Source organism: Nostoc sp., assembly GCF_036918015.1.
Classification (GTDB): Bacteria; Cyanobacteriota; Cyanobacteriia; order Cyanobacteriales; family Nostocaceae; genus Nostoc.
This window is the reverse complement of sequence record NZ_JBALEO010000089.1, coordinates 115,344-168,677: the sequence shown is the minus strand read 5'-3', so window position 1 is coordinate 168,677 and position 53,334 is coordinate 115,344. Positions and strand designations below refer to the sequence as shown.

At 42.2% G+C, this 53,334-nt stretch carries 43 protein-coding genes, 1 other RNA gene and 2 pseudogenes (1 of these 46 cut by a window edge); 16 read left to right on the top strand and 30 right to left on the bottom strand.

Annotated features, from left to right (window positions below):
- Nucleotides 1-286: 286 nt before the first annotated feature.
- The 5 genes from V7K61_RS27515 to V7K61_RS27495 all read right to left on the bottom strand — a co-directional run bounded on the left by V7K61_RS27515 (nt 287) and on the right by V7K61_RS27495 (nt 5,341).
- On the bottom strand, nt 287-505 hold the full coding sequence (locus tag V7K61_RS27515) for a transferase hexapeptide repeat containing protein (protein WP_335058355.1): 219 nt from the start codon (nt 503-505) through the stop codon (nt 287-289).
- A gap of 106 nt (nt 506-611) precedes the next feature.
- The gene (locus tag V7K61_RS27510; protein WP_335058371.1) at nt 612-2,333 is read right to left on the bottom strand and encodes an NAD+ synthase; all 1,722 of its coding nucleotides are present in this window, start codon (nt 2,331-2,333) and stop codon (nt 612-614) included.
- A gap of 228 nt (nt 2,334-2,561) precedes the next feature.
- On the bottom strand, nt 2,562-3,308 hold the full coding sequence (locus tag V7K61_RS27505; protein WP_334839824.1) for an NUDIX hydrolase: 747 nt from the start codon (nt 3,306-3,308) through the stop codon (nt 2,562-2,564).
- Complete coding sequence (locus V7K61_RS27500; protein WP_335058352.1) at nt 3,269-3,868, bottom strand: nicotinate-nucleotide adenylyltransferase; 600 nt, start codon at nt 3,866-3,868, stop codon at nt 3,269-3,271. The genes V7K61_RS27505 and V7K61_RS27500 overlap by 40 nt, the downstream gene beginning before the upstream one ends.
- A 57-nt stretch (nt 3,869-3,925) precedes the next feature.
- Nucleotides 3,926-5,341, bottom strand: a complete 1,416-nt coding sequence (locus V7K61_RS27495) for a nicotinate phosphoribosyltransferase (RefSeq protein WP_335058350.1) — start codon at nt 5,339-5,341, stop codon at nt 3,926-3,928.
- A 639-nt stretch (nt 5,342-5,980) separates the two neighbouring features.
- On the opposite strand from V7K61_RS27495, the gene V7K61_RS27490 reads away from it, so the two are divergent.
- Nucleotides 5,981-6,133, top strand: coding sequence for a hypothetical protein (locus V7K61_RS27490; RefSeq protein WP_334997915.1), 153 nt, complete (start codon nt 5,981-5,983; stop codon nt 6,131-6,133).
- A 160-nt stretch (nt 6,134-6,293) separates the two neighbouring features.
- Here the strand turns inward: V7K61_RS27490 and V7K61_RS27485 are convergent, their stop codons facing one another.
- The 9 genes and pseudogenes from V7K61_RS27485 to V7K61_RS27445 all read right to left on the bottom strand — a co-directional run bounded on the left by V7K61_RS27485 (nt 6,294) and on the right by V7K61_RS27445 (nt 16,577).
- Nucleotides 6,294-6,449 carry a hypothetical protein gene (locus tag V7K61_RS27485; protein WP_335058375.1) on the bottom strand — a complete coding sequence of 52 codons (156 nt, stop codon included), beginning with the start codon at nt 6,447-6,449 and terminating at the stop codon, nt 6,294-6,296.
- A 44-nt stretch (nt 6,450-6,493) separates the two neighbouring features.
- The gene (locus V7K61_RS27480; protein ID WP_335058348.1) at nt 6,494-6,745 is read right to left on the bottom strand and encodes a BrnA antitoxin family protein; all 252 of its coding nucleotides are present in this window, start codon (nt 6,743-6,745) and stop codon (nt 6,494-6,496) included.
- Nucleotides 6,720-7,004: pseudogene (locus V7K61_RS27475) on the bottom strand (BrnT family toxin). The gene V7K61_RS27480 and the pseudogene V7K61_RS27475 overlap by 26 nt, the downstream one beginning before the upstream one ends.
- Before the next feature lie 77 nt (nt 7,005-7,081).
- The gene (locus V7K61_RS27470; protein ID WP_335058347.1) at nt 7,082-8,620 is read right to left on the bottom strand and encodes a trehalase family glycosidase; all 1,539 of its coding nucleotides are present in this window, start codon (nt 8,618-8,620) and stop codon (nt 7,082-7,084) included.
- 616 nt (nt 8,621-9,236) lie between these two features.
- Entirely contained in the window at nt 9,237-12,029 is a 2,793-nt protein-coding gene (gene treY / locus V7K61_RS27465) for a malto-oligosyltrehalose synthase (RefSeq protein WP_335058345.1), read from the bottom strand.
- 500 nt (nt 12,030-12,529) lie between these two features.
- Nucleotides 12,530-14,377, bottom strand: coding sequence for a malto-oligosyltrehalose trehalohydrolase (gene treZ, locus V7K61_RS27460; protein ID WP_335058369.1), 1,848 nt, complete (start codon nt 14,375-14,377; stop codon nt 12,530-12,532).
- A gap of 196 nt (nt 14,378-14,573) precedes the next feature.
- Complete coding sequence (locus tag V7K61_RS27455) at nt 14,574-15,683, bottom strand: HigA family addiction module antitoxin (protein ID WP_335058343.1); 1,110 nt, start codon at nt 15,681-15,683, stop codon at nt 14,574-14,576.
- Nucleotides 15,673-16,014: a type II toxin-antitoxin system RelE/ParE family toxin gene (locus tag V7K61_RS27450; RefSeq protein WP_334851656.1), complete on the bottom strand. Its 342-nt coding sequence runs from the start codon at nt 16,012-16,014 to the stop codon at nt 15,673-15,675. Before V7K61_RS27450 ends, V7K61_RS27455 begins: the two co-directional genes overlap by 11 nt.
- 149 nt (nt 16,015-16,163) lie before the next feature.
- Nucleotides 16,164-16,577, bottom strand: a complete 414-nt coding sequence (locus V7K61_RS27445) for a thiol-disulfide oxidoreductase DCC family protein (protein WP_335058340.1) — start codon at nt 16,575-16,577, stop codon at nt 16,164-16,166.
- Nucleotides 16,578-16,913: 336 nt separating this feature from the next.
- Here V7K61_RS27445 and V7K61_RS27440 point away from each other — a divergent pair.
- Both V7K61_RS27440 and V7K61_RS27435 read left to right on the top strand, forming a co-directional pair.
- Nucleotides 16,914-17,427 (top strand): annotated as a pseudogene (locus tag V7K61_RS27440) (ISAs1 family transposase); the annotation flags it as partial.
- Between the two features lie 797 nt (nt 17,428-18,224).
- Nucleotides 18,225-18,626 (top strand): fasciclin domain-containing protein, encoded by a 402-nt coding sequence (locus V7K61_RS27435; RefSeq protein ID WP_334717761.1) that lies wholly within the window; start codon nt 18,225-18,227, stop codon nt 18,624-18,626.
- Between the two features lie 192 nt (nt 18,627-18,818).
- Here the strand turns inward: V7K61_RS27435 and sfsA are convergent, their stop codons facing one another.
- Complete coding sequence (gene sfsA, locus V7K61_RS27430) at nt 18,819-19,544, bottom strand: DNA/RNA nuclease SfsA (RefSeq protein WP_335058338.1); 726 nt, start codon at nt 19,542-19,544, stop codon at nt 18,819-18,821.
- 239 nt (nt 19,545-19,783) lie between these two features.
- Here sfsA and V7K61_RS27425 point away from each other — a divergent pair, with 239 nt between their 5' ends.
- Together V7K61_RS27425 and V7K61_RS27420 are read left to right on the top strand one after the other, a co-directional pair.
- The gene (locus tag V7K61_RS27425; RefSeq protein WP_099098925.1) at nt 19,784-20,452 is read left to right on the top strand and encodes a 2OG-Fe dioxygenase family protein; all 669 of its coding nucleotides are present in this window, start codon (nt 19,784-19,786) and stop codon (nt 20,450-20,452) included.
- 319 nt (nt 20,453-20,771) lie between these two features.
- On the top strand, nt 20,772-22,040 hold the full coding sequence (locus tag V7K61_RS27420) for a tetratricopeptide repeat protein (RefSeq protein ID WP_335058336.1): 1,269 nt from the start codon (nt 20,772-20,774) through the stop codon (nt 22,038-22,040).
- Nucleotides 22,041-22,279: 239 nt separating this feature from the next.
- Here the strand turns inward: V7K61_RS27420 and V7K61_RS27415 are convergent, their stop codons facing one another.
- Nucleotides 22,280-23,116, bottom strand: coding sequence for a DUF4114 domain-containing protein (locus V7K61_RS27415; RefSeq protein WP_335058334.1), 837 nt, complete (start codon nt 23,114-23,116; stop codon nt 22,280-22,282).
- A gap of 732 nt (nt 23,117-23,848) precedes the next feature.
- Here V7K61_RS27415 and argS point away from each other — a divergent pair.
- The 3 genes from argS (at nt 23,849) to V7K61_RS27400 (ending at nt 26,799) form a co-directional block, all read left to right on the top strand.
- The gene (gene argS, locus V7K61_RS27410; protein ID WP_335058332.1) at nt 23,849-25,603 is read left to right on the top strand and encodes an arginine--tRNA ligase; all 1,755 of its coding nucleotides are present in this window, start codon (nt 23,849-23,851) and stop codon (nt 25,601-25,603) included.
- A 124-nt stretch (nt 25,604-25,727) separates the two neighbouring features.
- Entirely contained in the window at nt 25,728-26,291 is a 564-nt protein-coding gene (locus tag V7K61_RS27405) for a Uma2 family endonuclease (RefSeq protein ID WP_335058331.1), read from the top strand.
- Entirely contained in the window at nt 26,272-26,799 is a 528-nt protein-coding gene (locus V7K61_RS27400; protein WP_335058329.1) for a cobalamin biosynthesis protein, read from the top strand. The genes V7K61_RS27405 and V7K61_RS27400 overlap by 20 nt, the downstream gene beginning before the upstream one ends.
- Nucleotides 26,800-26,803: 4 nt before the next feature.
- On the opposite strand, the gene V7K61_RS27395 is transcribed toward V7K61_RS27400, so the two are convergent.
- From V7K61_RS27395 to V7K61_RS27360, 8 genes are all read right to left on the bottom strand, one after another.
- On the bottom strand, nt 26,804-27,157 hold the full coding sequence (locus V7K61_RS27395) for a phage holin family protein (RefSeq protein WP_289797505.1): 354 nt from the start codon (nt 27,155-27,157) through the stop codon (nt 26,804-26,806).
- A gap of 435 nt (nt 27,158-27,592) precedes the next feature.
- Nucleotides 27,593-28,588 carry a peptidoglycan-binding domain-containing protein gene (locus tag V7K61_RS27390; RefSeq protein WP_335058327.1) on the bottom strand — a complete coding sequence of 332 codons (996 nt, stop codon included), beginning with the start codon at nt 28,586-28,588 and terminating at the stop codon, nt 27,593-27,595.
- Nucleotides 28,589-28,698: 110 nt separating this feature from the next.
- The gene (locus V7K61_RS27385) at nt 28,699-29,970 is read right to left on the bottom strand and encodes a M16 family metallopeptidase (RefSeq protein ID WP_335058325.1); all 1,272 of its coding nucleotides are present in this window, start codon (nt 29,968-29,970) and stop codon (nt 28,699-28,701) included.
- Nucleotides 29,971-30,064: 94 nt separating this feature from the next.
- On the bottom strand, nt 30,065-31,330 hold the full coding sequence (locus V7K61_RS27380; protein WP_335058323.1) for a M16 family metallopeptidase: 1,266 nt from the start codon (nt 31,328-31,330) through the stop codon (nt 30,065-30,067).
- A gap of 167 nt (nt 31,331-31,497) precedes the next feature.
- Nucleotides 31,498-36,915: a trifunctional serine/threonine-protein kinase/ATP-binding protein/sensor histidine kinase gene (locus V7K61_RS27375; RefSeq protein WP_335058321.1), complete on the bottom strand. Its 5,418-nt coding sequence runs from the start codon at nt 36,913-36,915 to the stop codon at nt 31,498-31,500.
- A 136-nt stretch (nt 36,916-37,051) separates the two neighbouring features.
- Nucleotides 37,052-37,235, bottom strand: a non-coding RNA gene (ssrS, locus tag V7K61_RS27370) — 6S RNA.
- Nucleotides 37,236-37,295: 60 nt separating this feature from the next.
- Nucleotides 37,296-38,462 carry a 5-(carboxyamino)imidazole ribonucleotide synthase gene (locus tag V7K61_RS27365; RefSeq protein WP_335058319.1) on the bottom strand — a complete coding sequence of 389 codons (1,167 nt, stop codon included), beginning with the start codon at nt 38,460-38,462 and terminating at the stop codon, nt 37,296-37,298.
- Nucleotides 38,459-38,983: a pentapeptide repeat-containing protein gene (locus V7K61_RS27360; RefSeq protein ID WP_335058317.1), complete on the bottom strand. Its 525-nt coding sequence runs from the start codon at nt 38,981-38,983 to the stop codon at nt 38,459-38,461. Before V7K61_RS27360 ends, V7K61_RS27365 begins: the two co-directional genes overlap by 4 nt.
- 731 nt (nt 38,984-39,714) lie before the next feature.
- Between V7K61_RS27360 and V7K61_RS27355 the strand changes: the two genes are divergently transcribed.
- Nucleotides 39,715-40,038 (top strand): hypothetical protein, encoded by a 324-nt coding sequence (locus V7K61_RS27355; RefSeq protein WP_334824349.1) that lies wholly within the window; start codon nt 39,715-39,717, stop codon nt 40,036-40,038.
- 271 nt (nt 40,039-40,309) lie between these two features.
- Here V7K61_RS27355 and V7K61_RS27350 read toward each other — a convergent pair whose 3' ends face one another.
- Entirely contained in the window at nt 40,310-41,017 is a 708-nt protein-coding gene (locus tag V7K61_RS27350; protein WP_335058315.1) for a class I SAM-dependent DNA methyltransferase, read from the bottom strand.
- A 326-nt stretch (nt 41,018-41,343) separates the two neighbouring features.
- Complete coding sequence (locus V7K61_RS27345) at nt 41,344-41,829, bottom strand: beta-lactamase hydrolase domain-containing protein (protein WP_335058313.1); 486 nt, start codon at nt 41,827-41,829, stop codon at nt 41,344-41,346.
- A 539-nt stretch (nt 41,830-42,368) separates the two neighbouring features.
- Here V7K61_RS27345 and V7K61_RS27340 point away from each other — a divergent pair.
- From V7K61_RS27340 to V7K61_RS27325, 4 genes are all read left to right on the top strand, one after another.
- Nucleotides 42,369-42,872 carry a GNAT family N-acetyltransferase gene (locus V7K61_RS27340; RefSeq protein ID WP_335058311.1) on the top strand — a complete coding sequence of 168 codons (504 nt, stop codon included), beginning with the start codon at nt 42,369-42,371 and terminating at the stop codon, nt 42,870-42,872.
- A gap of 113 nt (nt 42,873-42,985) precedes the next feature.
- Nucleotides 42,986-43,594: a TetR/AcrR family transcriptional regulator gene (locus V7K61_RS27335; RefSeq protein ID WP_335058309.1), complete on the top strand. Its 609-nt coding sequence runs from the start codon at nt 42,986-42,988 to the stop codon at nt 43,592-43,594.
- A gap of 207 nt (nt 43,595-43,801) precedes the next feature.
- The gene (locus V7K61_RS27330) at nt 43,802-44,191 is read left to right on the top strand and encodes a DUF120 domain-containing protein (protein WP_335058307.1); all 390 of its coding nucleotides are present in this window, start codon (nt 43,802-43,804) and stop codon (nt 44,189-44,191) included.
- On the top strand, nt 44,175-45,014 hold the full coding sequence (locus tag V7K61_RS27325) for a class I SAM-dependent methyltransferase (protein WP_335058305.1): 840 nt from the start codon (nt 44,175-44,177) through the stop codon (nt 45,012-45,014). Before V7K61_RS27330 ends, V7K61_RS27325 begins: the two co-directional genes overlap by 17 nt.
- Here the strand turns inward: V7K61_RS27325 and V7K61_RS27320 are convergent.
- Both V7K61_RS27320 and xylB read right to left on the bottom strand, forming a co-directional pair.
- Entirely contained in the window at nt 44,992-45,717 is a 726-nt protein-coding gene (locus V7K61_RS27320; RefSeq protein ID WP_335058303.1) for a gamma-glutamylcyclotransferase, read from the bottom strand. The genes V7K61_RS27325 and V7K61_RS27320 overlap by 23 nt on opposite strands.
- 67 nt (nt 45,718-45,784) lie before the next feature.
- On the bottom strand, nt 45,785-47,251 hold the full coding sequence (xylB, locus tag V7K61_RS27315) for a xylulokinase (RefSeq protein WP_335058300.1): 1,467 nt from the start codon (nt 47,249-47,251) through the stop codon (nt 45,785-45,787).
- 503 nt (nt 47,252-47,754) lie between these two features.
- On the opposite strand from xylB, the gene V7K61_RS27310 reads away from it, so the two are divergent.
- A complete protein-coding gene (locus tag V7K61_RS27310; protein ID WP_335058298.1) occupies nt 47,755-48,555 on the top strand; it encodes an SDR family NAD(P)-dependent oxidoreductase in 801 nt (266 codons plus the stop codon).
- Between the two features lie 101 nt (nt 48,556-48,656).
- Nucleotides 48,657-49,649 carry a sugar-binding transcriptional regulator gene (locus V7K61_RS27305; RefSeq protein ID WP_335058295.1) on the top strand — a complete coding sequence of 331 codons (993 nt, stop codon included), beginning with the start codon at nt 48,657-48,659 and terminating at the stop codon, nt 49,647-49,649.
- Between the two features lie 715 nt (nt 49,650-50,364).
- Here the strand turns inward: V7K61_RS27305 and V7K61_RS27300 are convergent.
- Complete coding sequence (locus V7K61_RS27300; protein ID WP_335058293.1) at nt 50,365-51,114, bottom strand: SDR family NAD(P)-dependent oxidoreductase; 750 nt, start codon at nt 51,112-51,114, stop codon at nt 50,365-50,367.
- 44 nt (nt 51,115-51,158) lie between these two features.
- Entirely contained in the window at nt 51,159-52,634 is a 1,476-nt protein-coding gene (locus tag V7K61_RS27295; RefSeq protein ID WP_335058291.1) for an MFS transporter, read from the bottom strand.
- 464 nt (nt 52,635-53,098) lie between these two features.
- Here V7K61_RS27295 and V7K61_RS27290 point away from each other — a divergent pair, with 464 nt between their 5' ends.
- On the top strand, nt 53,099-53,334 hold the 5' portion of the coding sequence (locus tag V7K61_RS27290; RefSeq protein WP_335058289.1) for a hypothetical protein. Its footprint extends 214 nt past the window's final position; only the first 236 of its 450 coding nucleotides appear in the window; its start codon is at nt 53,099-53,101; its stop codon lies off the right edge, out of view.

Here is a 53,334-nt window from a genome sequence, read left to right as displayed (position 1 = left end):
AAAAGGCGCAACTTCGAGGGTTAAAGGTGCAACTTCGAGGATAAAAGGTGCAATTGCGAGGATAAAAGGCGCAACTTCGAGGGTTAAAGGTGCAACTTCGAGGATAAAAGGTGCAATTGCGAGGATAAAAGGCGCAACTTCGAGGGTTAAAGGTGCAATTGCGAGGGTTAAAGGTTAAGCGATCGCTCTTTTAACTCGACAACTCATGTTCCAAGGTGCAAGCTTCGAGTTCAGAAGTTAAACAGTGAAGGTTGAAAGTAAATCTTTGGCGTGTCCAGTAGATATCTCACAGTTGTTCGCCAGTCTCTTCTGTCAATATGTCAGCGTGATGTAATGACCGACCATACTCTAAAGCTTCCAAAAATGCTGATTCATCAGAGATTGAGCCAATAATCTTTTCCAGCCAATTACTATAGGTAGGCGCATCAATGACTTGATGTTTGATATCTGCAACTGTTTGTTCAAGAATCGCTAAACGTTGTTCAAAATTTGCTTCATCTAACATAATTTTCTTTGAGACTTTAGTTTCAATGTTAATGCTTATCCGCGCCTAGACAACGCGGATGAGCATCTTGTCCATCACAATAAACTATTGACAAAGAATGCTAGCCTTAACTGAACCGTATTGGGTTAGGTGTAGCTGTAGTTTTAGTCTGGTAAGCCTTTTTAACACCAACCCAATTACTAGCAATTGGCATTCGCCAACCAGTTCCAAAGGCGCGATCGGTGATTTTTAAGCCGGGGGGTGCTTGTCGCCGTTTAAATTCAGCCCGCGCTACCATTTGAATTACTCTGTCTACAATCACCGCATCGTGACCGGCTGCAACAATTTGCGCTGCTGATTGGTGGTTGTGAATCAGGCGTTGCAAAATATCGTCCAAAACTTCGTAAGGCGGTAGAGAGTCTTGATCCACTTGGCCGGGTTTGAGTTCGGCGCTGGGTGCTTTAGTCAAAACGTTTTGCGGGATGATTTCATCATTGCGATTTAACCAATGACAAAGTGAATACACGCGAGTTTTAGGTACATCTGCAATCACTGCTAACCCGCCATTCATATCGCCGTAGAGAGTACAGTAACCAACTGCCATTTCTGACTTGTTACCAGTAGATAAAAGCAGATAGCCAAATTTGTTAGCGATCGCCATTAATAAATTACCGCGAATCCGAGATTGGATATTCTCTTCAGCCAGTCCAAACTCTGTACCCGCAAACAAATCACCTAATGTTTGATCGAAGCCTTGCATTAACTCCCCAATTGGTAAAAGATTAGTCTTAATCCCCAAATTTTCGGCTAATGCTACAGCATCGCTAATGGAATGCTCCGAACTGTAAGGGGAAGGCATGAGAACACCGAGGACATTTTCTTTCCCAAGTGCCGCAGTGGCGATCGCAGCTACTATTGCAGAGTCAATCCCGCCACTTAAACCCAACACTACTTTAGAAAAGCGGCACTTACGAGCGTAATCTCGCACTCCCAAAACTAACGCTTGCCAAATTTCTTCATCTTCCGATTCATACACAGGTGCTACAGAACCCAACTGCAAATCACGCTGTGTTTCATCAAATTCTACTACTAATAAATCAGTGTCAAAACCACGAGCGCGACACATAATTTCACCTTGACGATTTAAGGCAAAACTACGCCCATCAAAAACTAGATCGTCATTTCCCCCAACTTGATTAGCGTAAATCATTGGTTGTTGAAAACGTACTGCACTATGCCTAAGCATTGTTTCGCGAAACTGTTGCTTACCAGCCGTGTAGGGCGAAGCAGACAAATTTACAATCAAATCTACACCCAAAATTGCTAAGTCAGCAATCGGATTCACTGTATAACTACGTTTGCCCCAAAATTCCTCATCATTCCATAAGTCTTCGCAAATAGTTACGCCAATATGGATATCATCGAGAATGAAATAATTAGCTTGCAAGCCTTCTTCAAAATAGCGACGTTCATCAAAAACATCGTAAGTAGGTAAAAGTCGCTTGTGAAAAACTTGCTTAACCTGGCCATTCTCTAACAAAGCTATGCTGTTAAATAAACTTTTACCACCACTAATATGTGCTTGGATATTTGGTTCAACAGTTCCTACCAACACAGCTAAATTTGGTGGTAAATCTTGAGCCAAGTTTTGTAAAGTGATGCCCATCGCTTCCACAAAACTAGGATTGAGTAATAAATCTCTTGGTGGATAGCCGCACAGAGAAAGTTCAGGTGTCAACAACAAACGCGCCCCGCTAGATGCTGCTCGTTGTGCCGCCTCCAGGATTTTTTGGGCATTTAAAAGCAAATCACCAATAGTCGGATTAATTTGAGCGATCGCAATTTTCATATTATTTGTCATTTATCATTGGTCATTTGTCATTGGTCAAGAGTCATAAGTTACTCAGGACTTTGCAATACGGTTCGTTAAAGTTTTAATATTTTGAAGATCCCCCCAACCCCCCTTAAAAAGGCTTGCTCATAAACCTCTTTTACCCCCTTTTTAAGGGGGTCGCCGCAGGCGGGGGGATCTTAACCGAAGGGTATTGCAGGAATTTGGACTCTGTAAAGTGATTGGTTAAATAAACACCAAAGGTTTATCTTTTAAGGGAGCAAAAGCTTCCGCGTCAAACTTATACAAACTAGCTGGACGACCAGCACCCCGCGATACCTTAATTCCGGTATCGCATAAAAAACCTAACTTGAGTAGACGCGCCCGAAAATTAGAATAATCGGAAAAGTTATCACCTAAAACTGTGGTGTATAACTGATATAAATCATTCAAGGTGAACATTTCTGGCAAGACTTCAAAAGCTACTGGGCTATACTCTAATTTATTTCGCAACCGCCTATGGCCATAAGCCAGAATTTCATTATGGTCAAAAGCTAATTGCGGCACTTGTTTGACTGGATACCAAGCGATACCAGTCATGCGATCGGCAATTAATTCGGCTTCTTCAAATCGCACTAGGGCAAAGTAACTAACTGATAAATAACGCACACCATAACTATCAGTTGCTTCCCGTGGATCGCGATTCGGGCCGCCAAAGGTATAGAGTTGTTCTAAATAGAGATTGTTGACCTTAATTTTCTCTGCCATAATGCGATAGGCGGCATCTTCTAGAGACTCTCCTGGACGTACCAAAGTACCGGGAAGACTCCAATGATTTAAAAATGGTTCTTGCTGTCGCATTACTAATAGAACTAACAGCCGATTTTGTACAGTATCTACAGAAAAAATTACATTATCAACACCAACCTTGAAATCGGCCAAAGGTTGTTGGTTTAACGAAGTTGAAATCTTTTTTTGTGAACGTCCTGGCATTCGTACAAATGCTCTCGATTAATATAGGCAACTACAGGGGCTGTGAGGGCTTGGGGATCTCCATGTTCGCGGTACGCTGTTGAGGAAACATCTAGACCGGTCAGACTAGCGATCGCAATTTTCCCTCCCAGCTTTTGCACTACCTCTGAACTAGATTTATCTATTGCATATCCGGGTCGCGGTACAATCAGTAATTGCACTTGCTGTAACAAATCTTCAATGCGATACCAACGTGGTAGCTGACTCAGTAAATCAGAACCAACGATCATCGTTAATTCAGCGTCTTCACCCCAAGTAAGCTTCGCTTTCTCAACTGTTTCCAGCGTTCTGAAGCTACTCAATTCTTGTTCCAAAGCAATATTATGCCGTGGTGCGTCTATATCCGCAATCAACAGTCGCAACATTGCCGCCCGATGCTCTAAGGGTGTTTGATGGGACTTAAATGGATTATCCGCTGCCCAAACCGCTACCCAATCATAACCCTCAGACAACCAACTCAGAATTTTTTGATGTCCCGCAGTTGGTGGATCGGCACTAGTACCAAACAAAGCAACTCTCATAATAATTCGTAATTCGTAATTCGTAATTCGTAATTAAGACAGACTCAAAAAGTACTTTTATCTCTGTGTACTCAGCGCCTCTGCGGTTCGTTTCTTAGTTTCCTCCGTTAACTGTTGCAGTGCGGCAGAAATCTCCACTTGCACCCCTACCGGATGATCCAAACGCCGTGTCTCCTGTGGCAAACTAGCAACTGAGGCTGCGGTACGTTGACGAATTGTTGCCAAAGACTCTAACGGTTGTACCCGTTGACCCTCTTGCACTACCAATTGCAACAAAGGTTCTTCGTCGAAAGGAATTTCACCTAAGAGTCCCAACCTGTCTGTTTTTACCTTACCTCCCGTAAACGAGCGAAAAATCTGCTTGCGTCCTGGATAAGTAACTTTACCACTAGACTGCTTCATCACTGGGATGCCATCAATGTCTACAAGTTTATAGACTCCATTGACAGGCGAACCTGTAACTAGTCGCGTTCCCAGTCCGTAACCATCAATTTGCGCCCCAGCAGCTTTTAATCTGGCAATTTCCCACTCATCCAAGTCGCCACTGGCAAAAATTGGCACATCGGGAAGGAGCGATCGCACCTGTTTTGATAAGGTAACTAAATCTCCTGAGTCCAATCGCACTCCTGTTAATTGCATTTCCCCGGAATTTACTTTTTCGGCCAAGCGCTGGGCAGCAGCAATGGTATCGTAAGTATCAATTAGTAATGGCGCACCCGGAAAATAGCGATGAAATGCACTAAAAGCTTGTTCTTCAGTGCCTTCTATTGCTGACAACGCCATCACCAGGGCGTGTGCCATCGTACCACTTGGTTGTTGTCCCAGTTGTAGCGCTGCTAACACATTGGAGGTGGAATCTAAACCACCTGCCAAAGCTGCCCGCGCCGCCCACAAAGACCCTTGGGGACTAAATGCCCGTCTTGTGCCAAATTCTAAAAGTGTTGCTGATTCCCCCGCAATATCCCGCAACCGTGCTGCTTTTGTGGCAATCAAAGTCTGGTAATTAATCGTATTTAAGAGGTAAGTTTCTACTAGTTGCGCTTGCCAAAGGGGTGCTTCCACCCGCAACAATGGTTGATTGGCAAAGACGGCTGTTCCTTCCGGTACTGCCCAAACATCACCCGTAAACTTTCCCTCAGCTAAAAGTGACCAAAAGCGATCGCTTGCGTGAGCAAAAATTCCTGTTGCTTGTAATGCCGCAATTTGCGCGGAACTAAAGCGGATTTTGGCTAAATATTCCAATGCCTGCGTCAGCCCCATTGCAATTAAATAACCAAAACCCTCTGGCAATCGTCTGACAGACAATTCAAAGCTTGCCCGTCGTTGTTCTATACCTTCGCCTGTGTAACAAGCTGCCATCGTCAATTGATAAAGGTCGGTCAGCAAGCTGTAGTCATCGGCAGAAAGGTTTAATTCCTGGTTCTGCTGGCTTTGCTGTTTATGTACATAATTCAAATCTGGCAAAGTTGTCATGCAAGAGCTTCCTTACAAGATGCTTCTATTATTTATGGTAATATTTACCATAAATAATGTCAACTCCCTGCAAGTAGATTGTCTGAGATTGCCGCAGAGCTGTAGATTTATCGGTAACTTAATACTAACTTCATCAAATACTTAATATTTTTTAATAGTGATAGCGCGTAATAATGTTAATTAGATCGGGTGGTAAATCAAGGAAAATAATATCCTGTCAGAGAAAGTTTGTTGTAAGAATTCAGCACCCAGGAGTCAGGAGCCAGAATTTATCAGGAATCTAGAATGATTGGTATATTTATTCATCAAATTTTCTCCTGATTCTTTAACTATTCTGAATTCTGTTAGCGTAGCGGGGCGTTCGCTTTTAGCGTCTCCAAGAGTTGCCCATTCTGACTCCTGAATTCTTACAGTTTGTTTTGCTTCGCTATTTTCCCAAATGGGTTGAAAGAAACAACTATGTTACAATTAGAATCGAAGAGAAAATTTTGACTTTTTGACAAGCTAAAGTATTGCGAAGTTATCTGAATAAACATTGCATATAGTCTCAATATATTGAGAATAAGAGCAAGGCTTGAATATCGGTATTAGAGTATAGGTAGCACAATTAAAGCGGCTCGAAAAAAGGAGTCCAATATTATGGCTATTTCCAATATCATTGCGAACATAACCAAGTATATTTCTGAAGCTGCAATGCGGATTTTTGGGCCTAATGATGACGCTTATCCTGCGACAGGCGTACAACCTTTTACAGGTGAGCCTTATGATAAGCGTAAAGATGAGAATAATTAGGTGCTGAATATAAAAATCTCTGCTGATAGGTGCGGGCAAGATGCCCGCACTACCCGGATTTTAAAAGGGATTATTTTGAGAACCATAGTTTTTAAAAGTAGGTACAATTAAGCGTTTCCACAGTATCCTGGCGATTAGAAATGGTGGCTACACGAGACTTTTACGCACCTTTCCTGCGGAACGCCGTGGGTGAACGTGGGTTAAAAATTTTGATTTTCTCAATTAATTCACCATCAATTAGTTCATAGCGATCGCACTCACCGTAATGGCGAATAAATTCATCAACGGTTAGAACTTTTGGGGCTGATTTAACCATTGTGATTATTCCTCATGATTTGGTACGAGCCACTAAGTAAAGCGTTATAGCGATGAATTATGCTCAATATAAGAGCGCAGAGCAGAGTTAATTAGAGATTCGTAGCCTTTTCCTTTGCTTTGAAACCAATCTAGAATATCTTGATCTAGTTGAATTAATGTGGCTTCTTGGCTAACAGGTTTTACCATTTTAGCTGTTTCCCAGAATTCCCGATCTAATTCAGGAATATCTGAAGTATCAATCGCTGTATCAGGGATATTTTCGAGTTCTTTAAGTCGATTGGGCGAGATACTCATAGTAGGTTCTCCTTTCTTTTGGGGTGGCTTTTCGGGCAGAGATCAATCGAATTTTGCCGTTTCTGTCTGTATGGGCGACGGTAATAATTACAACGCCTTGGATTGAGCCAATACTAATTTCTCGAATTTCTTCCTAGTCGTACCGTTCATCAATTGAGGTGAAAACAACACCGTCAAATATTTCTGTAGCTTCTTCAAAACTAATGCCATGTTTGTGGATATTTTGTTGGTTTTTATTTTTATCCCATTCAAATTTCATTCAACTATACATAATCCATATAGAGTCAAGTGTAATAAATCAGATCGAGGCGTGAGAAAAAACTCACGCCTTTTTATTTAAACTTTTTTATCTCCGCCTGCTAAGAGTTCCAGAATGACTCCATTTGTCCAGCCGAAACCAACTTCGTTAGAACTATATCCAAAGGTGATTTCGTCGGAAACGTTGGCAGAACAGCGTTCAACATCATATTTCTCAACTAGGGTATTGTGACGCTCGAATTCTTTAACTACCATAGCGAGAAATTTATTGGCAATGCGATCGCCTTCTGTATGATAACCATAGCGGTGAAGTCCCTGGACGGCAATTAACGTCAATGGTGCCCAGCCAAAAGGTGCATCCCACTGGTTTCCGGTGACATGAGTACTGGTCAAAATTCCGCCTGGGGCTTCAAACAAAGAGAGATTTTCCGCCACTCGCCGGGCTTGGGTTGGAGAAGCAATTCCCAGCCACAGAGGATAGAAGGTGGTAGCAAATTCGTAGCCGCGGCGTTTTCCACTCTGGAAGTGGTAGTCTAAATAGAGTCCTCGTTCTTCATTCCAGAGAAATTGATCGATCCGATCGCGGCGGATATCTGCACGATCGCGCCATTGTTGTTCCAGTTGTTCGTTCCCTAAAATATGGTTAATTTTCGCTAAATCTTGTTCTACCTGATACAAGAAACTGTTGAGGCATACAGGAGCGTAGTGGAGGATATCAGCACTGAAAGGGCCAAATCGGTTGGTGATATCAAAACCGGACTCGCGCATGGTGCGATCGGCCTTATAAAATAGATTGGTCAGTTGGTCATTTTCCCGATCGTAGTAAAGATTGACATCGTAATCCTCAACCTCAAAGGTTTGGTAATATTCCTTGACGCGATCGTAGTGGCTTTTTCCCTCTTCATCTCGCTCGGAGAACAAAACTTCTGGCGCGGGGCCTTCCCCAAAGGCATAAAATCTGGATAAGCCTGTTGCAGCATTCAAATGGGGCGGAACTACCCAGTAATAGTAAAATTGCTCTAACAGCGGTACGGTTGCCTTCAACCACTCTTCATCTTTGGTGTGCTGAAATAACGCCAAAACCATCATACTCAGGACAGGAGGCTGCGATCGCGACAGCATATAAGTCCGATTGGCGTTGAGGATAGTGCCGTAATGTTGCACTTGGTACAGCAATTGCTCAACTTGACTTTGTGCTAGTTCCAGTTCTCCATCGTGCAAAAGTCCTAGTAATATAAAGTAGCTGTCCCAGCCATACATTTCGTTGAAGCGTCCACCTGGTACGACATAAGGCCCTGGTAAGTATAGTAACCCATGCTCTTTAATCGCTTCGACTTCCGAGGGCAAAGTGCGAATTTCTAGCTGTTGCATATCTTTTGAAGATAGCGATCGCTCCAACACACTTTGAATATTGGGAAAATCTTCTGAGGGTGAAATGTAGACGATCCAAGGAGTGTCTTTTTTGTGGTCTAGTTTGGTATCCTTGGCAGATTGTAATAAGTGTTCGTGCGATCGCGTTAAAGTTTTCCACGTTTTTTTGATATGGACGCGCACGGCGTCAATCTGGGCGGTGGTAAGTGCTGGTGGAGTGCCGGTAGCTGGAGTTGGAGTAGTCATAATTCATCTCAAAATTCAAAATGGGGGCTGGGGAATAGAGACTAAGGACTTAAAAACAGGGAGTAGCGCTATCAAGGTGAGTCTGGATGAGACTGCAACTTCTATTTCATTACTAGCTTAGAACTCGCAACTTCGAGATCAGTACTTGGAATTTTCAGAATTTTAAAGGAACATGAACAAATACGAAATTCAATCTACATATCACCTTGAGCTGGCTAGATAGGGAGCCAGAGAGTAAGAGTTTGTTTGAAAAGTGTTTGGCTGTGATTTTAAGTACTTCTAGATCCCCCCTAGCCCCCCTTTTTAAGGCTACGGTGTACACACAAGTTCTTGAATTACCCCACCCTAACCCTCCCCGTATGTATTGGGGAGGGAACTAGATTTTATTGTTTCCCCCCTTTCCAAGGGGGGATTAAGGGGGGTAAAATCCGGATCTCAAAGTGACTCCGATTTGTATGTACACGGTAGCTTTTTAAAGGGGGAACCTAGAATCAAAGTCCCCCTTTTTAAGGGGGATTTAGGGGGATCTATAACGTTTTGCTACCGACAAGAGGACTTTTCAAACACCCTTTCAGGCAGAAGAGTTTTCCCCTCTGCCTCTTTTGCCCAATACCCCTTAATCACTGACTAACAACGCAACTGGAAAATGAGTTAGGGCTGCTGCGATAGATAAAGTTTCTGTAGACTTTAAGGATTGCTGAGTTATGGCGTTTTTCCAGGAGTGAGAAGTTCCAGAGGGTAATTGCAGATGCGTATCTTGCCAAACTGACTCGCCCAAGGGATTGTCTCCTGGCTGGATGAGGCTGGTTAAAAAGCGGGGCGCGATCGCGATCGCTGTTTGATTCCCCTCCCGCCGTGCAAAGGCGATAATGTGATTAGCGTAGGTTCCCTGAACTTCTAACGGCAGATAGTCGCCATCCTGGAATAATGAGACATAGTTTGTTCTAGCTTGGAGTAATTGAGCCGTTAAAAACAGTTTGATTCTGCCATCTGTTTTGTTGTTCAGTAACTCCTGAATTAGTCCAAGAATATCTGTTTTTGCCTGTTCGCGGATGGCGCTTAAGTAAGTACGTCGCTGTTCAAAATCCACGGGACGGCGATTGTCTGGATCTACTAGACTCAGTTCCCAAAGTTCTGTTCCCTGGTATAAGTCGGGTACGCCGGGGGCGGTAATCTTCAGTAGAGTTTGGGAAAGGGAATTGAAGATACCATACTCTGCAATTCGCTGTTGAAAGGGACGAAAGGCTTCTAGAAATTCCCTGGAGATGGCAGGATCGAGTACTTTCTCAATAAAGGAGGTACAAGCTTCTTCATACTCGCTATCAGGTCGTAACCAGGCTGTATGCACCTTCGCTTCTCGAATTGCTTTAATTATATAGTCCTTCACCCGTTCCACGAAGGATGCGTGTTCGTGTTCGGCAAAAGGAAACGCCCCTACTATGGTTTGATAGAGAAAATACTCATCATTGCGATCGGGTATAGCGAACCCGTGACGATCGCTACGATGTCCGCGATTAATGGCGCTCCAAGTATTTACCTGCTGATCCCACTCATCGGGGATTTCTGAAAGGACATTCAATCTGGCCCGCACATCTTCGCCGCGTTTGGTGTCATGGGTGGCTGTGGTGTTCATCGTGTGGGGCCAGGTTGCTTGGTGCTGTTGGTTAAAGGCATGAAATTTGGTTACTGAAATCCCAAAATGACCGGGATTACCCCCGACTTCATTCAACGACAGCAAGCGATTGTAGACATATAATGTGGTGTCTTCTACACCTTTCGCCATTAGCGGGCCGCTGTATTGCTGCATTCGCAAGACAAAATATATCCACTGTTCGCGTTCTGTTTGAGTCAGAGAATCATCAAACTCTAGCAGCATTAACTTTTCAATAAAAGTCAGTTCGTGCTGCAACAGGGGCGTTTGTTCTTTGGCTTGGCTAATTACTTTTTGAATGATAGCGCGATCGCTATCTCCAATTCCATCGGGCGTAATGTAAGTACGGTAAATCGGGAACAGCGTCAAAACTTCAGCGATCGCTCTTTTTAATCCATTTAGCGTAAAATCATTGCCATAGCGATATTTGCTGGAGATATTTTTTAATAAAAGAGCCAAACTGTCAATATCACCTGCTAAATTCTTTTCTAGTATCAGGTGCTTTTTATCCTTCACTATTGATGCATAATCTACTCTGGAACCAATAAAATTTTGGTATATTTTATCGAACTGCGATTGATTTTCCGTTTGACAAAATACGCCATTTACATAGTTGAGAAAGTCATATCCAGATGTTCCTTCAATTCCCCAATTTTCCGGTAGTTCTTCGGTGAGTTCTAAAATCTTTTCAACAGTGATATAAACATCACCCATTTTTTCCCGCAGCCTTTCGAGATACTGAATTGGGTTATAAAGTCCATCAATATGATCGATGCGTAAACCTGTAAATTTGCCTTCCTCAACCAGCTTTTGAATTAAGCTATGAGTATTATTAAAAACCCGCACTTCTTCAACTTTCACAGAAATCAGTTCGTTGACAGTAAAGAAACGGCGGTAGTTCATTTCTTCTGCGCCAACCTTCCAAAAAGCAAGACGGTAAAACTGGTCTTTCAGTAATTCATCTAGGAGGTTAAAGCTTTCAGAATTACCGGGTTCTCCGTTGAAAGTTTCGATATTTTCGTCAATGAACTCGCGGATGGCATCGTTTGTGGTGTAGAGTTCCCAGACTAATCCTTTGATAAATGCAATCTGGTCTTGTCGTTGTTTACCCGCCACTTCTGAAGGCACATTTTTGAGAATGTAGAGAATCCCCAAAAGCTTAATAAAATCGGGGTGATTGCGTCCCAGTGTGCGGGTGAGTTTCCCTAAATTATGGGTGATAAATTTTGTGTAAGATTCTAAGCGGAGTGGCAATTTCAAGCTGTAATAGTTGACAGTTAAACCGTTCTGTTCGTATTGCAGTTGAATGTGTCCGTTTTCTAGGGATGCACCATAGAAATCTCCCAGCAATGGCGCAAGAATTCGCTCTTGGCGATCGCCAAAGGGAGCATTCCAAGAAATGTCGAAGTAGTCGGTATAGCTGGAATCTGGGCCGTGTTCCAATACATCCATCAAGTAATCGTTTTCGCTGCTATAGGCCATGTGGTTGGGCACAATATCTTGTAACCAGCCCATACCAAGGGATTGGATTTCATCAACTAATGCATCAAAGGATTCATTAGTTCCCAATTCTGGATTGAGTTGAGTGGCATCTACTATATCGTAGCCGTGTGTACTCCCGGATCTTGCTTTGAAAATGGGGGAGGCATATAAATCAGAAATACCCAAATCTGCTAGATAAGCTGCGATCGCTTTGGCGTTGTCAAAGCCAAACTGGGGTGTAAACTGAATTCGATAAGTGGCGGTGGGAATTCGCATATTTTTTTGGAGTGGGAAGTAAGGGGAATAAGGAAGATGAGGTTTTGAGCTTGAACATTGAAGCTTTCAGAGGATGTTTGAAAAGTCCTCTTCTTAGTAGCAAAAGCGTATTACCCCCCTTAATCCCCCCTTATAAAGGGGGGAAACAAGAAATCTAGTTCCCTCCCCTTTACAAGGGGAGGGTTAGGGTGGGGTAAATTTTAAGGGGGGATCAATAAGTGCCTAACATCACAGCCAACCATTTTTCAAACAGCCTTTTAGCTCGAACCTTAAGTCTTTTAGCTCGAACCTTAAGTCTTTCAGCTCGAACCTTAAGCCTTTCAGCTCGAACCTTAAGTCTTTTAGCTCGAACTTTAAGCCTTTCAGCCCGAACTTTAAGCCTTTTAGCTCAAACCTTAAGCCTTTTAGCTCAAACCTTAAGCCTTTTAGCTCGAACCTTAAGCCTTTTAGCTTGAAACTTGAGGTTATGAGGCTGAAACTTTAAGTTCTAACTCTCCCCCTCATCCTTTTTCATAGAGTACTAGACTAGTAGGTTGCAATTTCACTTCTTGACCCACAGACAGATGTTCAGCAGCTTCAGAACCATGCCCAAACCATGAGGTATCAGCAGAGTCCAACAATTTATTAGCATTATGCTCAAACGGCAAAGTTACTGTCACTGGCGACGAATTGAAATTCATCACAAATATTATTTCACTCGATTCGCACCAACGCCGCACGATGACCAACTCCTTTTTTTCATCGCTAGTCGCTTCGATGAAATTGCGGTCTTGGTTGAGAAGGGCTGGGTGTGTCTTGCGTAAATTAATTAACTGGCGATACCAATCCCAGAGAACTTTGTGTTTTCCTTGATTGCGTAATTCCCAATTCAGTTTAGACTTGAGAAAAGTTTCTGCCGATTCTGGATCTGGGGGATCGTCTGCATAGTGGAATGCTTCAAATTCTTCTTTGCGTCCGGCTCGAACTGCTTGAATCAAATCGGGATCGGAGTGACTGACAAAATAAATGAAGGGTGCAGTTTCGCCATATTCTTCTCCCATGAATAACAGAGGTAAGTTGGGCGATAGCAGCACAGCGCCAGCAGCTAACTTTAATCCTTCAAAAGAGATCCGCTGGGTGAGGCGTTCTCCTTTCATTTGATTGCCGATTTGATCGTGATTCTGAATGCAGACTGTAAACTGTGATAAAGGGCGATCGCGGCAAGATACGCCATGAAACCGTTTGCGATCGGGCGAGTATTTCCAATCGTAGACAAAAGTATCACTATAAGCTTTTGCTAAATCAGCACATTTCCCAAAATCTTGATAATATCCTTGGCGATCGCCTGTTAAAAGTGTGTGCAATGAATGGTGAAAATCATCACTCCACTGAGCATCAAGACCATATCCACCCAATTCTGCCGGACGAATTATTTGCGGATTATTCAAGTCACTTTCGGCAATTAGATGGCGTTTCCATTTTTGCCCTTGTTGTGAGAAATGATGAACTGCTTCCGCCAATTCCCATAAAAAATGCTTCGCTCCCAAATCATAAATTGCTTGAATGGCATCCAACCGCAATGCATCAATATGGAATTCGCCCAACCAGTAAAGCGCATTTTCGATAAAATAATTTCGCACACCCTGACTATGGGCATCATCGAAATTCAGCGCTTCGCCCCACGGCGTTTTATAGGTTTTAGTAAAGTAGGGCGCGAACTGACTCATATAGTTGCCTTCTGGCCCAAAGTGGTTATACACCACATCCAGCACAACGGCGATATTATTTTGATGGCAAGCATTTACCAGTTGCTTGAGTTCGGCTGGACTACCGTAGGAATTTTGGACAGCATAAGGATAAACGCCATCATAGCCCCAGTTGCGATATGCCAGAGTTGCCTCAACATGAGTGTCTCCCGGAAACTGGGAGATGGGCATGATTTCAATGGCGTTAATTCCCAGTTCCCTCAGTTCTGGTAAACGGGGAATGATGGCGGTGAAACTTCCTTCCGGGGTGAATGTTCCAACATGAACTTCATAGAAAATCATCGACTCTACAGGAATCCCAGTCCACCCTTCATCAGTCCACTCAAAAGAAGGATCGACAATTTGCGACGGCCCATGTACCCCTTCCGGTTGATACTGCGATGCCGGATCGGCAAAGTTGTCTTGGCCATTCAAAACATACCGATAAAGCGTACCCGGATACACATCGTTGACTTTCGTGTGCCAGTAGCCCTCAGATTGAGGCTTGAGGGGAATTAACTGCTGTTCTGGCGTCAATATTTTTACCGTGACGCTATCTAATAGCGGAGACCAAACTGTAAATTCACACTCTCCGTTACCCAAGTAGTTAGCACCTATTTTCACGCAGTATCCTCCCGTCAAATTCTTTGTTGTGCCAAATTGTGGCGCGATAGCGTACCCGCCCTTTTCGGTGGCGATCGCAAATGTCATTGATTGCACAATGTTTACAAACACGCCAGATAGCATAATGGTTGGTCTGGCAGACTTTTTGCTAGCATCTGGAGGCGGATTTTTGTACAGAAAAAGTCTATCTAATTAGCTATTCATCATTTAACGCCCACTCAAGCTTTTGTTTGAGGTCATTGCAGTGACTAGGCGGTAATAAATTATCGTGCTGAAGTCTACCAACTAAAATCCCCGGTGCAATGCCGATTTCAGCAGCAAACTGAATAATATTTGCTTTACTGAATTGTTGAACTGATGCCAGAAATGTTTTCAAATTGGCAGGGGGGATGAGTATATCCGCAGCAAATTTGTTTGCTTCTTCTTCCTTTTCTTGATCATTGACAGATGCAACACCTGTACCCTCAAGAAAGAAATCACGCTTACCATGCAGCAAAATGTGACCAGCTTCATGGAAAAAAGTAAACCATAAATGGTCATCAGTCTTGTAGCGCAGACTGAGTTGAATTAGCGCTTTGTCACCATTCAACCAATGAGTTGCTCCACTGGTTCGCGTTTTAGGAAGTTGTGGCACAAAAACTACAGCAACACCAGCTTCTGCACACAACTGCTGCACTTTTAGCTGGAAAATTTCTGGTGGTTCTACAGTTAAAGCGCGGATTTTTTGCAGTGCTTCCCGAAACTTGTTGGCATCATAGGGGACACAAGCAATCTCAGATGCTTCAATTTCTCCTCGACGCAGCCAAGCGGTAATAGCACCAAAATCACTTTGAAATGCTGGAGATTTACGAAAATTTATATGAGTGTTCAACCATATTCCCTCCCAATTTTCAGGGGAGGCGACGGCGAAAAAATTTAGTACCTCCCGCAGCTGCTCAACTTTGTCCCGATAGCGGCGAATCCAGCCAGACTTAATCATCGCTGTAACGGGAATTTCTCTAAGCCATGCTACTTGCTTTTCTAAGCGCTCTTTTTCTTCCTGTTGCGCTAAAAATTCCCGGTATCGTCGTTCGTGATTGTTCCAAAAACTAGCTGAGATATTAAATACCAGTTCTAGCTGTAATGCAGTTTCTGGGGTAATTGCTGCTTTACCATTAATAATTTCGTTAATTGTTTTTTTTGGTCTTCCAGTCCGTTTTGCCAGTTCTGCTTGGGTCATCCCCCGTTCTTCCAGAACTTCCAGCAGGGTATCCCCAGGAGGAGAAACGTAATCTGGATTATACTGATTTTGGATCTTACTTTCCATGTGTATTCTCCACGCCGATTATTCTCACGGCAGTTACTTGACTCCAGTCGATACCACCATCTAATTTGGTAGGAATTGGTTCATTTGCTGGCTCAAATATAAGCCGATATGGATGATCTAAATCGAGCGATAATTGACCTGCACGATCATAAAGCAATTCGTGGCAACGTCCAGGGAGATTTCGCATATCCTCAAGTACGTTGGCATAGTAACGTAAATGATCTAGCCGTAGTCGGATACGTTTTGCTCTATCTGCACCCTGATTTTTCACTAGAAGCCGTTGGTTATTGCACTCTTGTTCAAATTTACTGTTCTCAAATACAATATCCATTATAGCACCAGTCTAAAATATTATTAACCCTTGAGGTTAACAATATTTTAGACTCTAAAATCAAAAATAATCGTAATCCTCCAGAAACGGGGATTATCTTATTGAATACTAGAACTTATGTACTAAAGCTAGCTCAGTCTCAAAGTTACTTAATCATTACCTGCTTTACAGCTAGCATCCACACAATAAGATGATTCATAAGTATTAGAACGTTTACCAAAGATTGCGTAGCGGTTATCGCGGATTTGTTCGTAAAAGCGATCGCCTGTCCATTTCATCCCCGGTAATGCTTGATAAGCGTCTACAAATATACTTCCGGCTGGCAATAACCACCCAATTTTTTCTATTGCATTACTACCTTGCCAACGTCTCTCAGGTAGATTGCTATCAATTAAAATCACCCCCTGTTCGCAACCTTGGGCTGTAATTCCCCACTTTAAAAGTGTCTGCTCATCTTGCATGGGAGCATAGCGAAACAGCTTTCCCTGATCTAAGGTTTCTAGCAATTGCACGAGGCTAACGCAGAGATTACAATTCCCATCGTAGATTACGTAGTAATTCATAAAAATAACGGCTCTTTGGCAATTGAATTGTTTGGATGTGTTTGAAGAAAGCAGGAGCCAGAGGGCAGTGTTTCGACTACGCGGCAGTTGAGCGTAGTCGAAACTCAACAATCAGGCAGAAGGAACAATTGGGCGGGGATTCAGACCCCGCCCAATTGTAAGCCCTGTGTAGACGGCGGGGTTTTAGACCTTTGTTCCCTTCGGTAACAGGCTTCAGGTCTGGAGGCAGCATTCCCTTCTGCTTCCTGCCGACGCTCGCGGACTCGCTAACGCTGCGCTATCCTGCCCTCTGCCTTTCTTGATAAATACAACTTTGGTATTCTAGCTTAGAAAACCGTTGCGATCGCTCTTACCTCACCGAAACCAATCTCCATGCTAAGTGGAGCCGATAGTTGGGTAGCAATTGAAACTTACGCTCAAGCAAAGCAGGAATGGCTACAAGAGTTTTTGGCACTACCTAACGGAATTCCCTCTCATGACACCATCGCAAGAGTTTTCGCTAAATTAGACCCACAAGCATTTGAGCAATGCTTTCAGCGATGGGTGGAGTCGATTACTTACGCTGTGGGCGCTCAAGTAATACCTATCGATGGGAAAACAATACGTCAATCATTTGATCGCGATCGCTTTCAAAAAGCAATTCATGTCGTCAGCGCGCAGGTCTTGTGAACATCGATTGGTTTTGGGTCAACTTAAAGTAGATTCCAAATCCAATGAAATTACAGCAATCCCCAAGTTGCTGGAGTTACTGGATATTGCTGGATGTATCATTACAATTGATGCGATGGGATGTCAGAAAGAAATTGCCACCCAAATTATCAACCAAAAAGCAGATTACGTTCTAGCCCTAATGTCTAGGTGATCTCAAACAAAAGTAAAATCATAACTGTTCAATAGTTTTAGGTTCACTAAAACCAGCTTGACATGACAAAAAAACAGTAAATGCACAGATGTAAAACTTCGGTACATCTCAAATCTACCTGTGACTTGGTATGCAAGAAAATGGTTTTTTGTCAAATAATTTTAGATGCGTTTACCCTGTATATCAAGCGATGTGAATTGATTTTTTATTGTTTGTGAGAAATTTGCGTAAAAGCATTGGTGTGATGGGCCATTTTTTATTTCCAAGTGGAATTACACAAACAGCAAGTGAAATGTATTTAGTGATGAAATAATATCAGTTAAATATGATTATTACCAACTTTTTTGGTCAATAAATCATGACAAAAAGTTAATGCAAGTATATTTAAATTCTCTAAATAGCGCTTGTTTGTATACAAAGTAAGGATTATGCTATAAAATTTTCATATCGATCCTAAATATCTAAAGCTTGATTTATACCAACTAAATATTTTAATCATCTATATAACTAACTTTATTGGTATGTGAGCGCTGCTCTGATAATCTTTGGATGCGATCGCCCCATCGCCTCTACACTGTGTAAAAAAAAGACTGAGTGCATCTAGCAGTGCTTATAACTTATCCACTTAGATAATGTACGTATAATTCTTCCTTTGTATAAAAATATATATAAACTCTTATGATATCAATAACAAAAACTATTTGGTATACGCCTAATGATAGATAGATTTTATTGGATAAGTAGTTTAGATTTGTAACAAGTTACACAGAACATAGGTAAAACACATGGCCAACATAATTGACACTGCTACCAACAATGGTTCTTTCAAGACACTAGTTGCAGCAATCGAAGCGGCTGGTCTGGTAGATACACTTAAAGGCGCAGGACCATTCACCGTCTTCGCACCTACTGACGAAGCGTTTAACAAGCTTCCAGCAGGTACTGTAGACGCATTATTGAAAGATCCTGCAAAGCTCAAGAAAATCTTGACCTATCATGTTGTTTCAGGTAAGGTACTGGCTGCTGATGTAGCTAAACTGAAGACAGCTAAAACAGTTGAAGGTTCAGATGTAAAAATTGATGCTTCTAATGGCGTTAAGATCAATGATGCAAAAGTTGCAACAGCAGATGTTGCTGCTGATAACGGTGTTATCCACGTCATTGACACAGTTTTGATTCCTGCATAACCAAACGTCAGAATAGCAAATGCTATTTCTGGGGTGGCGGCTACCTATAGTCGTTTTTTCATTACAGTCTGGTTGAATGTTTTTTAGTAAACATCAACTACCAATAAATCCATCTAGACAGCATCTAGATGGATTTATTGTTTTATGCGTATAGAAACGTTGCAATTGCTAGCTTCTCTTAATTAGATGTCATCAAATTTTGAGTTTTGCCAAACCCAAATAACGGATACCTTCGGGGGAAATGTCAAAACAGCAAGGTAAGACTTCTAAACCGAGAGCGATCGCATCCCGTAACAATTTACCATATACAGGATCTGTGCGATCGCCAGGGGAAAACTCGATACAATCACCACGATTGATAAAGTAAAGCATCACTGCACGAGTCAAAGGTAACAACGCCATCAGTTCTCGCAAGTGTTTTTGCCCTCTTGTAGTTTCCGTGTCAGGAAATAAAGCTAATCTTCCTTCTGACAAAGTTGTATTTTTCACTTCTAAATAAATCGGGCGTTCCTCATCACTCCCCGTCAAGAAAAAATCCACTCGACTTTTTTTATCTAGCCCATAAACTACCTCACCCTTGATTTGGCTATAGTCGCCCAATTCTGGAAAAAGATGTTTCGCCAAAGCTAGCTTTACCACCCGATTGGGCAAAAAAGTATTTATGCCTACCCAAGTCGGCTCATTGTCATGTACCTGAATTAGTTCTAAAGTGTAAGCCAATTTGCGGTTAAGATTATCGCTTTTGGAAAGCTGTACGGCACTTAGAGGTGTCGATACTCCAGTCATTGGCCCTGTATTGGGACAGTGCGCTGTCACTATTTCGCCAGAAGTAAGTTGAACGTCAGCAAAAAACCGCTTGTAACGCTTGAGTAAAATACCAGGATATAAAGGTGGGTACTTGTAAAGCCAATCTATCATTATGGAACCTTGTTGCTGCTTGTAAATATACGTCGATTCTTTGCCCACCGAACCTCTATCAGCAAATCTTTTCAGCAGCTACTCCGCCTTGTGACAGAATTTGAGTAAGTTTACATATCATGGATTGTCACATTTTGTAGTTAAATTGACAACATAGTAATAAAAAGTAGCATATACTAAGTGTTACAAGCCTCCCAAACAAATCTGGGAAAATTTCAACGTGCAAGGAGGTAAATCCTATGCAAAAAGTGTGGACAGCAACGGAATTAGAATATGCTTTTCTATTTACTCTTAGAAAGGTAAATTCTATCAGTCTAGAAGGTTTCAAGGCATTTTTTAATAATATGCCTCTTGACCCTTATATCAAAAACAATTATCGTTCTAGAAGATTATCTCGGTTCACAGTCTCTGGAAATCAGTTAATCAAATTACCTCATGGCGTCTTCTTTCAAAGTAAAGAGCATAATCGATTAGCGGGTGACATCAAAAGAGAGTTTGCAGAATTAGATGATGCACTCATAGAACTTGATATTTTCAAAAATCTTGTTTTGGCATTTAGTGATTCTTGTAAACTTCATCCTGAAGCTGAAATCGGAGTTCATCAAATTAGAATTAGTTGTTCTCCAGAAAATTTTGGTAATCCAGCACCTGAAGGTATCCATCAAGATGGCACTGATTTTATTGGCATATTCTCAGTAGATAGAGAGAATATTCAAGGTGGAGAAACACATCTGTATACTGCCAAAAAAGAAAAGCCTGTATTTAGCAAAATTCTAAATCCGGGAGAACTCCTATTGGTTAATGACCATGAGTTTTTTCACTACGCTAATCCTATAAAACCACAAACTGAGGCTCAAGGAAATTGGGATGTTTTTGTTCTGACTTCTCCCAGCTTGCTTTCAGAATAATTTTAGTGAAAAAAATCAGCATCCAGAAAGCATAAGAAATTCAGTATTATTAGTATATTGATTCCACAAATTTTCTGCTGATTCTTAACTTATTCTGACTCCTAATTTCTGGATTTTAGTCAACTGTAAATATTTTACAATCTACAAGATATGGGGAATTGAATCTAGTCATTTCCCCAATTTTTTATTGGGAAGTAGTATGTTAGTTTTATTTCACATAAAGGATGAAATATACTTAAAATATGAAGATGAGTGCATAAGTTAGGCTACGAAAGAAGTCTGCTGGAATTCAATTAACTGAATCAACCAAACAAATGCCATGAATGACGAATTCTACAATAGAGGATTGGAAAAGGCTAGGCGAAAAGACTACGCGGGAGCAATTGAGGAATTTAACCATAGTTTACAACTGACACCTTACTTTAGCGAAGCTTATTTACAACGGGGTTTAGCACATTATGACTCAGGCGCAATTCTAAAAGCTGTTTCAGATTATACCGAAGCCCTGAAGCTGAATCCTGACAATGTAGAGGCATATTATTGTCGCGGATTAGCTAGGGTAGCGCTGAAAAATTTATCGGGGGCGTTAGATGATGTTGAACGTGCGATTCGTCTCAATCTCAATTATGCTGCTGCTTATAATCTGCGGGGAATGGTGCGGCGCAAACAGGGTTATATTCAAGATGCGATCGCTAACTTTAAAAAAGCTGCTGGGTTATATCTAGAGCAACAAGACAAAGAGAATTGTCGTTTGTCTTTGGAACGAATTAAACAGCTACAACCTAAAGAATTACCTGCCCTTCAGGAATCGCGTTCCACCAATGCGCCAATTTTATCTACCAATGATTATTTCACGCAATTATTAGAAAAGGCTGAAAAGGGAGATACTCAAGAAGCACTCGCTGATTTAAACTGGGTATTAAAAGCCGATCCGCAAGATGCCCAAGCTTACTGCTGTCGTGGGGTTGTGCGTTATAAAATGGGGAATTATCGAGAAGCGATCGCAGATTTTAATCAAGCATTACGACTAAATTTTCAAGATGCCATTGTCTATCGCAACCGAGGTAAAGCACGTTCTGTCTTGGGAGATCATCAAGGTGCGATCGCGGATCTTAACCAAGCAGTCCAGATGCAACCCGAAGATGTCTTAGTTTATATTGCCAGAGGTAATGTCTATCGGGCAATGGGCAATTATCTCGGTGCAATTCAAGATTACACCCAAGCGCTGCAAATCAATTCTGATGATGCTCAAGCTTATTACAATCGCGGCATTGCCTATACTTGCTTAGAAGAAATACAAAACGCCGTGGAAGATTATCAACGGGCGGGGAGTATCTTTTGCGAACAAGAAGACTGGGAAAATTATCAACAAGTCTTAAATAGCCTAGAAAAAATCCAGAAATTTAGTCCAGAGTCAAAAAAGCAAAAATATCACCTACTACGTCAGCGACTTTTACGAATGGTTGGGGGATACTGGGAAATTGCCGAACGATTGATTCAGCAAAACAAAGATTATCATCCTGGGATGTCAGACGAGTGGTATTTGCAAAAAGTCATTGATGATTTAGAACGCGATCGCAATAGATAAAATTTGAAGAAGAATGCAGAATCAAGACGCTTGTTTGCCCTTGGGAGAAGACTCGCTTTCCGCCAGTCATACAGAATACCCAACTGAATTCTGACTCACCTCGACTGCGCTCGGCGACCACCTGACTCCTGAATTCTGTTCGATAAATGCCACTACAAACGTAAAATCACCCGTACATTATTTATACGGGTGAAAATGCGATCGATCGCTTGTTATTTTCCAATGAAACTAAATAAAGTTTAGTTAGCAGCGCGACTTTGACGGCGACGGCGCAATCCAAACATACTAACTGCTCCCACTGCAAACATTGATAGAGTAACAGATGGTTCAGGAACGGTAGCGCCAATTAACGCTCTAACATTTGCCTCACCGATATCAAGAACGACGACAACATCATTAAAATCGCGATCGGAACCTTCGTTCCACTTACCAGTTGCAGAATCTACCCCTGAAGCGTATAAACCTCCGTATAAATCCTCAAAAGCCAGGAGGATGTAGTTGTTGTAAGCATAAGCAACTGCGTGCTGTAGTCCGTCAGCGTTAGAAGCAGTGTTAGTACCAAAGATATTGGCAGAGGTACCACGGTTCAAACCATCAGCTCTCAACCATAAATCTAGTTGAGTACCTGCGGTAACATTACCAACTTTGACGCCATCACCTAGTTTTAATGCGTTACCACCCCAGTCACCACTAACACATCCATTTCCTTGACAGGAAATATCATTAAAAAGCAGCCCAGACTTATTAGTAGTTCCTGTAGCTTCAAAGGCTAACTGATTTCTATAACCTGCACCCTCATTAATAAAGTAAGCAGAAACATCGTAGTCGTATTTTAGGTTTAATTTATTGGGGTCTAATTTAAATTGTCCGCTGTTTGGAAGGGCAACACTTTCTGCTTGGACAAATTGTTGAAAAGGATTGTCGTTGAAACCAGTTTGAGACTTATTATATACAGTTGGTTGAGTCCATGAACTATTCCAATTAAAATCAGCAGCAGATGCAGTTTCTACTTTGGAAACTAATCCGGTCAAGGTAGCTGTAGCGGCAATCAAGGCAGTGAATAAATTAGGTTTCATATTAAGAGCCATTAATTAGGGAAAACAATTTAGATAATGCTTTTTTTAGCAACTATCTGTCTTGATTTGTCTCTTATTTCTAACAGCTATACTTCTGCAACGTCAATCTGTTTATTTACTTTTGATAGTATATTCAAATAGCTCTTTATCTAAAGTGTTTTTACTTAAAAAAGAGTATTCATGAGTGGTTATTATCCTGTTATTAGCACTTAGCAATTAAACTTATATATGATTAAAAATTTAATGAAGAATTGATACTTTTCATGAAAATCAGATGTGCAATTTATATAGTGAAAAGCTAAAAGCTTAATCTATAGGGATTTTCATTTAAATGAGGTAGATAAGTAATAGTGTGCCGTCATCCGTATCAACGAAGCCAAGGCTTAGTTAATACGCTGCTATACAAATAGAGTTTATCTCCGTACTTACGTTGAGAAACGTAGTAATCTATCAAAGCAATGAAACCTGGGTAAATAAGTTTAGTCTTTGTTTTAAGCACTCAAGTGCTTACTACGTACTATGCTTTCATTGGCTTGATTAACTAGTAGTAGTCTGTCAAAATCGACTTCGGTATCGTCAGAATCTAGAAGTTATGCCGAGGATGGGAGACAATTTAAGCGGGTTGTGCCTTAAAATGACAGTCTTTGCTTAGACTTGATGAATATCTTTTAAGGTTAAAATAATCAAGCTTTTCCAGAGCTACATTCCCCTTGTCACAGATAAAATCTATATATGAACGCTACACAAGAAAAATTAAAAGCTCAGGTTGAGCAGGCTTTAATCGCGGCTTTTGGTGCTGATTTCGCTGGAGTAGATCCAATTTTGGTTCCTGCTAGCAATCCTAAATTTGGCGATTATCAGGCGAATGTGGCTTTATCCCTGAGTAAAAAGTTAGGATTGCAACCAAGAGCGATCGCAGGTGCGATCGTTGAGAAACTAGATGTATCCGAAATCTGCGAACCGCCGGAAATCGCTGGGCCAGGATTTATCAATCTGAAACTGAAAACAGCATACTTAGAAGCACAACTAAACGCGATTCAAGCCGATCCCAGACTGGGAGTTCCAGCCGCAAAAACGGCGAAGCGGGAAATTGTGGATTTTTCCAGTCCCAATATTGCTAAAGAAATGCACGTCGGACACTTGCGTTCGACGATTATTGGTGATTCCATCGCCCGGATTTTAGAATTTCAAGGACACGATGTACTGCGATTAAATCATGTCGGTGATTGGGGTACGCAGTTTGGAATGTTAATCGCCTATCTGCGGGAAGTTTACCCAGACGCGCTTACGACCGCTAATGCTTTAGATATTGGTGATTTAGTCTCTTTTTATCGCAAAGCCAAACTGCGGTTTGATGCCGATGAAGCTTTTCAAGAAACAGCACGCCAAGAAGTCGTCAGATTACAAGCAGGTGCAGAAGATACACTCCATGCTTGGAAACTGTTGTGCGAACAGTCGCGGCGGGAGTTTCAAATAATTTATGAGTTGCTGGATATCAAATTAACTGAACGCGGCGAATCTTTCTATAATTCTTTATTATCTGGCGTTGTAGAAGATTTAGATAAATCTGGATTACTAGTAGAAAATCAAGGGGCAAAATGCGTTTTTCTGGAAGGATTTACAAATAGAGAAGGTGAACCTTTGCCCTTAATTGTACAGAAATCAGATGGCGGCTATAACTACGCCACAACTGATTTAGCATCTCTCCGCTACCGAATTCAGCAAGATAAAGCAAAGCGGATAATTTATGTAACAGATGCTGGACAAGGAAACCACTTTGCCCAATTTTTTCAGGTAGCACGCAAAGCCGGATGGATTCCTGATGATGTGGAATTAGTCCATGTTCCCTTTGGGCTGGTGTTAGGAGAAGATGGTAAAAAATTCAAAACTCGTTCTGGGGATACTGTCCGGTTACGGGATTTATTAGATGAAGCTGTTTCACGTTCCCATGCTGACTTAAAAGCTAGATTACAGAAAGAAGGACGCCAAGAAACTGAAGAATTTGTTAATGAAGTTGCTAAGGTAGTTGGAATCAGTGCAGTTAAGTATGCAGACTTAAGCCAAAATCGCACCAGTAATTACATCTTCAGCTATGACAAAATGCTGGATCTCAAAGGTAATACTGCGCCCTATATGCTGTATGTTTATGCGCGGATTCATGGAATTAGCCGCAAGGGTGATATTAACTTTAAAGAGTTGGGAAATAATGCCGTTTTGTTGCAGCATGAAACAGAATTAGCGCTAGCAAAATATTTACTTCAACTGGATGAAGTTATTAGTAGTGTAGAGCAAGACTTGCTGCCCAATCGTTTATGTGAGTATTTGTTTGAACTGAGTCAGAAGTTTAACCAATTTTACGATCGCTGTCCCATACTACAAGCGGAGGAACCGCAGCGCACATCCCGTTTAGTTTTATGTGATTTGACTGCTAGAACTCTGAAGTTGGGATTATCTTTGTTGGGAATTGAGGTTTTGGAGAGGATGTAATATTTTTTTAACGCAAAGTGACGCTGAGGTAGCGCAAAGGTACGCAGAGTAAGAGTTAAGTTAAAGCTTCTTTGTTTCCTTTGCGGTTTTTTTATTAGAATTGGTGGACTGGAGGCGATCGCAAATGGTACGGACACCATCTAAAAACATAACTTTGGCAGAGTTTCTGATGTTACCAGAAACAAAGCCCGCTAGTGAATACATCAATGGTCAAATTATTCAAAAACCTATGCCACAGGGAAAACACAGTACAATTCGAGGTGAAATGATTAGCACTATCAACTCAATAGTGAAGCCCAAGCGAATTGCTCGTGTTTTTCCAGAACTGCGGTGTACTTTTGGTGGAAGGTCAATAGTGCCAGATGTTTCTGTTTTTACTTGGCAAAGAATTCCCCGTGATGAAAATGGTGAAGTTGCCAACGTATTCCAAGCTGCCCCCGATTGGACTATTGAGATTCTATCACTTGACCAAAGACAAACGAAAGTTACAAAAAATATTTTACATTGCTTGAATTATAAAACACAAATGGGTTGGTTGATCGATCCAGAAGAACAAACGGTATTTGTGTACATCCGCAATCAACAGCCAGTCATGTTGGATGAACTAGAAGGTTTACTTCCAGTGCCAGATTTTGTAAGTGAGTTGAGGCTGACGGTGGGAGATTTATTTGGTTGGCTGTTGGAGTAAACCAAATCCTGACGAATTGAATAAGGAAATATACCAAGTGCAACAGGTTTTATGGGTAGGAATCGGTTGTAAACGGGGAACATCATGGGAGTTGATCGATCTGGCAATTGAGCAAGTATTTCGAGAAAATCAACTTTTTCCAAGTGCGATCGCAGGTATTGCTACCATTGACGCTAAAGCCTCGGAAGTTGGCTTAGTCAAACTTTGTCGCCTCCGCAATTTGCCCCTAAAAACCTTTTCTGCGGAAATCCTTCGCTCTGTCTGTGTCCCCAACCCTGCCACACTTACCAACGATAAAGTAGGTACGCCTAGCGTAGCAGAGGCAGCTGCTATTCTTGCAGCCTCTCAACTCACATCTTTGACTGTTTTCCCCTTTACAAACATAGAAGAATTACGAGTGAAGTTTTTAGTTCCTAAACAAATTTTCCAAATACAAGGGCAACCAGGAGCGGTAACTCTTGCTGTTGCCCAAGCTTTAAATATTATTAGTATTACAAAAGTTTCTTAACTTTCTAGTCAACAACTCTCAAAAAATAGTTAATGATGCTAGAAACAATTGCTAGTACAATTGAACCTAACAAAGCAGGTAAAAAGCCCTGAATCTCAAAACCAGAACCAGGAGTTAGGATACTTGCCAACCAAAGGGCTAAGGCGTTAATCACCAATGTAAATAAACCAAAGGTGAGCAAGGTAATCGGAAACGTCAAAATCTGTAAAATTGGTCTAATAAATGCATTAACTAGACCAATTACAAAGGCAGCAATTAAGGCAGTCACAAAATTCTTGATAAAGAATCCCGGAACGATATTAGCTGTAATGAATAACGCCACCGCAGTACCGAGCCAAGTTAATAAAAAGTGTTGCATAAGTTTTTTTAGAGGAATTAGCAGTAAGTTTAATTAATTTCACTATTGCCAGTTGTGATTTGTAACACTATCGAGTGTTGTTGTACTTGACTCCTAAAGTTGCCATCATCTTTTATCAGCCTAAAATCAATGTAATTTTTCAGTGCTGGCAAGAGAGATACTTCTAATCGGTATATCTTTATCGTATTGCAGGATGTACCGCAGTGAACTACCCACACTGACCTGAGTACAGTTTAAGTGGGAAACTTACGGTGATTTAGTTAAATTCATCAAAAATGCTCTAAAGCGCAAAACCCCTACAGAGGTTTATTGAAGTTGAAAAACCTCTGTAACTTGGGGATTTCCAAAAAAGAAATAAGTTCTCAGAACTTCGGAGCATTTCGTCCGCACCTTTGCTTACACACAAAGGAGACGCTGGCTATGGTCATACTATGCCTAACGCCGCAAAAGAACCTCCCAGGTAGAGCCACCAACTACGCCGTCAGGTTCTAAACCATAGCGTTTTTGTGCAGCTTTCACCGCTGTTTCGGTTGTCTCCCCAAAGTCGCCATCGGCATCACCTTTCAATAAACCAAGCTTTTTCAGTTGTTGTTGCAACTTAACAACTTCAGAACCACGTAATCCTATACGCAAAATTGGCAATCCTTCTGAGGTGTATTGAATACCAGGAGTTCGTTTTGTAGTTGTGTTTGACTGAGTTCTAGTAGTTGATGTAGTACGCTTAGGCGGTTTCTTTGTGCTAGAAGTTGTAGTTTTTCTGGGAGTAGCAGGTCTTGGCTCAGGGTTGTTCGGAACTTGGGTTACAGCTTTTTTTGGAGTAGTAGGTTTTGGTTTTGGTCTAGTGGGAACTTGTGTTACAGCTTGTCTCGGAGGGTTGGGGTTGGGATTTGCAACGTTGGTGAGGTTACTAGCCTGAGTTGGAACAGGAAAATTTGTAGCTGAGTTAAATCTTGGCTGAGATGAAGGGACGGTTGATGCTGCTACTGGTTGATTAGGAAAAAGTCGTTGCCAAGTGCTGGCATCAACAACGCCATCTGGATTTAAGCCAGCTGCTTGTTTAAACCGGGAAACAGCACTAGCTGTATTCTCACTATAAATACCATCTACTGCACCAGAATAAAAACCCAAAAGTTTCAAAGCTGCCTGAAGTTCAGATACACGTTCGCCTTGGCTACCAACTTTCAGGCTAGGACGGTTAATACTATCTTGAGGATTAACTTGGGCAATTTTTTGTGGCGCTGCTATTGATACTAGAGTCGTTGAGGCAATGAGCAGAGGCGTAGCGGAAAACAAGAGTATTTCAATGGCTGATAAAGATTTAGACCTCTTTGGCCGCCAACCCTTTTGCCGTTTTTCCATTTTACAGCGATTTACAGTTGGATATAGTAATTTTAAGTAACTCAAAATACTTGCTGTCAGGCTGCTTTGCATGGAATTCACTCCCAGAATATTCTCATGCTAATGGTACAGCCGCTTGGTCTAAAAAACAGCTGCTATATTTTACAATATCTCTGATGGGCGTAGCTGCGGTAGATTCTCAGTTACGCGATCGCTCGATTAATTGCTTCTTCTTGACCAACTATAGACAAGTAAGGCTCTTTTAAATACTTACAAGCTGAAGCGATCGCATCCTGGGCACTCACTGCTGCAATCAATTCTTGGAACTTGGTGTCAAAATCAATTCCTAAGCCCAAAATTTCATACCAGCCGTATATCTGAGCAATTTGCCCATTCGTTTGTTTACCCAAGGCGTACTGCCCCAGAATCTTGTTTTTTGCAGCTTGGAGTGCGCTTTCGGATACTTCGGTGGTAGACAATAAATCTACTTCTGTACGCAGTCCCTCTAGGGCAATGCTGGTATTCTCCGGTGCTGTACCTATGTAAACCACAAAGGATGCTGGAAATAGCCTTGTGGAGTAAAAGGCGGATACTTCGTAAGCTAAACCTCTTTTTTCCCGTAATTCGACAAACAAGCGGCTAGAAAGCCCATTTCCCAAATAAGTACACAGCAATTTCAATGGGGCGTAGTCAACAGAATTCACCGATGTTCCTAAATAACCGAGCATCACGATTGATTGTTGTGTCTGTATTGGCTTTAGCCTTACCTGCGGTTCCACCTTAATTTCAGGTAAATTCAGTATTGGCAGTGCTTGGGCTGTAGCTTGCCAATCACCAAAAACTTCTTCCACCAATGCCACTGCGTCTGTGGGTGTGACTCTGCCAGCAATACTAATTACTATATTATCTGGGCGGAAATAAGTTTGGTGATACTCCACTAAATCCGCACGAGTTAAGCGGCTCATGGTGGATTCATCTCCTAGCACGGACATCGAGTAGGGATGATTTTGGTACATTACCTGCCGCATTTGTTCAAAGGCGACATTGAACGGCTGCTCTTTTTGGGAACGAATATCTTGGAGTGCTAAACGCCGTTCTAGTTCCACTTGAGTTTCGGGAAAAGTAGGCGATCGCAAAATTCGCCCTGCCAATGTTAAAATTTCCCCAAAATCGGATGTTACGGTTTTGAAAGATAGCAAAAAATAATCAGTGCCAGCATCGGCACTCAAACTCGCCCCTACAGACTCAACTTTTTCTGCAATTTCCAAGCTAGAAAGTCCATCGCATCCCTTTGTCATCACTGCTGAGAGCAAATGTGCCAACCCTGCTTGCTCCCGGTTTTCGTTACAACTACCAGCACGCACAAAGATTCGCGCTGCAATAATGTCCGCAGCCGGATTTTCTGCCACCAGCACGACAAGGCCATTGTTCAATACAGTGCGATGGATGGGCGATTTTTGCAGCAAGGTTGTCATTTATAGTTTGTCCTTTGTCATTTGTCGTTTGTCATTTGTTCTTCGTCATTCGTCTTTTGCTAATGACTAATGACTAATAACTAATAATTAATGACTAACACGGTTTAAGTATAGTAACCGCATAATTCTCCGGCGAGAGATACTGTTTAGCTAATTTTTGCAGTTCTTGGGCATCAAAAGACTGAATCTGTTGGAGATATGTCACAGCTAATTCAGCTTGGGCAATGGTATTGTAATACCCATAAAGCCCTGTCAGTTGATTTGGCGTTTCGGTGGAAAACGCATACTCATTACATAGCAACCTGCGTGTACGAGCAAGTTCTTGTTCGCTAATTCCTTTAGTCTGCAAATCATCCAAATGAGCGCAAATTAAGGACTCAACTTCCTCTAGATTTTCTGTTTCCAACCAGGCAGTAATTGTAAATAAACTGGATTCCCGTTGTAGAGAAAAACTACTGCAAATTCCCTGTACCAATTGCAAATCTTCGCGCAAATCACGCACTAAACGCGAAGTCCGCCCTTCTGCCAATAATACTGACAACAAATCTAAACCATAGCCAGTACGGATATCTTCTACTCCGGGTACTAGCCACGCCATCAATAAGCGCGCTTGTTCTATGCGTGGTAAACACAGTTCTTGACGATGAATACCTGTTATTACTGGCTTTGCCACTTTCTCAAATTGCGGACAATTAGAGCGTTCGGCAAAATCAGCAAATGAATGATTTACCATTTCCCAAGCTGCTTGCTGGGCTATACCTCCGGCAATTACCACCGTCATGTTTTCCGGCTGATAGTGGGCGTGGTGAAAACAGCGCATTGCTTCTGGTGATTGCTGCATCAGTTCTTGCTCAGTACCCAGCACCGAACGTCCGTAAGGGTGATGCGGATAGATGCTTTGAATTAGAGCTTGAAATCCTATCCAGTCGGAATCGTCCTGACAAGAGCGAATTTCCTCTAGCACCACATCGCGTTCGCGGCTAAATTCATCTTCTGGAATTGCCGCATTGAGTAGTAGTTCTCCTAAGTAGGGAAGAGTATCTTTTAAATAAGGGGCAGCTGTGGTGAGTGAATAATTAGCATAATCATAGCTTGTTGCTGCATTACTTACGCCACCACGGTTTTCAACTTTGGAATCGAACATTCCAGGGGGTAGCGTCGCCGTACCTTTAAAAATCATGTGTTCTAAAAAGTGCGCCATACCAAACCACGGTTTTGGCTCTAGGCTGGCTCCAGCACGCACCCAAACATCCGCCACAACTACGGGAGTGGTGGGAATTTCTTGATGAATAAAAGTTAAACCACTCTCTAGTCGGAAGACTGAGGCTGGAAATACGGTATTAGTTAGTTGTTTTAACAATTTTTTGTAGTTTTAACCACAATTTGAGGCAATTGTGTCATCTTAACTCTGAACGATACCTAATTTAGAATCAAATTATACAGATTTAGTAGAATTATGCGATCGCTGTTCTCCACATTACCGAAAAATTACACGCGTTATGCATTGAGAGGAAAATCACAAATTAGTTAAAACACTGGAATCTCAATGACAAATTCTGTTCCTTCGCCAAGCACAGAATTGCAACTCAACCGCCCATTATGGGTTTCTTCGACAATTTGACGAGCGATCGCTAATCCTAATCCTGTTCCTTTCCCAACCTCTTTGGTTGTAAATAGGTGGTCAAATATCCGCGATCTAACCTCCTCTGGCATCCCCTGACCATTATCTTTGATGCGAATTACCACCATGTTTTGCTCACTAGATACTTCGGTGTGAATCAGTATTTGGTGATGATTGGCTTGGACTTGGGCAAAAGAAAGCCCCTCGCAGGAAGTATCTAAGGCATCAATGGCGTTAGCGAGGATGTTCATAAATACTTGATTTAGCTGTCCTAAAAAGCACTTAACTGGTGGCAATTTTCCGTATTTAGTGATAACTTCAATTGCTGGACGTTTTTCGTTAGCTTTGAGGCGATACTTCAAAATCAACAGGGTACTCTCAATGCCTTCATGGAGGTTACAAGCAACTTTTTCGGTTGTATCAGCCCTGGAGAAGGTGCGGAGACTGATGCTAATATCTTTGATCCTTTCTGAAGCCACCTTCATCGAGCCTACTAGCTTTGGTAAGTCTTCAGTCAGAAATTCTAGGTCAATTTCTTCGCCATGTTCAATGACTGCGATCGCAGGAGTGGGATGATGTTGTTGGTAGGATTGGATATGGGCGAGTAAGTCTTGAATATACTCTTCGGCATTGTTAAGGCTGCCTTTCAAAAATCCAATTGGATTATTAATTTCATGTGCCACCCCAGCAACCAAATTACCCAAGGTTGCCATTTTTTCATTTTGCACCATTTGTAATTGGGTATGCTCAAGTTCTTGTAGCGATCGCTCTAACTGTTGGGCATAATTTTGAGATTCTTGATAAAGACGGGCATTTTCTAGAGAGATGGCAGCTTGAGCGCATAGCAGTTGGATAACTTCGGTGCGATCGCTTGTAAATGCGCCAATTGTTAGCGGATTTTCTAGATATAATAGCCCGATAAGTTTACCTTGATTTAACATCGGCGTACACAACACACTCTTAGGTTGTTGCTGCATAAAATATAAATCGGCAATAAAATCAGTTTGTGCTGTTGCATCATCCAGCACAACAGTTTTTAAGCTGCGTTTGACATAGTTTAGCAGTGTGACGGGAATGCCTTCGCTGGTTGACAATGGTACAGATACCAAAGTGACTCCTTCATTGATGGTAGCTACAGCTTCAACCACTAAGTCGCCCTGTTGGAGTACAAGTAATGCAGCTTTTTGTGCCCCGGCATTTTCCATTACCACTTGCAAAAGAGTAGTGAGTAATTGCTCTAATTGAATTTCACTGGAGAGAACTTGTGAGGCTTTAAAGATGGTGGCAAAATCAAGAGCTTCCGAAATACTGCTGCTAGAAAGATTTGTGTGGATGGTTTGATGTGGAAATAAGGATGCATCAACGGTTGAACTCAGTTGAAAGCGATGATGTTGCCCTTGTAAGATGGGAGCCAGGAGTTGAGGATAGCGTTTTTCTAAATCCTCAGTTTTGGCTTTTGCACCCCAACGAGCATAGCAGTAATAAGCTTCCTGCATATAAACTGGGGCAATTTTTTCTTTGCCCCAGTCGAGGTAGAACTTGGCAGCTAGTTCATTACTCAAGGCTTCTTCTTGGATATATTGGTTTTCTTTCGCTAGAGTTATGGCGCGATCGTACAATTCTATTGCTGCCAACTTTTCCCCCAGAACCCGATGGAGTTCTGCTTCCACCAAATCAAATTTGTGCTGGAAATTCATCGGTGCGAATTTGGCGATAAACTGCAATTGTTCTTGGTTTTCGCCAATCTTTAAGAGTAATTTCTCCTGTTGAGATGGTTCAACTGTGGGATAGACAGCCAGCCGAGATAAAGAATCGTAGTAGTAGAAGACAGGCACAGATAGCATTCCGGCACCACCGTTGAGGTATTGCTCTCCCTGATTTCCATTCTCAACTGCTGCCGGAAAATTCTCAAACAGATAACTGAGTGTTAACTTACTTAAGAAAAATATATGGAGTGTTAATTCGTCCTTTTCTTGGAGGAGCGCAGATAAGAGTTCTTCTTGACAATCTTCACCAATCAGGGAGTCTGGATAGTCGCTATATTCGGTGAGATTTTTAATGGTTTGAGAGACGATATTAGACCAATTTAATAAGCGTTGATTTTTGGCAAAATTAGACTCATAGGCTTTAATATCTGCTAGCAGGATTTCCAAAACTTCTGTGCCACTTAAATAGACATAGAATAACTTGAAAATCATCGATGCCAGCACATGAAAAAAATCGCCTGTCTCTAATCCAAAAGTATGGGATTCCTGTAATAAACTAATTGAGGTACGAACATGTTGTTGATTACATTGATTCAATGCACCCACCTTAAATATAGTCATGCTTTGAACAGACTTTGCTTGAAATCTATCTACAAGCATTAAAGCTAGCTGGCCAAATTCGTAGCCTGACTCTAGTTGGTTGCAAATATTAAGTACAATTCCAAAATCTGCATATCCTGGTGCAGAAAGTGGTGCATTGCCGTATTTCAGAGATAAATTCACCTCTTCGCAGGCAATAATTGGGAACAGATAAGGCGCAGCTTGATGGATGGCGGGAGCGATGCTAGCCATAATCCGCAAAGCAACCAAAGCTTTGGGATCGTTCATCAATGGCAAGTCAACTAAGCCCGCAATACTTCTGCCTGCCAAGGTGGAGAGGGTGTTGACTACATATTGCTGAATGTCTGGAGGTGTGACTGATTCAGGTAATGTTACCCCTAGTTGAGCGAGAAGTTCACGCCCAATTGCGATCGCTTTGAATGATTGATTCCGCACCTGATCGGCTTGGAGTTTAACTTCATAGACTTTCACTCTATCTAGTAAGGTGGTTGTTTGTTCGATGACAACCTGAATCAGAGATTCCATTTGCTCAAATTCATTGTTGAGAAAGGCCGCTTCGGCAGCTTCTTCGTATAAACTTAGAGTTAATTCGTAGGCGATTTCCCAACTATTAATTGTCAACAACTGCATTCCAGAATAGAAGTAATGAATTGCTGCAACATAAGCAGTAGCTTCTTTCGCTTTGCGACCAGCATTCAGATTTAATTGAGCTAATTGTTGACGTTCAGCCAGTTGGGTGATTAGTAATATTCCTCGATTCAACTGACTGACAATCTCAAAAATTCGCTCCTCTTGCTGTGACTCAGAGGTATTTTGCAAGAGTAATTGACCAATTTTAAGATGGGTAAATTGTTTCTGCTCACCTGGAATCAGAGAGTAAGCCGCTTGTTGCACCCTGTCATGCAAAAATTTGTAGATGGGGACTTGGACATTGCAATTTAATGGATTTGAATCAGAATCATGCCCACTATATTGAAAGAATTTATAAACTTCAGTAGTAGGTAAAACTAACCCTTCTTGTAAAGCTTTCCATAAAGATGCTGCCGTTTCGGTTTCCGATTGTTCAGAAACAATTGCTAAGGTTTGCAAATCAAACTGGTTGCCAATACACGCAGCTAATTTCAACACATTTTGCGTTGCTGCTGGCAACTTTTGCAACTGTAGCGCTAAAAATTCTACAACATCATCGGTAAGCGCAAGTGCTTTGACAGCAACAAGATCGCATTGCCAGTACCCTCGATCGGAATTAAAAGTAATCAGTCCATCTTCATATAATATTTTGAGAAAGTGTGTTGCAAAAAATGGATTTCCTTGAGTTTTTTGATAGACGAGTTCCGTTAGAGGTTGGGCAATTTTACTTGAACAACTCAAGGTATCAACCACCAATTGATTTAAACTAGCATTACTTAACGGAGCTAAAGTAATGCTGTTAATTGTCGCATTGACTTTGCGAATCTCCGCTAAAGTCAACATCAACTGATGCGTGGTAGATACTTCATTATCTCGATAAGCCCCAATTAAAAGTAAAGAGCCACTTCCTGACTCGCTCATCAACAACTGCATCAATTTGAGCGATGCAGAATCGGCCCACTGCAAATCATCAAGGAAAATTACTAATGGATGTTCTTTTGTGGTGAATACCTGAATGAACTTTTGGAAGAGTAAATTGAAGCGATTCTGGGCTGCACTTGGTAAAAGTTCCGTTGCAGGTGGTTGTTGACCAATAATTTGTTCTAGTTCGGGAATTACCTCAAGAATGACTTGTCCTTGATCGCCCAGCACTTGTAAAATTTTATTTTTCCAAGTTGACAATTGGACATCACTTTCACTCAGTAATTGTCCCATTAAGTCTCGAAATGCCTGCACAAAAGCGGAGAAGGGAATATTCCGATTAAATTGGTCAAATTTGCCTTTAATGAAGTAGCCCCGCTGCCGGACAATGGGTTTGTGAACCTCGTTAACAATTGCTGTTTTACCAATACCAGAAAAACCAGCCACTAGCATTAATTCCGTCTGATTGTTGGTAACACGTTCAAATGCTTTGAGCAGAGTTTCAACTTCATGCTCGCGCCCATAGAGTTTTTCTGGGATAATAAAGCGATCGCACACATCCCGTTGAGCAATTGGGAAACTTACAATTTTCCCCGTCTCCTTGAGTTGAGCCAAACAATTTTCTAAATCATATTTCAGCCCAAATGCACTCTGATAGCGGTCTTCGGCATTTTTCGCCATCAATTTGCTAACAATAGATGAGAGTACAGGCGCAATTTGCGGATTTATATCATGTACTAAAGGCGGAAGTTTGGCAATATGACAATGTACCAATTCCATCGGTTCGTGCGATTGAAATGGTAATTGCCCTGTTAGTAACTCGTAGAAAGTTACACCCAGAGAATAAAAATCAGTACGGTAATCAATCCCCCGATTCATCCTTCCAGTTTGCTCTGGAGACAAATAGCCAAGTGTCCCTTCTAATACATTAGGACTCATGAGGCTTTGAGTTTCTCGTGGTAATAAAGATGCAATACTAAAGTCAATTAACTTAACTTCTTTAGTTTCTGGATGAATTAAAATATTGGCAGGTTTAATATCTTTGTGAACGATCCGATGACGTATTAGAATATCTAATGTATTGCACAGTGCGATCGCTACTTGTAAAAACTCAATGAGAGCTTGTGGTGTTTCCCCTATTCTCCTATTCTCTCCTCTGTCTTGCCACTGCTTTAGAGAAATTCCCCCAAAGTCTTCCATCACTAACACATAGCCATTCTGATAGGTTTCTAGACTATAGGTTTGGATGATTCCAGGTAGATTCAAATTTTTGGCAATGGTGAACTGGTTGCGAAACTGAACCAATTCGCTGAAGCTGGGATAAGCAGTTTTCATCAGCTTAATCACCACAGATTTTTGGTCAGTTTCTCGATTAGCGCGATAAACCAAGGTTCGAGAACCGTTGTAGAGTTCTTTGCTAACGTGATATCCGGGAATGCTGACCATAGGGCTTAATTCTTGAGACCTCAGTATCTAGGTTTCCCAAAAACATGGCAATATTTACTGTCAGTTCGCTTATTTTAAACTGATTGAAATAATTAAAGCCCCCAAATTCTAACTGACTTTGGGAGCTAATAATTTTAAGTTCACCGCGACGCCGTTTTACCTAAGTTTATGACCTGGGTTTATCCAGGTGGGAACCTAAATTCCTCGTTTAAAGTTTCCGGGTACATGCCCGGTATACTGCCACGAGAACAGTTGACTCCCTTGTCATTAAAGGCATAGATCAAAAAACTTGATGGCAGTCACCAACGTCGTAGTGCAACTCACTCATTATAGCTTTTCAAAAGATGTTGTGTGTTCAATATCGAAACTTTCCGATCTATTTACCTGGGATACCAGATAGATTCTATGGTGCGGGCGATGTTATTGGCGTATGCACCTGCCGATTCTCTATTCTGATTATCCAGCAAAACGGTGATATGTCCCAACTTCCGCCCAGGACGTGATTCTGTCTTTCCATACCAGTGAACGTGCGCCTGGGGAATTGCTGCTATTTGTTGACGCTGGCTTTGGTAGTCGCTGTGAGAATTTTCATACCCCAGTAGGTTGACCATTACAGCACCAGCACACTGCAAAGCCGGATTCCCTAAAGGTAAACCACAAACGGCTCGAAGATGCTGCTCAAACTGAGAAGTTTCGCAAGCGTCTAGAGAAAAATGCCCAGAATTGTGGGTACGGGGTGCGATTTCATTTACCAAAACTTTGCCATCAGCACTGAGAAATAGCTCAATTCCAAAAATTCCCACTACTTCTAGGCTATTTAATAGAGTATGTGCGATCGCTTGGATTTCTGCTACTTGATTGGGTGTAATTTCGGCTGGCGCAATCACCCGCCGACACACTTGTTGTTCTTGTTGAGTTTCCACTACTGGATAAGTGACAATTTCTCCCTCCACAGAACGAGCTGCAATTATTGCTAGTTCTCTTTCAAAGGGGACAAATTCTTCTAACAAGAAAAGTGATTGATTGAAAGTCTTTGTTGTGCTTTCATCACTTAACTTTTGTTCTAAAGTAGCAAAATCCTGAATTATGAAAGTCCCTTGACCATCATAACCATGACGGCGGGATTTCAAAACTACTGGAAAACCTAGATATTCTATTTTTGATTTGAGATTTTCCACCTCGTCAAGGGCGAGAAATTGAGGAACTGGTAATCCCAAGTCGCGTAAATAGCAACGCTGATGATATTTATCTAAAAGAGGGGCTAAAGCTTCTAATCTGGGGCGGAAACAAACGCCTTGCTGTGCTAAAAAAGATAAAGCTTGCAGGTTAACAAATTCGTTTTCAAAGGTGATGACATCGCATTTTTTAGCTAATATCTCTGTAGCACTAGCGTCATCTACCGGAGCAAAAACGATTTCCTCACCAATTGACACGGCCGGGTCGTGTTCACTAGGAGTTTGTACTACTAATTCTACACCTAGCTTTTGTGCTGCATCCGCCATCATCCAGGCTAGTTGTCCGCCACCAATTACACCAACACGTTTCATTGACATCCTAGAGAATCACGAGTTTGCACGCCTGTTTTGGAATTCACACCACTGGCTTTTTCGCACAGTTCTTTGATTTGCGCTCTATCCAAAATTGCATCTGTAAAATCTGCACCGTCTATATTTACATCATTAAATATGGCGCGGAGCAAAAGAGCTTCTTTGAAAACTGCATCGCTCAAATCTGCCTTAGTCAAGTTTACCTGATCGACCATTGCATTCGTTAAATCCGCTCCGTGGAGATTTGCTTTTGTCATCACCGAAGCGCTCATGACTGCTCCCCGTAAGTCAGCGTTTGAAAAGTTAGCCAGTTCCATATTGGCGTTAGAAAACTCCGCAGCTTGCAAGCTTTCACCAGAAAAATCGCGTCTTGACAACTCTGCATTGCTAAATGACAGTGGATGAGTCCAGTCTACTGCCACTGCTGGATCGGCCACACACCAGATAATAATTCCAAGAAGGAGTGCTAGTGTTTGCCGCCAAAATATATTGAGAGCCAATTTGGTGTATAATCGCCGCATTTAATTACCGCATTTGAATATTAGCAAGACTGGATTGTACTAATTGAGACTCGCAGCCTTGCTACTGGACTTGGAAAACGTGTATTTCCGTTGCTTAATATTTTGTAACCCAAAAAGAGCATAAGCTTCTTACTTTAGCAAAATTATCCCTGCTACTTGAGGTAGAGAGTGGCAATCGGCGATCGCACTCAAGTTATATATCAGAACAATAATTATTAAATACAATAGCGATCGCAATGACTGAGTATAAATTATTTCTCACATCAAGCAAGCTTTAGCAAAATAGAGACGGGGAATATAATCTATCGCTCTTGATAAAGATAAAACTTGAAATTCCTAACTCTCAAGGAATAATTTAGCTGAATCAAGCAATGTTTACTATGGCCTATGCTTGTTGACTTATTTACAATTCTTCATTTGTAGATTTAAATTTTCAAGATATAAAAAGTTTTTTTGAGCAGTAATACTTACCGAGTTATTTACAATTCTTGACTTCCCATTTTTCAAGTAAAGTTTGTTGTCTTTTAAATTCAACAGCCCCGATCAACTGTTAGTCTTTTAATTAATGAAAGCAAGGTTTGAGCGTAATTATATGCGTCTCAATTGCTTAACAAAGCTTAAAGATCGATAATTAGCGTTAACTTTATAGCGATTAGTTTAGTTCTTCAGGAATCTCCAAGAGTTTACATTCACCAAGCACAAAACTTCCACAAACCGAACTCTGAAACCCGATGATGAATCATTACTCACTTCAATGGATTGAGGCATGGTGCCAAGAAAATGGCTGGACAGATTTATTTGTTGAGCGACGTAACAACTTCTGGGCTTTCCCTCCGGGTGGGGTAATGCCGGAGCCAATTCCAGTTCATGTTCTCAGATTGATTAAAGCCGAAAAAGGACTGACTTTTGAAGAGCGATTGTGGTCAATGTCCGCAGTAACAGGCACAATCTTAGCTGTTCTTTTTACCTTTTGGTTTCAGTCGCCGATGCCATTAGTTTTAGCTTTCGCTTTTAATGCTGTTACGGTGGCTCAATTTGAACTTGAAGATGCCTAAATTTTTATGTTGGGCTTTGCTATTAAAAACTGCTCTTGTCTACTTTCAGCAAGAGCAGTTTTTAATTTACAGCAAATTGGAATCAAACCTGCCACAGATAAAAGTACCAAAACCAATACTGGGCTTTGTTTTCCGATTCATTTTTGTAGCTGGCTTGATCGAAAATTGCTGTAATGATTTGTATAGCAGCCTTCTAGTACAGTTCGGCGTAAATAAGCCACCCATTTGAAACGTCTAAAACCCTCTTGTAACAGTAATTACGAATTACGAATTACAAGAGAGCGGTACTAACCTTCCTTCCAAGTACATAGATAAAATAGTTATCTGTCATCTTCACTTCAGCTTGAAAACCCGCTTGCTTTAGCTTATCTTGAAGTTCATCAGGCTGATAGAAAATCTTGACAATTTGAAATTCTTGCCCATCATTTAACTTGCGGGTTTTATAGAAATTTCCATCATCCTCAAGAATATGATTATTAGCTGTAGATGTAGGTTCAAAGCGAGAGTCAATGATAAATATTTGTCCGCCAATGTGAACTGATTGATTAACTTTAGTCAAAAATGAATCAAGTAAGTTTGGCGGCACATGAGAGAGCCAAAAGGCAAAGAATACCAAGTCATATTCAATGTCAGGTTGCCACGTAAATAAATCAAATATGTGATATTCAACACTCCGTGAACCTAATTTATAGCGATTAATTGCAATTACTTCTTCGCTGGCATCGATCGCAGTAATTTTCTTACCGATACCTAAAAGCTCCTGTGTCCAGATACCTGTTCCACTTGCTAACTCTAAAATATCATCTACTGCTCCAATTTGGTATAATGCATCTTTGACAATAGCTACTTCGTCAAACCAGCGCTGGTTGTTTTCTTGGCCGCGATCATAGCGTCCTATTCTATAAAACCACTCATCATATTCATTTGCTCTAGCGCTATAGTACTGAATTTGTTGTTGAAGAATTTTATCTGTCATCATACTAATTCGTAATTCGTAATTTGTAGGGGTATATTGCAATACAAACACTCAATTGCTTGAATACCAGTCATTTCATCAATACACACCGTTCGTTCTCCAAGGACATCACGTTCTATCGCAGTTATGTATAAACCCCGTCATTTTGAAACCTAGAGTTTTTGAAGAGAGTATATTATTCTGTCGTGGCTTGATTTTTAAGCTTTAGCCTCATTACAAAAAACTACGGTTTTCATAGTAGACGCGGTTTAGATCAGTAATATTGCGAAATTTCCGCCGCTTTGTACTAGTCTATTAGGACATAACAATTAGAAATAACTAACATCCATCTAAGAGTAGCTAGCAGGTAAAGCTACCTTCGCGTGTTTGTTAACGTAGTCCACAAATAATTGCTTCAATCGGGGACTAACGCCAGCGTGTTCAAAGAATCCAAAGCCGAGATTTCTGGCTTTTGCTAAGGTTTCCTCTGGCGTTAATCCTTCCTGGATAGCGATACTCAACAGCGCAATTCCAGTCGATCGCATCCCGGCGGCACAATGCACAACTGCTGGTTTCGGGATTTGTTCGAGTGTCGTGAGGATTTTGGTAATCACCTCTTCATTCAAATTTTTGAGATCCACCTTGAGTGGAACATTTTGATAATACAGCCCCAATGCTTCCGCTACTTTTTGCTCATCCTTAGAAAATCCTAGTTCATCAGGCGATCGCAAATTGAGAACAGACTTAAAACCCTCTTGAATAGCTTGCTCAAGCTGTTTTGGTATGACTTGTCCTGTTGTTGTCAAGTTTTCGTTAATTTGTATGGCGTTGATCACATTCACTCCTTCTAACTTTCTAGATGTCTTCCAGCTTGCTAAATCAATACGGTTCAGTTAAGGGCTACTGGCAAAAATTTTGGGTTTTCGAGACGCGATAAATCGCCGTCTCTACAAGTGTTTTGCTCTTATCTGAACTGTATTCCTTGCTAAATACTCTAAAGGAACAAGCTTTGAGAAGATATTCAAAATAAACACAACAAAATTAGCCAAATATCACAAGATATTGCTTGATTACTTCAAAATTTGTCTTTTGAAGTTGGTTATTTTATTGCTTTATCCATAATATACGGTTTATCGATAGTATTAGTGGTGATTAGAGCTTGTTATACTTTTCATCGATAAAATTACCGTAGATTATATTTCAGGAGTTATACTATTGGGCAAGTTGGGGGAGCAATTGGAGCGAGATTTTCGTGAACAAGTGTATAAATAGAACAATTCTTCTTTTTAAACTGGGCAAATGACTCAGAACTAAAGTTTTCATTCATACTGCCTTCCTCCTGCCTCCTGCCCCCTGCCCCCTGCCCCCTGCCTCTATGAGCGCTAACGAAATATCTCTTCGACCTGCCCAAGAAACAGATGCGTGGGTGCTGAGTGCAATTCATATTGCTGCTATCAAAGCTCTGCCTGCAACTTTTTACACCCAAAAAGAACTTTTAGCTTGGCGCAATTACCGCGACAAACCTGATGGTTCAAATATCTTGAAGAGTATGAAAACCGAATCTTTCTGGGTGGCGATGGAGGGAGATGCTGTTATAGGTTTTGCTAGTTTTATTGTTGATGAACTCATCGGGTTGTATGTCCATCCTAAATATCAAGGTAAAGGGATTGGCCGTGCTTTAGTTCAACATTTTTGTGACGAAGCAACTGAACAAGGCATAGATAAGGTAATTACAACTGCTAGCCTTTATGCTGAAGGGTTTTATTTACGACTAGGATTTACTGCCATCCAAAAAGCACCTCATTATTTAAGAAATGGGATAGTTGTTCCAGTTACTAAAATGAGTAAAACATTAGCTACCACACCAAAATCAATTTGAGAAGGTAAATATTTTCAATAACTTTAAAAATGTTGGCATAAATACTATTTTACCCAAATTACGACCACTTTTTCTACATAATCTATGATGAAAGTAAGTACTTGCCAGCATAAATGCATAAAACTATCCGTTCATCAACTCTCACCCGTACACGTTTGATAGAAGCCGCCTTGCAGGTATTTGCTAGTTTAGGTGTTCAAGGAGCAACTACCCGTGAAATAGCTCGTGTTGCTGGTGTGAATGAGGTGACTTTATTTCGCCACTTTGCTAGCAAAGAACAACTTCTGGGAGCAGTAATGAAAAATGCCTTAGCACTCCAGACAGAAGCCCTTGCACACCCGGAAGCGTGGACACAGGATCTCAAAATTGATTTAAAACAGTATGCCCATCTTTACAATACTATGCTAGAGACACAGGAGGACTTAATTCGTACCTTCATTGGAGAAGCCAAACGTCATCCAGAGGCAGCTAAACAAGTGATTCAAGAAGCTGCCAAGCCCTTAGCGGAAAAACTAGTGGCTTACCTGCAATCGAGTCAGAAACGAGGCACTGTCAGAGCAGACTTCGATCCATTTCCGGCTGTCGATATGTTTACAGGAATGCTGTTAGCTGGAATGCTATGCCGCAGTGCAAAATTCAATTCCAGCAACTATAGCTGTGAGGACTATATCGAAACCTGTGTAGATATTTTTGTGCGCGGTATCAGTACCACTCCCCTTTAAGGTTGATACAAATAGGCAGCAAGGGAGCAGGCTTGCCGTGACTTGTGCCGAGCGGACTTGTACTGAGCGTAGTCGAAGTAGCCGAGGTAGCGTAGCCGAACGAGAGAAAGGGGAAAGAGTTAGAGACAAATTATTGTTTCTGAATGTTGAATTCTTCTTTAAGTTCAACCGATATAAATACCAGCTTATTTATATATATAAAGATATATGAGAATCTTAAAAGGTAAGGTTGTCAGTGGTTTAGGAAACTTTTCTTACTGGATTGAGAAACTCCAAGAATATTACTGGAGAAAAACCGGAATGAAATTCTTTCCTGGAACTTTAAATATTCAGTTAGATCAACCTTATCATCTTCCGAAAAATGTTATGCGTCTGGAAAAGGAAGAATATGGAGGGACTGTTTCTGTGAGCATTGTTCCCTGTAAGATATTTGACCGAGATGCTTTTATCTTAAGAACAGACAAAAATAATACTGAAAGTGGAGATCATCCAAAAACAATTATTGAGATAGCTTGCGATGTGAAACTTCGGGAGCTATATAACCTTAAAGATAATGATTTGATTGAAGTTGAGATTCACGATGTCAGATTTATCTGAATTAAACAATCTGCTTGGAGATGAAGCGTTAATCCATTACGCGAGTGGTCGTGAGCAAGACCGATTATCAAAAGGTGCAGGTTTGCTGGAATTAGCCCGGAGCCAAGAACTTATTAGCCGCTACCTACCGCCTCCTCCCGCAGTGATTTTCGATGTTGGCGGTGGCGCTGGCGTTTATTCTTTTTGGCTTGCTCAACAAGGCTATGAAGTCCACCTCATTGATGCAGTTCCTTTGCACATAGACCAAGCCCGATATTTGTCTCAAGCTCAACCGGAATATCCTCTAGCTAGTTTGGCAGTTGGAGATGCTCGGCAACTGAATCGGGCTGATAATAGCGTTGATGCTGTTCTGTTACTTGGGCCTTTGTATCATCTGACTGAGCGCACAGATCGGATTATTGCTTTGCGTGAAGCTCATCGGATCTTGAAAACTGGAGGTTTTGTATTCGTTGCAGGAGTTTCTCGCTTTGCTTCAACCTTAGATGGATTATTTCGGGGACATTTAGACGATCCAGAGTTTGTAGAGATTGTTAAACAGGATTTGATTGATGGTCAACACCGCAACCCAAACAACCATCCTCGCTACTTTACAAAAACCTTCTTTCATCATCCAGAAGAACTTAGAGCAGAGGTTGAAGAAGTGGGTTTACATTCTGAAAAGATTTTAGCGATTGAGGGGCCAGGCTGGTTATTACAAAACTTTCAGGAACACTGGAATGATGTAGGTCGCCGCGATCGCCTTTTAGAAGCAATTCGTTGGTTAGAAACCGAACCCTCTATATTGGGAACGAGCGCTCACATCATGGCTGTTGCCCGGAAATAGGCGGTAAAGTAGAGCGATCGCCACTAACTAAAAGCGCTTGTTGTTTTGCCAATACTTGTTTGCGTAATAAGAGTAATTGTCTATCTTTAATGCCTTCGGTGATTAATCCCTCAACAGTTTTCATCAGATAATCAGCGCAGGAACCCAATTTTCCTGATGCGGTGGCAATGCTATTAACAGTAGTTGTGAATGGTAACTGATGAGCGTATCTGGGATGTTGGCGATTAGCAACAAAAGCGATCGCTGGGAATTCCTGCGTACCGTCAAATACCTTCACCCACCGAGCAATGTAGACACCAGCTAACATCTCCCGTCGCCAAATCAGCAGTAATTCGGATGGGACATCAGCAGCAGCAATCCGATAAATAACGCCACGACAGCTACCACCCCGATCGAGTCCTAACAGTAATCCGGGATTATCTGGAGTACCGCGACCGAGGATCATCCACGTACAGAAGCGCCGATGCCAACCATAAACGATCCCAGCACGGCGCTCGACGTATGCGATCAGGGGATTCCAAATCAGCGAACCGTAGGCAAATATCCAGATATCAGAATTTGGTGGCTGCTGTTGTAGTGTTTTTTCGAGCGATCGCTGTAACTCATCTTCGCTGAGGGTAGTTAGCTTGATTCCAGAGTGTGATGCTTCTAATAGTCTCGTCTGTATGTTTCCGGCTTCGAGGTCGCTACGACTGAGTGACATAATAATGTAGATTATTTTTTCTGTAAATCTTCAGTAATTTCACTCTAACTTTAAGATAATTTAATTCTCAACGAACAGCTTTCAATGTATCGTAAAGTAGCTTGTAGCGGTTAAATCCTGCTTCATACAAAGGATTTGGCTGCGGTTGTACTACATTATTATCCTCCGGTAAAATCTTGAGTGCAGCTGCTAAATTCGGATAAACACCAATCCCCACCATTGCCAAAATAGCAGCTCCGTAAGCAGCTCCTTCTTCAGCTTTGGGAGCAATGAGTTTTGTTTGCAAAACATCTGCCAAAATTTGTAACCAGATGTGAGAACGCGCGCCTCCACCCGTTGCTAAGAGTTGATCGAGGGGAGCGATCGCACTAATTACCTCCAATGCCTCCCGCAAGCTAAATGCAACCCCCTCCAGCACAGCACGAGTTATATCTGCCTGGGTATGAGCTAATGACAAATTCACGAAAGCACCACGAGTATCTGGATCGAGGTGGGGACTGCGTTCTCCGGCGAGGTGGGGTAGAAATAGAACACCACGCGTCCCAGGCTGCGATCGCTCTGCCATATCCATCAAATCGGTGTAGGATATATGCGGTGCAAATGTATCTCGATACCAACGCAGAGAACCACCTGCTGCTAACGTCACCCCCAGCAGATGATAGCCACCATCCACATGGCAGAACAAATGTACCCGACCTTCGGGATCGGGAATTGGGCGATCGCATGGTGCGAAGATAACTCCCGATGTGCCAATACTCAAACTACCCCGGCTCAGGTTGCTTGATGAGATGCCCAAACCGATGGCGGCTGCGGCATTATCACCTCCACCTGCGACCACAGGTAATCCTACAGGTAATCCCACACGGGCGGCTATTTCTGATTTTAGCCGTCCAGCGATCGCGGTAGATTCGATAACTGGAGGGAACAACGCTGGATTGATATCGAGAGCTTGAAGAATATCTGTATCCCATTGCCGATTCGCCAGATTCAGACAACCAACACCAGAGGCATCAGATGGTTCTGTGACTGCTTCACCAGTTAGCACATATCCTAGATAATCTTTTGGTAAAAGAATCTGCCATAACCGAGTGTATGCTTGTGGTTCTTCAGTCCGCAACCATAGAAGCTTCGGCAGTTGAAACCCTGTAATTGCCGGATTTCCAGTCCGCTGGATCAACTCATGGCGGGGAATAGCAGTTTCAATCTCAGCAACAGCTTTACCTGTGCGCTGGTCGTTCCACAAAATTGCCGGTCTAATTGCTTTGCCCTCCGCGTCGAGAGGAACCATACCATGCATTTGTCCAGACAAACCGAGGGCGAGTGGTCGATGTCCGTTTAGCTGTTGAGTAACATCAAAAAGAGCATCCAAACTTGCTTCAACCCAATCCGATGAGTTCTGTTCCGTCCAACCGGGTTGTGGAGTTAACAGGGGATAGCTTCTGGTTGACTGAGCGATAATTTGCCCTTGCAGATTAACTGCGATCGCTCTTACTCCTCCTGTACCCAAGTCTAAGCCAACTACGATGTCAGTCAATTACCCCTCCAAATTATTAAGAATAGAAGCCGGAAATTAAACTTAGCTTTAATCTCTCTTTAAGTTTTCTGTCAGAATCGGGCTAGTGGTCTGTCTCATTTATTTTGAGGGGGTTGAGAAACGAACCGCATACTCCTCCGGGGAGGCAAGTAAAGTGCGCGTTACCCGGATTTCTCACGCATAAGGGGGAAGAGGAGTGTGGGGAGTGTGGGGAGTGTGGGGAGTGTGGGGGGTAAGACTTCTTCCCCATCCTCCCACACCTCCCACACCTCCCACACCGCTTGGATTTCTCACTTGTGAGAAATCCAGGGTTAGCGTCTCCCCTTCTCCCCAAGGGAGAGGCTAGCGCCAAGGAGAAGGACGCAATTTAAAGTAAAAAACCGAACGAAATAAATTTTTGATTTTATGCTCTATTCTTGGGCAAAAGCTCAATAATAGAAATCATACCAATCTCATTGCAATCACAGGTATTCGCAACAATTCTTCAATAAAAGGTTAAAAATATGACGGCTAAAGCAACTTATCAGTTTGCAGATAAGACGATCCTAATTACTGGCGGTGCAGGAGATATTGGCAAGGCAACTGCACACCGTTTTGCTGCTAATGGTGCAGGAATAGCCTTGCTAGATTTGAATGAACCGAAGATGGCAGATGTGGCTGGGGAATTAAAAGAGTACAACGTTCCAGTTAGCACATTTCGCTGTGATGTTACATCTAGTGATGATGTTGCCAAAGCTTTTACTGGTGCTGTAAAGCAGTTTGGGCGGATCGATTATGTATTTAATAATGCAGGTTATCAAGGAGTGTTTGCCAAGACTGACGAATATCCTGAAGACGACTTTCAAAAGGTCATTAACATTAACGTTGTCGGCGTTTTCCACATTCTCAAGGCGGCTGCACAACAATTACGCGATGCCGGTGGAGGTGCGATCGTTAATATGGCAAGTTATGCAGGGGTAGTTGGGCCACCAAATATGTTGGCTTACGCCGCTTCAAAGTTTGCTGTCATTGGAATTACTCAGACGGCAGCGAAAGACTTGGCTCCTTACGGCATTCGGGTAAATGCACTCTCCCCTGCGCTTATCGGCCCTGGTTTTATGTGGACGCGGCAAACCGAATTACAAGCAGCAGTAGGTTCCCAGTACTTTGATGCCGATCCCAAGGTAGTTGAGCAACAGATGATCGATTCAGTGCCAATGCGACGTTTAGGAAGCCTGGAAGAGGTGGCAAATGGAGTAGCGTTTTTGATGAGCGAAGAGGCAAGCTACATTACTGGCTTTAACTTGGAAGTTACTGGGGGATAATAGAATTTTAAAGATAATTGAGCAAAGATTATCTCTTTGGGCATATAGTCTAAATAATTTAATTATACCTTTGATAGGTACATAGTTTTTGCAGGTAGTATATGGGACAACCTTTTTTAGAGCGGCGCGATGCCAGCAAGGCTGGCTTGCCTCTTAGGGCACGCAAATTAGACTTGGCTGCTCATGCTGCTTGGCTCTATTACATCGCCGGCAATACGCAAGAAGAAATTGCCGCCAAGCTCAATGTGTCCCGGCAAGCTGCACAACGCTTAGTGGCACTGGCAGTCAGTGAAAAATTGATTAAATTTCGACTCGATCATCCCCTGAGTGAATGCATTGCTCTAGCTGAGTCGTTACGCGATCGCTTTGCTCTGTCACTTTCTGAAGTAGTACCAACTGACGCAGGTAGTGGTGATACATTATACGGAATTGGTGTATGTGCTGCCACCCACCTAGAGGCTTACCTGATGGCTAAAACCCCGACCATACTAGCTTTGTCATCAGGTCGTACATTGCGAACAATGGTAGAGCAGATCCCCTCAATGAACCAACCCCAGCATAAGATTGTGTCAATTATTGGGAATATGTCCCACTCAGGGCGTGCAGGTCGTCACGAAGTGGTTATGCATTTATCCGATCGCGTCGGTTCCCAAGCTTACCCAGTGCCGACTCCCGTTGTTGCGACTAGCATTGAAGAACGAGAACTTTTGCAGACTCAGCGATCGTTTATCGCCGTCAAAACTCTTGCAGAGCAAGCTAAAGCAACCTTTGTTGGAATTAGTCACATTGCCTGGAATGCTCCATTACATCAAGACGGCTTCATCAATGACGATGAGGTGGCTGAATTGATTGAACTGGGAGCAGTCGGAGAAATTGCAGGTTGGGCTTACAGCGATCGCGGAGTATTGCTGCAACAGGGGACAAACAGTCGGGTTGCCAGTGTAGCCCTGGAACAACCAGCTCATCGACTAATTATTGGTGTGGCGGGCGGTGTGAGAAAGGCGGAGGCGATTTTGGCTGCTCTGCATGGCAAGTTAATTACAGGACTGATTACCGATGAAGCTGCTGCTCAAATGATTCTTTCTAAGATTTAGTAAATACTAGGTGAGATAATACAAATTAATTGGTGCGATCGCTCAATACGGTTTGGTTAAGGGAAGAGACGCGATAAATCGCCGTCTCTACAAACGACTGATTATTGTAAAGATGGCAATTTATCGCGTCTTTGCGATTAGCGGCGTGTCATCAAAAAACCTTATCCGAACCACCGTATTGGGCGATCGCTTATCGATTTACACTTATTTTCTAGAGCGATGTCTCCGATGGGCTACGCCTACGCTAGCTTTCGGCTCAATGATATACCAAAATGAATGTGTGAATTACTAAAATGAGTAAGCAGACTGGGGTTTGAGAAAGTAAAAGCTGCTTTTGCTTGGGGAAAACACCAAAATGAGGAAGTAAAAGCTGCTTTTGTTTGTGGAAAACACTAAAATGCGAGATTAAAAGCTGCTTTTGCTTGTGGAAAACACTAAAATGCGAAATGAAAAGCTGCTTTTGAAGAAGTAAAAGCTGCTTTTGCTTGTGGAAAACACTAAAATGCGAAATGAAAAGCTGCTTTTGAGAAAGTAAAAGCTTATATTGAATAAGTAATCAGGCATTTTTACTTATTCAATATGAATTTTAGTGTAGGCGATACCTTTACTACGGAACGCTAACGCGCTTTTCAGTTTTATTACTCTACGCTTTGTCTCCCCTCCCGAAGAGCGGGGAGGGTTTGGGGGTGGGGTGTTAGGGACTTTTGCAAGAGGTCTAATGTTCTTGTCCCGTTGGTCGGATGAGGATTTCGTTGACATTAACGCGTGGTGGTTGCGTAAGAGCGTAAACGATCGCAGCTGCAACGTCTTCGCTTTGCAGAGGTTCTATTGACTTGCGTTGTTCTTGAATCTGTTCTTTGGCAACGGGATCGGTAATTTGCTTGTCAATTTCCGTATCCACCAAACCAGGTTCAATAATGGTGACGCGGATGTTGTCCTTGTGGACTTCTTGGCGCAATGCTTCCGAGAGGGCATTAACACCCCATTTGGTAGCATTGTAAACACCAATGCCCGCCCGCGCTGTCCGGCCAGCCACAGAGGAGATATTGACTATATGCCCCGATTTTTGCGCCTTCAACAGAGGTAAAACAGCATGAGTCGCATATAGCAGCCCTAATACGTTGAGGTCAAACGATCGCCGCCAGTCTGAGCTATTTCCAGCTTCAATAGTTCCGAATAAGGCAATCCCGGCATTATTCACAAGGATATCAACCCTTCCCAATTCTGCATTTGCTTTTGCCACCAAGTTATTTACCTGGGTTTCATCAGTCACATCAGTGACAATAGGCAAGGCCTTGCCACCACTGGCTTCGATGCGTTCTGCTAATGCCTGAATGCGATCGCCACGCCTAGCAGCAAGTACTACTGTTGCACCAACTGAAGCTAAGGCGATCGCAGTTGCTTCTCCAATTCCCGCTGAAGCCCCAGTGATAATTGCCACTTTTCCTTCTAATTTACCCGTCATTTATCTAACTCCTTAGTAATTGATAATTGAATATTGAGCATTAATTATTCCTTCCCTGCTCCCCCTGCTCCTCTGCCCCCCTGCTCCCCTGCCCCCCTGCTCCCCTGCCCGATCCTCAAAACAGATGCAACAGCCGCCCCACACAGTATTAGGGCTGCAAAACGAAAAGTTCCTTGGAACCCCGCAACGATCGCATCAGGAGGGGCAACAGAGACATCTGCACCCCCAGACATACTAGCAATTAAGGCTCCAAATACTGCCCCGATTACAGAAACTCCTACGGTGTTACCTGATGTACGTGACAAAGACAGCAGCCCAGAAGCAATCCCTAGCCGCTCTCTCGGTACCGATCCCATAACAGTGCTGTTGTTGGGCGATTGGAATAAACCCAGTCCAATACCGTAAATAAAATAGCGCGATACATAGCCTAGCTCTGTAATTTGAGCGTCAAAGGTGCTAATCCCCAGACAGCCGCCAATCATCAACCCCAGCCCAATTGAACTGATCAATCGAGCGCCAAAGCGGTCTGAAAGTATTCCAGCCAAGGGAGCAATTAACCCACTAAGTACAGGCGATACTGCTAGTAACAGCCCTACTTTTACCGTCGGATATTGCTTGACCCTCTCTAGAAAGAAAGGGACGATGAGTAGCGAACCGCCAATAACAATGAATGCTAACCAGCCACTTAGCAAACCCATACTCAACTGAAGATTGCGAAACAGCTTTAGCTCTAGTAGTGGCTGCTTTAGAATCGCTTCAACTACCAAAAAAGTAGTGAAACTGACGGTAGCGATCGCTAGTAATATCAATGCATTGTTACTACCAAAGCCCTGACTTTGCCCTAACGTCATACCTAAACCAAAACTACCCAGAGTCAATAAAGCCAATATGGCTCCCAAAAAGTCAAATTTCTGTTTGCCTTCAATGCGTGTAGAAGGTGGTACTACGCGAGCTATTAAGAAACTAGCGATAATCCCCAAGGGTACATTGATGAAGAATATACTATGCCAGCCCGACCAGCTTAAAAGCAATCCGCCAGCCGAAGGGCCAAAAGCAATTCCCAGTGACACGACACTACCGATAACGCCAACAGCCCGACCTCGCTCGGAAGAGGGAAAAACTTCTGTGATGATTGCCAAACCAAGCCCAGAGATGAACACAGCACCTAATCCTTGAAGTGCCCGAAAGCCGATTAACCACTCAATACCCGGTGCAAAACCACACAATAGCGAACTGAAAGTGAACAGAACAAGTCCCCCCTGGTATAAGGACTTCTTACCCCACATATCCCCCAAGCGGGTTGCTCCCAAAACTAAACCAGAACTGACCAACTGGTAACTCAATACAGCCCATTGGGTCGTAGGGAAAGTAGTGCCAAAGGCTTGCACTAATGTGGGCAAAGCAACATTAATGATGCCCACATCCAGGGTAGACATGAATACCCCAAGTCCCACACCGAGTAAGACCCAATTTTTTTGAGAGCCTGATAAAGCCAGAGGTTCTGCTTGGAATTGTGCCAACGTTTAGCCTCCACCTTTGACTTTACGGTTGTGAATAGTTTGCATACGTATATTCATTGTAGGGTGCTATTCTCGCTACTAAGTTCGGGAAACTAAGTTTAACGTGAGTTTTTGCAGAAGTAGGGAAAAGGTCTGAAATTTTCCCTTACCCTTTAACCTTTTCCCTTTAACCTTTCCCCAACACAGCTATCTACTTCCCAATCGGCAAGATTGGCTTTTCCACTTGTCATATATTTGGTAAAGTACTTAAGTACTCTTAACTCTGCACTCCTTCGGCTGTATCAACAATAAAAATCAACAAAATACGGTAATTTGATGGAGTTACTGTATTTGAGACTAGTTAGCAAACTATCATAGACAACTCTCAGAAGCAAGCTCTAAAGAAAATGGAGAATAGGGAATGGGAAATGTCAATTATTAAAGTCACATCTGCAACTGCAAATAAGTACCTTTTTGTATAAGCAATGACTCAAAAAGCTGCCTTATCTCGATTTGCTTTCGGATTTATTGCAGGCTTTGTGTCTGTTTTGCTATTTCATCAAGGTGTATTGGCTCTGCTACACGCAGTAAATTTTACACCTCGCGCCCCTTATTCAACTGCACCAACACCACCATTAGGAATCCCACAAATTTGGTCAAATGCTTTCTGGGGAGGCATTTGGGGACTAATTTTGGGAGCAATTGTACCTCGTTTTCGACA

Coding starts and splice junctions, on each gene's coding strand:
- V7K61_RS27495 (WP_335058350.1), bottom strand. CDS start 5,341: ATGACAACTTTGCCAGATTTGAATTATGTACATAAACAGCAAAGCCAG.
- V7K61_RS27425 (WP_099098925.1), top strand. CDS start 19,784: ATGCAAAAAGTGTGGACAGCAACGGAATTAGAATATGCTTTTCTATTT.
- V7K61_RS27310 (WP_335058298.1), top strand. CDS start 47,755: ATGACGGCTAAAGCAACTTATCAGTTTGCAGATAAGACGATCCTAATT.
- V7K61_RS27455 (WP_335058343.1), bottom strand. CDS start 15,683: ATGGAAAGTAAGATCCAAAATCAGTATAATCCAGATTACGTTTCTCCT.
- V7K61_RS27300 (WP_335058293.1), bottom strand. CDS start 51,114: ATGACGGGTAAATTAGAAGGAAAAGTGGCAATTATCACTGGGGCTTCA.
- V7K61_RS27395 (WP_289797505.1), bottom strand. CDS start 27,157: ATGCAACACTTTTTATTAACTTGGCTCGGTACTGCGGTGGCGTTATTC.
- V7K61_RS27355 (WP_334824349.1), top strand. CDS start 39,715: ATGATGAATCATTACTCACTTCAATGGATTGAGGCATGGTGCCAAGAA.
- V7K61_RS27420 (WP_335058336.1), top strand. CDS start 20,772: ATGAATGACGAATTCTACAATAGAGGATTGGAAAAGGCTAGGCGAAAA.
- V7K61_RS27500 (WP_335058352.1), bottom strand. CDS start 3,868: ATGAGAGTTGCTTTGTTTGGTACTAGTGCCGATCCACCAACTGCGGGA.
- V7K61_RS27480 (WP_335058348.1), bottom strand. CDS start 6,745: ATGAGTATCTCGCCCAATCGACTTAAAGAACTCGAAAATATCCCTGAT.
- V7K61_RS27510 (WP_335058371.1), bottom strand. CDS start 2,333: ATGAAAATTGCGATCGCTCAAATTAATCCGACTATTGGTGATTTGCTT.
- V7K61_RS27320 (WP_335058303.1), bottom strand. CDS start 45,717: ATGTCACTCAGTCGTAGCGACCTCGAAGCCGGAAACATACAGACGAGA.
- V7K61_RS27385 (WP_335058325.1), bottom strand. CDS start 29,970: ATGACAACCTTGCTGCAAAAATCGCCCATCCATCGCACTGTATTGAAC.
- V7K61_RS27450 (WP_334851656.1), bottom strand. CDS start 16,014: ATGGATATTGTATTTGAGAACAGTAAATTTGAACAAGAGTGCAATAAC.
- sfsA (WP_335058338.1), bottom strand. CDS start 19,544: ATGATAGATTGGCTTTACAAGTACCCACCTTTATATCCTGGTATTTTA.
- V7K61_RS27435 (WP_334717761.1), top strand. CDS start 18,225: ATGGCCAACATAATTGACACTGCTACCAACAATGGTTCTTTCAAGACA.
- V7K61_RS27330 (WP_335058307.1), top strand. CDS start 43,802: ATGAGAATCTTAAAAGGTAAGGTTGTCAGTGGTTTAGGAAACTTTTCT.
- V7K61_RS27375 (WP_335058321.1), bottom strand. CDS start 36,915: ATGGTCAGCATTCCCGGATATCACGTTAGCAAAGAACTCTACAACGGT.
- V7K61_RS27470 (WP_335058347.1), bottom strand. CDS start 8,620: ATGACTACTCCAACTCCAGCTACCGGCACTCCACCAGCACTTACCACC.
- V7K61_RS27485 (WP_335058375.1), bottom strand. CDS start 6,449: ATGGTTAAATCAGCCCCAAAAGTTCTAACCGTTGATGAATTTATTCGC.
- V7K61_RS27350 (WP_335058315.1), bottom strand. CDS start 41,017: ATGATGACAGATAAAATTCTTCAACAACAAATTCAGTACTATAGCGCT.
- treY (WP_335058345.1), bottom strand. CDS start 12,029: ATGCGAATTCCCACCGCCACTTATCGAATTCAGTTTACACCCCAGTTT.
- V7K61_RS27515 (WP_335058355.1), bottom strand. CDS start 505: ATGTTAGATGAAGCAAATTTTGAACAACGTTTAGCGATTCTTGAACAA.
- argS (WP_335058332.1), top strand. CDS start 23,849: ATGAACGCTACACAAGAAAAATTAAAAGCTCAGGTTGAGCAGGCTTTA.
- V7K61_RS27415 (WP_335058334.1), bottom strand. CDS start 23,116: ATGAAACCTAATTTATTCACTGCCTTGATTGCCGCTACAGCTACCTTG.
- V7K61_RS27390 (WP_335058327.1), bottom strand. CDS start 28,588: ATGCAAAGCAGCCTGACAGCAAGTATTTTGAGTTACTTAAAATTACTA.
- V7K61_RS27490 (WP_334997915.1), top strand. CDS start 5,981: ATGGCTATTTCCAATATCATTGCGAACATAACCAAGTATATTTCTGAA.
- V7K61_RS27335 (WP_335058309.1), top strand. CDS start 42,986: ATGCATAAAACTATCCGTTCATCAACTCTCACCCGTACACGTTTGATA.
- V7K61_RS27365 (WP_335058319.1), bottom strand. CDS start 38,462: ATGAAACGTGTTGGTGTAATTGGTGGCGGACAACTAGCCTGGATGATG.
- V7K61_RS27505 (WP_334839824.1), bottom strand. CDS start 3,308: ATGCCAGGACGTTCACAAAAAAAGATTTCAACTTCGTTAAACCAACAA.
- V7K61_RS27305 (WP_335058295.1), top strand. CDS start 48,657: ATGGGACAACCTTTTTTAGAGCGGCGCGATGCCAGCAAGGCTGGCTTG.
- V7K61_RS27340 (WP_335058311.1), top strand. CDS start 42,369: ATGAGCGCTAACGAAATATCTCTTCGACCTGCCCAAGAAACAGATGCG.
- V7K61_RS27445 (WP_335058340.1), bottom strand. CDS start 16,577: ATGAATTACTACGTAATCTACGATGGGAATTGTAATCTCTGCGTTAGC.
- V7K61_RS27360 (WP_335058317.1), bottom strand. CDS start 38,983: ATGCGGCGATTATACACCAAATTGGCTCTCAATATATTTTGGCGGCAA.
- V7K61_RS27405 (WP_335058331.1), top strand. CDS start 25,728: ATGGTACGGACACCATCTAAAAACATAACTTTGGCAGAGTTTCTGATG.
- V7K61_RS27325 (WP_335058305.1), top strand. CDS start 44,175: ATGTCAGATTTATCTGAATTAAACAATCTGCTTGGAGATGAAGCGTTA.